This is a genomic window from Cerasicoccus arenae (genome assembly GCF_014651635.1).
In the GTDB taxonomy this organism is placed as follows: Bacteria; Verrucomicrobiota; Verrucomicrobiia; order Opitutales; family Cerasicoccaceae; genus Cerasicoccus; species Cerasicoccus arenae.
Window position 1 is genome coordinate 1 of record NZ_BMXG01000007.1, and the last position, 57671, is coordinate 57671.

Sequence of the window (57671 nt, forward strand, 5' to 3'; positions counted from 1 at the left end):
AGATACTTCGCCGACTCGAGGGGGGGGGGGGCGTCACTAAAGCTGTGGGGGAGGGTTTTTGGCCAAGCCTAATTGGAGCGACACCCGAACGGCAGCATCTCAAGGAAGATCTATTGTATGATTTTCCGCATAGTATCGTCAAATTATTACCGCGCGAACATAGTTACTCCCTGATCGTGTGCCAATTGACGGAAGCGCAGATCACCGAGGATTGGGCTCGTTGTGAATTGCCGGAGCCGCTAACTCGTCTGGAGCATGAAGACTTAGTTCGTTTACTCCTTCGGCAACAATACTTTATGATCGGGGCGGTCAAGGCTTCGCCCAATATTCGGATGATCGCCTTGAACGCATTGGACCTTAGCTCCGCAGACGAATTGCCGCCCGAAATTAGTGAATTTCTAGCCAGTGCATCGCGCTAGATAAGAAGTTTCGGGACGGAATATGATTTTCTCGGTTAAGCCATGCTTTACACACGGCCTAAAGGCAGCATAAAGGAGGCATGAGCTGGTACTACGCACAAGGACAGGATTCCAAGGGGCCAATTACTCAAGAGGAATTTGATGCGCTCCGCTTTTCGGGGCAAATCAACGATCAGACCATGGTTTGGCGTGAAGGTTGGGCAGAGTGGCTACCACTGGGCCAAGCACCATTGGGAACTCCCTCCCCGACACCTGCTCCCGCAACTGGTGACCCGCAACTGAGTGAAACGCCTGTGCTGGTGGATTCGTATCAGGGCCCCGTTGTGGATGGTGTGGGGGCCGAGGAAGTGCCAGCAGACCCGGCGGAGTTCAGCGATGGCCTACCCTTGGAACATGAGGAAGCTGCGACGCATTTCGTGGCCGGTGCCCGTTGGTTTTACTGGATTGCGGCATTGTCAGCGGTCAACTCAACAATCGCTTTCTTTCAAGGTGGTGTTTACTTCGTCATCGGTCTGGCGTTTACGATCATCATTGATGAAATTGGCTTCGCATTGTCCGAAGAAATGGGTGCTATGGCTGTCTATATCGCCTTTGGGGTGAATTTAGTTATTGCGGGCCTTGTCGCCTTGTTCGGCTATTTGTCGCTCAAGGGAATTCGTGCGGTGATGGTCATTGGTATCGTGCTGTATATCATCGATGGGCTGATTTTCCTACTAGCGGCAGATTTGCTTTCCGTGGCCTTTCACGCCTATGCCAGTTTCGGCCTGATACGCGGTTTCCTCGCCCTGAACAAGCTCAAGAAGGCGGACATCAAGCTGGTGTAAGGTGATATAACTCAGTATGCGATTTTTTGGCGCGATTATCTTCGGTACGATGACGCTCGTTGGGGTGCTTTTACTTGTTTTGGCCAATCTGACCCTCGTTGCGGAAGATATACGGATAGGCCCAGAGAATTGGAATTGGGATTACCTGATTTGGATGGCAGCATCGCCCGTGGCTTGCTTGGGCCTCATGGTCGTCGGCATTCTTTTTGCGATGTCGTTTGCTCGGGCTTTTCGCCCACGCTTCACTACGAACATTTAGCATCAAACCGCCATTTGCGCAGTGCGGAAACCTTACGATGCAACATCCCGTTGCTTGCGGGCTGAGACGATGAGGGTGCGGCTGGTCATGACGTTCCAAGAGTGATGCTGGGCGGCGAGTTCGTCGCACATGGGGGTGATGGAACGGCCCTTGCGATCACGGCGGTTTTTGGCGCTGGCGGTGGCCCACTTGGAAATGGGCGCGGCTAGCCAATAGAAGGCGGCAGAGAACTTCTGAAGCTTGCCGGGGTAGTGCTTCACATCCTCAAAGCCGTTGTCGAGGAGCGACAGAGCCAAGTGGAAGAACGTAATCGGCGAGATGTGGCGCATCCAAGCATCCTTGCCCATGTCCTGAGCGGTCGGGAGTGCATCATAAAACAAGAACAGCCCACGGGAAAAGAATATCCACCGCGAGCGCAGGCTGAGCATATTAGGCACAGAGACAAAAAAGACGCCGCCGGGCTTCAGGATGCGCTGGATTTCGCTGATGGCGTGATGGTAATTCTCGATGTGCTCGAAGGCTTCGGTGCAGGTGATCAGGTCAAAGGTGTTGTCCTTGTAGGGCAGGTCGTCCTCGTTCAGATTAGCAGTCTTACCGGGGATGTCGCCCAGTTCGGGCATCAGCTCAAAATCGCAAGCCTCGGACTCCCAATTGGGCCGATCTTGCTTGAGTCGCCGGATAAGGTGCCCCCAGCCCGCAGAGATGTCTAGGTGCCGCCGCGGTGCTTCATCTACTTCGCTCAGAATCGCCTGGGCGACGTAGTCAATGATCATGGGCGGCTCAGCAGACATAGACGGGAAGGATGATGGATGGTAAAGATGTTTCTCTCACTAAATCACGAAGGCACAACGGTTTAAGCGAATGAAGCTATGATGTTTTAATTTTCGTCGTTACACTCAAATTTCACATGCCCATCTGCTCCCAGAAATCAGAGTGCTGTAGTAATTGCTATAGTTGTTGGAGGATGGTCGACATATAACCTCGATTCCATCCTCCTGTGTCTCCGTGAGAGAATTCAACGTTGCTCTACGCTTCGGCGAATTGGCCCATGGCGCGGAACTTGGCGTAGCGACCGTCGAGGAGCGCTTTGGTGCTCTTCTTTTTGAGTGCTGCTAGGTTGACCTCCAAAGCGGTTTTCAAATTCTCCGCAGCAAGCGCGGCATCGATGTGAGCACCACCGAGGGGTTCGGGGACGATTTCGTCCACTACGCCGAGTTCGACGAGTTTGTCCGAAGTGATTTTGAGCGCGTCCGCCGCACGTGGGGCGTGGACACGGTCCTTCCAAAGAATTGCGGCGCAGCCTTCGGGTGAAATGACCGAGTAGTAGGCGTTATCCAGAATCAAAATACGATCCGCCACAGCAATGCCAAGGGCACCACCAGAACCACCTTCGCCAATGATTGTGGCGATAATTGGCACAGTTAAGGCGCTCATCTCACGTATATTGACCGCGATTGCCTCGGCGACGTGGCGTTCTTCAGCACCAATGCCGGGATAAGCTCCGGGAGTGTCAATCAGACAGATAATCGGCATGCCGAACTTTTGAGCCATCTCCATGAGGCGCAGAGCCTTACGGTATCCTTCTGGATTTGGGCAGCCAAAATTGCGGGCTAGATTTTCCTTGGTCGAGCGGCCCTTTTGCTGGGCGACGATCATTACGGGGTCGCCGTTGAGGAAAGCTGGGCCACCAATGATGGCTTGGTCATCCATGTAGCGACGGTCGCCATGCAGTTCCTGAAAATCTTCAAAAATCGCGTCAATATAGTCCAACGAGTAGGGGCGTTGCGGATGTCGCGCGAGCTGGATTTTCTGCCAAGGCGTGAGACCAGCGTGAATGCGTTTGCGGGTCTCCTCGATCTTGACTTTGATCGCTTTGACCTCGTCTGTTACGTCGAGGTCACTTTCTTCGGACATGCGCTGCAAATTCGCGAGCTGCGCTTGCAACTCGTGGATGGGCTTTTCGAAATCGAGGCTGTACTTCGGTTTTTCCATAGCGTTAAACCGGTCACTATCTGTGGACGAGGGCGGCGCGTCAAATCCAAAGGAGGCATCGTTTTTAAACAGAGGATTTGGCAAAAGAATGAAAGGAATCAGTGATTTTGAAGATAAAGAACCATCCATTGGTAAAGAGGGCATTGATTAGCGCATGTCTATTAGGCCGTTCCTGTGTTTTAAGGTTCAGTTTCTTAATGGTCGCGTATTGACCGATTTGCCGAAAATGGAATCAGTGCTTGATTCCGGGCGACTGAGTGGTTTGGCTGAAAGGCTTTTCATCGCGGAAAACCGCACTAATTGCCTTCTGGCCTTCCCCTGCGGAGGGTCTATCAACCATCGAAACCACCGAAACCACGTGAAAGTTACCGTCGAAGACGTCAACGATACGCGCAAGAAAGTCCACGTCAGCTTGAATGCTGACGAGATTGCTGCTGAAGCTAAGACACTGCTTAAGCAGTTTTCACAGAGCGCGAAGCTGCCTGGGTTCCGCCCCGGCAAAGCCCCTGAAAACCTGATCAAGGGTAAGTACAAGAACGAGTTGAAAGGCGAGCTGAACCGCAAGCTTACTTCGACTGCCTATGAGCATGGGGTTAAGGAATCCGGTCTCGACGTATTTGCCGTCGTGGCGATGGATGGTGGCGATGTCGAACCCGGAGCACCCGGCGCAGAGCTTTCCTTCACCTTTGATATTCGCCCGACCTTTGAGTTGCCCGAGTATAAAGGCGTCGCCGTCAGTGTGCCTAAGATGGAAGTCACCGAAGAAGAATTTGTGCAAACTAAGGACTACATCCTTAACCAACGCGCAGAATACAACATCGCTGAGAAAGCTGCTGAAAAAGGTGACTATGTAAAGGTCTCCTACGAAGGCAAAATTGGCGATGAGCGCATTGCAGAACTCGTCGAAGATAAGCCGATTTACGGTACGCAGACCAACACTTGGGAGCAGGCTGGGGATGACCAGTCACCCGGCGTCCAGTCGGTTGTGCAGGGTCTCCTAGGCATGTCCGTTGGCGAGAAGAAGGACGTTGAAGAAGTTTTTCCTGAAGATTTTGAAGTCGAGGCCTTGCGCGGCAAAACGGCGACTTATTCCCTTGAAGTGCACGAAGTGCGCGAGAAGAAGGTTCCTGAAATGGACGAAGAATTCCTAAAGACCTTTGAGGTCGAAACTGTCGAACAGTGGGAAGAACGTATCAAGCAAGACATTCGCCGCCAAAAGGAACAGCATGTCACCGGCCAGAAGCGCCAGCAGTTGCTTGACCACCTGATGGGCCAAATCGAGATGCCGTTGCCAGAAAGCGCTGTAGAATCCGAGCGCGAACACATTTTGCGCCAGCATGTGACTCAGGCCATGGAACAGGGGGCCAGTGAGGAACAACTCGAAGAGCACAAGGAAACACTTTTCGGCCAAGCCGGTGAAGCTGCCCTTAAGCGTGTTAAAACCCAACTTATTCTAGGCCGTATTGCAGAAGTCGAAAAAATCAAGGTCGAGAACGAAGATATGCAGCGCGCGATCATGAATCAAGCAATGCAATCGCGGACCCCGCCAGATAACATTGTGAAGGAACTTCAGAAGGATCAGGATAAGCTTCGTGACCTGCAACGCGCAGTTCTTTTCGAGAAGACGCTTGATTTTCTGATCGATGCGGCGAACGTAACGGAAGTAGAAGCTGAAGCGACGCCCGCTGAAGTCTAAGTGATAAGATATTTCCATTATGAGTTACTATCCAGTTCCACACGTCGTTGAACGCGACGGGCGCGGTGAACGTTCTTGGGACATTTACAGCCGCTTGCTTCGTGACCGCATTGTTTTTATCGGCACGCCGATCAATGACTTTGTGGCCAACGCAGTGGTTGCCCAGTTGCTCTTCCTGCAAATGGAAGATGCCAAGAAGGACATTCACCTGTACATCAATTCACCCGGCGGTAGTGTCACCGATGGTATGGCCATCTATGACACGATTAACTTCATGCATTGCGACGTGGTTACCTACTGCGTCGGCATGGCCGCTAGCATGGGGACAGTCCTCCTCGCTGCTGGCACGAAGGGTAAGCGCTATGCCTTGCCGAACAGCCGTGTGATGATCCACCAGCCGACTGGAGGGGCTACGGGCCAGACTTCAGACATCTCTATTGCGGCTCGGGAAATTCTCCGTTGGCGCAATACAATCAACGATATTTTGGCCGGTCACACGGGCAAGAGCGTTGACCAGATCACCAGCGACAGTGACCGTGATTACTACATGACCGCACAGGAAGCGTGTGATTACGGAATTGTGGACCAAGTAATCGTGCACAAGCCAAAGGAATAAATCGCCTGTTTTGGCGCTCTACCTTTGTAATTGCCTGATTCATCGATAAATAGTATTATAGGGATAATTAGATAAATGGCGAAATCCACCAAAATGACCTTCTGCTCCTTCTGCGGCAAATCGCAGAACGAAGTTCGCAAAATGATTGCGGGCCCGGCAGGGGTGTATATCTGCGATTCCTGTGTCAATGTTTGCAAGACAATCATTGATAGGGAGTTAAAGGATGAGCCAGTTAAAGGCACACCAGCACCAGCAAACGATTTTTCCGTCAATTTAGTCAAGCCCTCGGAAATTAGAGCAAGGCTAGACGAGCACATTGTCGGGCAAGATCACGCGAAGAAGGTGTTGGCGGTCGCTGTTTACAATCACTATAAGCGGTTACAAAACGAAGATCATTCAGATGACGCCGCTTTCGCTGAATTCAGTGAGGTTTCCATTGAAAAAAGCAATGTGCTACTGGTCGGGCCTACTGGTTCGGGCAAAACGCTGCTAGCTCGCACTTTAGCTAAAATGCTCGAAGTGCCCTTCGCCATCGCCGACGCAACCACCCTCACCGAGGCTGGCTACGTGGGGGAAGACGTTGAGAACATTGTCCTGCGCTTGCTTCAGTCTGCGAATTTCGATGTGAAAACAGCTGAGCGTGGAATCATTTATGTCGATGAAATCGATAAGATCGGCCGGAAGACCGACAACGTCTCCATTACGCGTGACGTTTCGGGTGAAGGGGTGCAGCAGGCTTTGCTGAAGATTATTGAAGGCACTGTTTGCAACGTCCCACCACAGGGCGGGCGCAAACATCCGAATCAGGAATATATTCAGGTCAACACCGGGAACATCCTCTTTATTTGCGGTGGCGCTTTCGTTGGCTTAGACAAGCTGATTTCTGATCGTGCAGGTAAAAAAGTACTCGGCTTCGACATCACTGGCGAAAAGGCCCATGTGCCGCAGCGTGATGAAATCATGCGTGAAGTTCAGCCAGAAGATATGGTTAAATTCGGCATGATCCCCGAGTTCATTGGTCGTCTGCCGATCGTATCCGTGCTCGACGAACTTACGCAGGAAGACCTCGAATTCATTTTGACCGAGCCGAAAAATGCGCTCGTTAAGCAATACTCCAAGTTGATGGCTATGGAGGGCGTCAAACTGCGTTTTTCTCGCGACGCGATCAGTGCAATTGCTGAGAAAGCATTGAACCTCAAGACTGGTGCTCGTGCACTGCGATCAATTATGGAGTCTCTTATGCTGGAAGTCATGTATGAGATTCCGCAGGATGAAACCATTGAAGAGTGCTTGGTAACCGCGGCCACGATTCGTCACGGCCATCGACCTCAGTTGAAGCGTGGTGATCATAACAGCGCGGACTCTTCCCCTTCGGAACCGAATAAGCCCACCGAAAACAACGCGGCCTAATACAGGTTTTTTGTTGGACTGATCTCTGTCGATGGCGTGCAGATCAGTTGACGCAGGTATGACTTGTCCTGCACTTCGTTTCACCTATTAGGTAGGCGAAATAATTAATTTCGTTCATAATTGGAATATCGAACACTTAATTAGGGTCTTAATCCTAGTAAATGTGTTCGATAAGTGAATGTATGTAATTTGAGGTTTTACTTAGCTGTTTGGTTTCCTTGAATTGCTCAAAAAATGTTTTGATGCCTCCAATTCAATGAACGTATCTGCCAAGTTGACCAACGGCCTGTTGGTTTATGAAAGATACCGGCTTAAGCGATTGCTCGGGCGCGGCGGTATGGGCGTTGTCTGGCTGGCCCATGATATTGAGCTCGAAAAAGACATCGCACTGAAATTCCTATCCGAAAATCTACTTTACGACAGCAGCGCAATTAGGGATTTGAAGAAAGAGACTCGACGTGGGATGGAACTCTCTCACCCAAACATTATCCGAGTTTACGGTTTCTTCACGTCAGATTCTACAGCTGCCGTTGCGATGGAATACGTAGAGGGCAATAATCTCTCGAGCCTTCGCGACACACGTCCAGGTAGCTTTTTCGAGGTCGATGAACTTGCGGGCTGGACTCTGGAGCTTTGTTCAGCGCTGCATTATGCACACTCTCATGCGGAAATTGTGCACCGTGATCTTAAGCCAGCTAACTTGATGATCGACCACAAGAACCGTCTCAAGGTTGCGGACTTCGGTATTTCAGCTAGCTTGACTGACGCGCATACACGTTTAACTGGCGCTGCTGGAGGGCTAAGAGGAACGATGCTATACATGGGGCCACAGCAGCTACTTGGGCAGCGTCCTTGCATTTCTCACGACATCTACGGCCTTGGGGCTACACTCTATGATTTGCTCACTGGTAAGCCCGTTTTTTATTCCGGCGATGTGAGCCTGCAGATCAGGGAAGCGATACCGCCCACGATTGCCGCACGCCGCGCAGAATTAGGATTGAATGCTGGTGAAATCCCAGCCCAATGGGAGGAAACCATTGCCGCTTGCCTGTCCAAAGAGGCTTCTCTCCGGCCCCGTAATGCAGCCGAAGTCATCAATCGGCTCTGTTTACAGGATGCGACTAGTAGGAGTGATTCAGCATTTCCTTTTTCTCTAGGTTTGGTTCAGACAGCTTCCAACGCGGTTGTTTCCGAACCAACTATCCACGAGCCGCCAGTTCCGCTCACGCTCATTCATAAACCGGTAGATCAGGATTACGCTAAGTTGCGCGATACTCGTGCAGGTGCCGGTGGCCAAATAGTAACGCCAAAGCACACTGGATTTTGGGTGTTAGTGATGGTCTTGATGATAATTTGTTTTGTTATCGTTGGCGGGGGAGTCGCGTATTTCGCCTTCCAGCATGGCCGTAATCAGGCGCAAACCCAAATCAAAGAACTACCTGACAAAGTCGCTATTGCTAGCACCAAAACGACTTCTAACGCGGCACCCAGCCAGATTCCGCCTGGCTTAGCTGATGCAGCAGAGGGTGACGGTACTCTCTTGGATGGAGGACCACGTCGCGCGCTTGATGCCGGTGGAATAAGGCCGCGAGTGGAGGGGGGGGGACAATTTCGCTCAAACGAACCCCGGAATCTTGGTCAGCCGGGGGGGGGGAGATCTCGGCAACGAGTTGTATCGTCTGTCATTCATAATGAGCCGCGTTCTGGTAATGATTTTCAATTATCAGAAATTGGATTGGTATTTTCCTGGGCTCCACCGGCGAGGTTTAGCATTGGTTTGCCGCAGCATGGGCAAACTCCTGACTCAGATATGAATGAGTCGATGATAGTAGGCTTTCCGCAAGGCTTTTGGATAGGTCGCAAGGAAGTCACACAGGAGGAATATGAGCGTGTGGTAGGCAGCAATCCGAGCCGATTTATTGAAACGCCGAATGCGCCCGTTGAAAATGTTTCGTGGTTCGAGGCAATGGATTTTTGTGACAAGCTCAATGCGCAGTATGCCGATATCATCCCAGATGGGTATCGCTTCTCACTGCCTACCCAAGCGCAGTTTGAATACGCCTCTTTGGCAGGGGAATTAGGCTTTTTCAGTCGCAACCAGTTGGATGATTATTCTTGGGGCATGCATTCCAGAGTGGATCGGCCACAAGTTGGGGGCCAATTGAAAGCAAATCCTTACGAGCTCTATGATATGAACGGCAATGTTGCGGAATGGTGCTTGGACTGGTATTCACCATCATTCCCGAGTGAGGAAATTCCCAATTGGGCGGGGCCGGAAACGGGTGAATGCCGTGTCGTTAAGGGCGGTCATATTCACGATGATCACGCACTACGTGCGTTTGAGCGTATGGCCGTCGATCCCAATGAGCACAATGATTTAATCGGCTTTCGCGTAGCTCTTATCCCAATCAATTCTCAGCATAAAAAGTAATTTTTCTCTATATCATGAGCAACTCACAACATCAAGACTCTACGGCTATTGAACCCGGCTTGAAGGTCACGGTCGAAGGCAAGACATACTTGGCGAACGCTGGCGATGTCCTTGGGCGCGAAGGCACCGTGGCCAAAGACGTTTTTTATTTCATCAAGACGGTTTCCCGCATTCATGTTAAGATTAGCAAGCAGGAAGGTCGCTGGTTCATTACGGTGCCAAAATCCGTTAACAATTCCACTAAATTGGACGGTGTTGAAGTTGTGCGTGATGTCCCACAAAAAATTGTCGGCACACGCATTCTTAAAATGTCCGAGAGCTGCGTGGTCACTCTTGAAGCTGACTAGGCCTTGCTTCTGGCTTTAAGTGCTGCCTCGTAGGCTGAGGAGTCGAGGGGCAGCTCGACGGGTTGTTGTGTAAAGGTCGAGTAAAGCATTGCGTTGGCCAGCTCCACTGAATGAATGCCTTCGACAGCAGGGGCAATTAATGGTTCACCATGAAGAATCGCTGCGGCAAAGTTACGCAGTATTCCGACATGGCCACTGCTTCCTTCTCCCATCGGTATGGTAATTTCCCAGTGCTCGGGCTTCTTAAATGAATGAGTCGCTGTGCGAGAGTGCTCAGAAACGGGCATTTCAGTGCGCTCAAATTTAAAAACCCCGTTTTCGATTACGACTCGACCACGGTCTGCAGCGACCTCAAGACGATTGACACCAGGTGCTTCGCCAGTGCTGGTAATGAAAACACCGGTCGCGCCATCGGGGTATTCGAGTAGCGCGGTGACAGCGTCCTCGACTTCAATGTCATGGAAGCGTCCAAATTGGCACAGAGCGGTGATTTTTTTCGGCATGCCAAAAAGCCATTGCAGGAGGTCCAAATTGTGTGGGCATTGGTTAAGCAAAACGCCACCGCCTTCGCCCCCCCAGGTTGCACGCCATTCGCCGGAGCCGTAGTAAGCACTAGTCCGATACCAGTCAGTGATGATCCAGTTGACGCGTTGGATCGTGCCCAACTCCCTGGATTGGATCATCTTACGCAGCTTGCCGTAATGCGGATTGCCGCGCTGGTTAAACATAGCCCCGAAGACAATGCTACGATCCTTCCATGCACTGATAAGGCGCTCGCAGTCGGCCTTGTGTACCGAGATGGGTTTCTCGACCATGACATGTAAACCGCGCTCCAGCGCAGCAATACCCAATGGAGTATGGCTGTAGTGTGGCGTGGCAATGAGGACAGCGTCCACGGTGCCGGATTCCATCATTTCGATCGCGTCGGAGAAGTTTTTTACGTCGTCTCCATAACCTTGCAGGCGTTCTTGTACGCGGTCAGCGATCGCGGCCAAGCGCATGCCGGGGACTTTGCCTTCAAGTATATTACGGGCGTGGGCGACACCCATGCCGCCCATGCCAATAATACCGAGGCGAACCGTGCTTTGCTCTTTCATCTCTCTAATCACTGTAACTGTCGCGATAGGAATAGATGGACAATGCTTGGCGGACCTGAGCAATTGTCATTGTTTCCAATGGACGTAGTGTTACGGTCTTGGTTTCGCCGGGGAAGATGTCGAAGAAGTTATCGCTAAACCTGTGTGGAATGGCGTCCGCAAGATTTAAGTAAACTTGGTATGCAATCTGGTCGCTCGTCAGCGTAATCTGAAACTGACCACCTGCTGCCTTGGATACCTTGGCCTTGATTTTTGGGTGATGGAATTCCAAGCGCTTGGGTGAAGTGAGCGTCGTCGTGTTTACACTCATTTCGCCATCTTCGGAGGATAGACGGGTGCGGATAATCAAGTCGTTTCGTCCGTTGGAATCTAACCAAGAGGAAACATCGAGTTTCTTGCGGCGAACCGCTTTATCCGGAGTTAGCGTGATGGATTTGGTTTCCTCAGTCAGTATTTCATTCATGCCGATGGACCAGACTTGCCAGGTCAGCTCTGCCTTGCATCGCTTCGGGCCATCGAAAACCGTATGGATTTCTACTGCGGTAGTGTCGTTATAGACGGTATTGGAGCTGCTGTGCATTTCCTCTTTGCCCAGCCATTTCACAGAGACGAGCCCCGGTGCAAAAAAGCGTTTTGCAGCGTATTGGAGAGCTTTCCAACGACCACCATAGTCTATACTGGACCATGATGCGACTGGCCAGCAATCGTTGATCTGCCAGAAAAGCGCACCCATCGTGCGGGGCATATTACGACGCATATGCTCAATGCCATAACGTAGGCAAAAGGCTTGCATGACTTGTGACAGATAGACCGTAGCAGCGTAGTCCTTGGGGAAACGGTAGAGCTCCGCTACGTAGTGGAAAATAATCTGATTACCACCACCGTTCTTTTGGTGGTTATCCATTTCCGGCCCAAAGAGATTACTGCTCTCGGTGAAGGTACGCGCCGTTTCCACATGTGGGTATGCCTGCATACCAAATTCCGAAAAGAAACGATGAGGTTGCTCTTCATAGGCTGAGTAATGTCTGCGCGAATGCCAAACTCCCCAGAAATGCACGTCGCCAGATTCTGGGTTGGCGGTGTCGCCATAAGTGTCGTCGGGGTTGTGCTCCGAAGTTGGGATATAATCTGCGCCGGGTAAATGCTTGGCCAAGGCATTCGGTAGGATTTCGTGAAATACTTTTTCGTATGCGCGCCGGACCTTCTTGTTGCTCAGCAACAATTGCCGGTCGAGCTGGACAATCTCATTATTGCCGCACCACAATGCGATATGAGCGTAATTACGGAGCCGACGCACTTGGCAGTCAGCTTCAGCACGCACTTGTTTGAGGAACGCAGCATCTCCAGGATAAGCCGCGCAGGCGAACATGAAGTCCTGCCAAATCATCAACCCACGCTCAAGGCAGCCCTCGTAAAACGATTCAAGTTCGTAGATGCCGCCACCCCAAACGCGCAGCATGTTCATGTTGGCGTCCACTGCGGAGTCCAGAAGGTCGTCAATAAGTGCCTCGCCTTCGTTGACGAAACTGTGGGCAGGAATCCAATTGGCACCCTTGGCAAAAATGGGGCGACCATTGACAAGAAACTGGAAACTCGTGCCCCACTCGTCGGGATGTTGGTCGAGCTTGATCTCGCACAGAGCAACACGCTGCGTACGCTGATCAAGCAGAGTATCCCCATCCCACAAATCTATTTGGAGTTCGTACAAGGGCTGTTCGCCATAGCCGCTGGGCTGCCAGATTTTCGGCTGCTTCACGGTGAGTTCCAAGGTATCACCGAGCGCAGATTCTGTTTCGCCGATGAGTGTGCCCTGATAGCTGAGGCTCGCAGTGATGCTATGACGGGCATTGCGACGCACGGTCTGAGCATCGACTTTTACGGTGCATTGTTTCGCATCGTGGATCTGCGTTACGAGATGGTCTGTTAGTCGGTTGCTGGACCAAGCTTCGAGGCGGATCGGGCGCCAGATGCCGCTTGATGCGAGGCGTGGGCCCCAGTCCCAGCCAAATGAACACTGCTGCTTACGCAGTTCAGTTCGGCCGCCGATCTTGTCACAAGAAATTGGTTTAGGATTTGGATCACGTGCCCGAATGGCGTCCCATGGATTGGCAAAATCAATTTCCAGCAGGTTCTCCCCAGAATGTAAGAGCGCCTTTACCGGAAAGCGATGGCTAACAAACATGTTCTCAGTTTTCGCGATAACTTGGCCGTTGAGCTTGACCGTTGCCATGGTATCGAGCCCCTCGGCAACGAGGTCCACGACGTCCTCAGCCAAGAGGGCCTCACTGACGATAAAACTCGCGCGATATTGCCAATCAGTCTGCTCGATCCAAAGCAGATCTTCTTCATTGGTTCCGTAGAACGGATCTGGGATTAGCTCATGGCGATACAGATCGCTATGAACACAGCCAGGCACTTGGGCGTCATGCCAAGTGTCGGAATCTACATCGCGGAATTTCCAGTTTTGGTGAAGGTCGAGTATTTGAGGCAGCGAGGTGTCTTTATCCATATACGAGGCAAACTAGCACGTCCCCCCGGTTGTCGGGCGAGCGCAAAATGAGTTTAATTGAAGCACTAAAAATTGGCAGACGGGCTACCTCTATTATGCAGGCTCCTGGAGAATGTCGTCAATTTGCTCGAGTTCTGAATCGCTAAGTGGTCCAGCATCAAGTGACTTGGCACAGTCAATAACCTGTTGTGGGCGGCTTGCCCCAATCAACACACTGGTCGTTTCCGGATGACGGAGCACCCAAGCCAGCGCAAGCTGAGCCAGTGTTTGACCACGCGCTGAAGCGACCTCATTGAGTGCGCGAAGCTGGGCCTGTAGGGCAGGGGTAATATTATCGGCCTTTAAGAAAGTACTGCTGCTGCCAGCACGGGAATCCTTTGGCACATCTTTCAGATACTTGCCAGTCAGAAGGCCGCCAGCGAGCGGGCTGAAGATGATCGTGCCAACGCCATCTGCTCCGTTTGTCCGTAAAAGTGCATCCCGGTTTTCGCGGCTAAGCATACTGTAGCTGAACTGGTGGATGATTGGCGTGGCCCAGCCATGACGACGGCAAAGCTCGACGACTTGGCGAGCATGCTCAGGGGCATAATAATTAGAAATACCAGTATAGAGCGCCCGCCCGCTTTTGACGAGATAGTCAAGCGCAGCAAGCGTTTCTTCCAGAGGCGTGTTGGGATCTGGCCGATGGTGGTAGAAAATGTCGACATAGTCTAATTTTAGCCGTTTGAGCGATTGATCGCAGGAGCTGACAATATATTTGCGGGAACCTCCATCACCATAGGGGCCTGCCCACATACCATAGCCTGCCTTGGTAGAGATAATTAGCTCATCCCGATAGCCAGCAAAGTCCTGCTTGATAATTTTCCCGCAACGCTCTTCGGCGGAGCCGGGGGGGGGGCCGTAATTGTTGGCCAGGTCAAAATGTGTGATGCCAAGATCGAATGCCGTGAAGAGCATCTGACGGCAATTCTCATTGATAGAGGCCTCATTGGTGCTCTGTAAGGAGTCCGTACCCGGTGCGCCAAAATTATGCCAGGCACCGAGACTAACGGCAGGAAGCTTCAAGCCAGAGTGACCACTATGGCGAAACCAGTTGCCGGCTTGAGAGTAACGTTTATCGGAAGGAGAATAACTCATTGGGCGTTAGTAAGCAGATACTGGAGCGTTTGGCGAAACTTCTGAGTAAATTTCTGATTTTTTTATAAATGACTGTCAGCTGCCACTATAGATCATTCACTATCTGGACTAGTTCAATGTTCATGAGGTCAAGTCCTTCTTATTGGACGTATTTTCCGTTCTTCTGAGTGTTCCCCCGTCTAATAAATTCGCTGCGCTAGGCATTGATCGTCAGTGCCATTTTGCTCGCCATCGCTCAAGTTGTCCGCGCTTGGTGTTTTCGTTAATTAATATCGAAATCTAAGGAGTGATCAAGGCGGCGAGATTGATATTAAAGACAAAAGTCATATTTGATCACCTGATGTCTTTGATTTTTGATCGGTCCAGGAAACATGCTCTTTCGTAAGAAAGTGCTCGCTCCTTAAAAAATTTGGAACAATTTTTACGTCGACAATGCAAAGGACATTGTCCTGATTGTCTGTTTTTAACCCCTTAAATGATTCCCCGTATATCCATTTACAAATTACTGTATAAATCGCTAGTCATTGGAGTGATTGCTAGTTGTTTCGCCGGATGTGGTTCACCAGATGACCCTACAGGCGAAGCGTTGCTGACGCCTACAGAGAAAGGTCTGTCCGCGTTGAAAATGTTTGATTACGACGAGGCTTATCAACAGCTGAGCAAAGTGCAACCGACGCTTGCACCGACCGATCCGCAATGGCTTGAGGTGACATTTGCCTACGCCTTGGCCAGTTGGCATCGCCCGCCGCCAAATCAACGAAATATAGATCAAGCAGCACAGCTCTTTAATGAGATGATTAATGCGAAAGTCTCAGAGGAATGGAAAACTCGAGCCCAACTTTCACTCGCTCGCATTTACGAAGTAGATGATTATATAGGCGACAAGGTTGACCTAGCTAAAGCTCGTGAAATCTATCGCCAAGTGCAAAACCGTTACCCCACTGGAGACTTCGGCTATCAGGCGTCTTTACGCTTAGCACAAACGTATGTGCAGGAGCTAGAACCCAAAGCAATCGAACAGGGTATAGACATTGTCAGAGAGCAAATCGCACGTGACCCCGAGAGTCCTTGGGCCGCCGTTGCTTATCAATTTTTGGGCGATATCTACATCCAAGCCAATGGGGATGCCGCCGCTGCACTGAAAGCTTATCAGATGGCTGAGAAGATTGGTTTTTCGAACAATTCCCGAACCGATGCTTATCTTTGGCGCATGGCTGGGTGGGCGAAGCAGATTGGGGAAGAGCCGGAGGCCGTTCGCCTATGGACGCACATAGTTGAAGAATTTCCTCGCAGTCCGTATGGCACGCTTTCACGGGACAATGTACGCGAGTATGCGCTGCAGTATCCAGAAAAAGGCATTACTGCCCCAGAACTAAAGACTTGGTAGTATGAGCAAGGAGGAGGGTAAAAAAGGATTTAATTGGAACTGGTTGGCTATTGCCGCCCTGATCATTGCCTATGCGTTCAGCGCTGGTCGTTTTTTCGTCTATAGCGCCCAGAATAATGGCGATGCAAACAGCAAAAAAACCATTCGTGTTGCTCACTGGCAATTAGAGCCGGGTTACCGTGAAGCACTGGATTGGGCGATGAACGAATACAATAACCTGCCTCACGTGAAAGAAGCTGGTATTGAGGTTGTCCAGATACCATTGCCGCAGAGTGTGTATAATCAATTCATGAACGTACATTTGATCAGCGGTACGGCACCAGACATATCGGCTGCTGGTAACACGAAGCTGATTCAAGGCAACGCAATCGGTCGTTTTTATGCCTCGGTAGGGGAATATGTTAACCAAGTTAATCCCTATAATTCAGTTGAGAAGCTATCGCCGGATTTAGATCCCGAGTTGCGAGAATACTTAGCCAACGCTTCTTGGAAGGACACTTTTTTAGATGGTATGGAAGGCGGTTGGCGTCAGGAACTGAACGACTATTACTCCATACCGATCAGTAACGCTGGTGGCATGCGGCTCTATTATAACATGTCCTTGCTCAAAAAGGGGAAAACGTTTCTGCGGGAAGCTTTGGCTAAGAAATCTCAGCCAGAATGGTTGAAACAAGTTTGGCTGCGTGAAGTCGATGGCTCACAGCAAGGCTACCTGCCTGATAATGAGCGACTGCGTAAGTGGGTGGCCAATGATGATGAGGTGCCGCAAACCATGGGGCAATTAATACTTTATTGCTTCTCTATCAAGGCAATGGCTAAGGCGAAAAACATGGAATACCTTGTGCCGATCTCAGTTGGCAATAGCTCTAGTGGCGACCCGGTTTTTCGCTACCAGAATGCATTCTTTAACATCTTGGGTAAGGATTTAGAGTATGATGGAAATACGGGTATTAGCGGTTTAGAGGCATTTGATGGCCTTTATCGCAACCAATGGAACTTCGACTCCAAACCCATGAAAGCATACTTCGAAGTTGCCAAGTTATTTACACAATTCTACCCCGTCGGTTACTTGGGTCTGGATCGCGAGCAGACTCAGCGTCGTTTTGTTCTCGGAGATGCTGCCATCTTTTCATCAGGTGGTTGGGATGCGGCGGGAGTCTTCAAAGGCGCTTCAGAAAGCAATAGTGAAGAGAAGCGTTTTAAGGTAAGCATTGCGCCGCCGACTATGCCTGCGCCTGATGAGCGTTGGGGCGACATGATTAAATACATGCCCTCCGAAGCTAACTTCAAAACTGGCGTCCCGTTGTCGATCAACAAGCAGACTCAACACCTAGATTGGGCACTAGACTTTCTAATGTTTATTTCGTCTCAACCAGTGAACGAAGAATTCAACAGAATTGCGGCTTGGTTGCCTGCTACTGTAGGCTCAGAGACGATCGAATCTATGCGTGGTTTTGAACCGATAGTCGAAGGTTTTCCAAGCTACGAATCGTTTAACCCCGACAACTCCCGTGCCGCTATAAAATCTCAGTGGAGTGGTATGTCCAAACTCGTGATTACTGGCGGTATGGACTACGAAGAATTTGCCTCTAAAATGACATCATTCCTCGACAGTCAACGCCAGGGCATTAAAGCTTATTGGTTTCATGACCGTCAGGGCATTAAGGATCGCACCCGCGCATTGGATCGCACACTTTCAGTCGAGGAACTCAACCTGACGTTGGATGATAACGCCAAATCCGCAGAGCGTTTTCGCTCACTTTTTTATCAAAGCCTTACTGACGACGAGGGCGTAAATCTGGAAATGATCTGGCGCAAGCTTCACCCGGACCAACCGTTCCCCACACTGTAATTGACACCGTGGCTACACCAAACTCCAAACCAAAAAACAGCAGCTGGATTGCACGCTACGCGCCTAAGTCCAAGCTCTATCTGGCGCTCTATCTTCTATGTCTGCCAACGATCTTGTCGTTGCTGATCTTTAGCTATTACCCGAAGATCGATGTAGTGATCATGTCGTTCTTCCGTTGGAAACCGCCAGCAGTCAAAGAATTCATTGGACTGCGGAATTTCCTAGAAGCGTTTTCTGATCCGCAGTTCTGGCAATCGTTCAAGCTGGTTGGTATTTTGCTAATGGCCAATCTACTCAAGCTTTGGCCAGGCATTTTTGCGGCGATCGCATTGCACCGTTTAGCGAATGACCGATTGCGCTATATTTTTCAGGTATGTTTTGTCGTGCCGATGATCATTCCAGGTATGGTTTGGCTGCTCATTTGGAAAAGCTTCTTCGAGCCAGACTTTGGGTTGCTTAACCGAATACTCAATGCAACTGGTGGTATGAAGTTGCTCGATTGGATGGATACGGCGATGCCACGTATTGCATCCATACTTGATCCAGTGACCAACGGAATCATTGGCCCAGCCTTTGGCGGACTGGGAGGATTGATTTTGGTTGGGGCTCTGGTCATTGCTTTCGGAGGACGTAAAGAGCGCGATAGTGGCCGCTTTATGCAGTATGGCTTGTTGTTGGTAGGTAGTTTGATCATCCCCATTTGCGGTGCACTGGGTTTATTGACTACACCAGCTCTTCTGTTGATTCCGGCTGTATTGATCGTCATCTGGATGGTCTTTTTAGCGCGCCAGTTAGGTCATTCATGGATTGCTTGGCCGTTCTTGCTCCTTGCGGGTTCAATGGTTTTCTGGGGCGAATTGTGGCGGATGCCGCTTGCCATGTTCATTGGTATAGCTGTGTTTGAGATTATTCGTTCCCGCTTCGACTACTTTACTGGCCGACCGCTGATCAATTGGATTGGTATGGGCATCCTAACGATTGGTTCGGCATTTGTAATCTTCGGACAAATCTGGACCGAGCCAATAGAACAGTTCAATTTGGGCACCCCCGCTTGGCTGGGTAACCAGGACCTCGTGATTCCGGCTTTGCTTTTTTGGGGATTCCCATGGGTAGGTACGGTCGGTGTCCTGATCTACTTGTCCGGCTTGCAGAACATCTCCAAAGATGTATACGAGGCTGCGGAACTCGACGGGGTAGGGCCAATGGGGATGATTTTCCGCATTGAATTGCCGCTGATCATGACGCAGGTCCGCATTAATTTGATTTTTATGACTATCGGAACACTCGTGCAGTACGAGACCTTCCTGATTCTTCTTGGACCTGATGGCGGTCCGGGTAATAAAGGCATGGTGCCGGGTCTATATATGTTTAGCTCAGCCTTCTCGGAAGGGCGTTTCGGTTACGCTTGTTCGCTCGGCATGGTGTTGTTCGTCATCATCTTATTGTTGACGATTGTCTATCAGAAATACGTGAAAGTGGATAAATAGAGATGTCAGAAACTAGAGTTAGTAAATTGGGCGAAACCATAAAGATCAGTTATCTGCTCTTCGTGCTCTTCTTTGCCTTCGTGCCATTGTTCGTCATGATCGTGGTGAGCTTTAAGAGTAATGAGCAGTACCTGGCTAATCCCTGGTTCTTTGATCATCCATCGACTTGGAAATGGGAGAACTGGTCCTATGCATGGGATATGGTTAGTGGTTATATCGCCAACTCAATCTTTGTCTCAGTCAGTGGCACTGCGATTACACTGTCGATCGTGCTAATGTCTAGTTATGCGATTGCCCGCTATGACTTTCCTGGGAAAAATATTATTTTCTACTTAGTTATGGCGACCATGTTCCTTCCCGGCACAGTAGCAGCATTGGTTACGTTGTTTGACCTATTGGTCAAGTTGAACTTAGTAAACAGTCTTTGGGCGCTGGTTGTTATGGCTGCAGTGGGGGGACAGGTGACAGGTGTCTTCATTTTGCGAAATTTCATTGAAGATATCCCGAAAGAGCTATTTGAGTCTGCACAACTAGATGGTGCTGGTCACCTTCAGCAGATTTGGCACATCATTCTACCGCTTTCGGCATCTATCATTTCGGTGACATGCATCATGGACTTTCTGCATTCGTGGAACAACGTGATCCTTCCTTTACTCCTCCTACGAGACGATGCCTTGCTAACGATCCCAGTTGGGCTCTATCGTATGGACGGCGAATATGTGAAGCAATACGGTGAGCTCATGGCGGGCTTTGCAATAGCATCAGTGCCGCTCTTAATTCTCTTTGTTTTCTCGATGAAACTATTTGTTAAAGGACTTTCCGCAGGCGCGGTGAAAGGATAAAAATATTATGGCTGAGGTTACTCTTAAGAATCTAGTTAAGGAATACCGCGACGACAAACGCACTACCTTTCGCGCGGTAAAAGGCATCAATTTGGAAATTCGCGATCGTGAATTCATGGTGCTCGTAGGCCCGTCAGGCTGTGGGAAATCCACCAGTCTACGTATGATCGCTGGTCTCGAAGATATCACAGATGGTGAAATTTCTATTGGTGACCGCGTAGTCAACGATGTGCAGCCAAAAGACCGCGACATTGCCATGGTTTTCCAGAACTACGCACTTTATCCGCATATGACTGTTTTTGACAACATGGCTTTTGGCCTAAAGTTGCTCAAGTATCCTCGTGATGAAATTAAGAAGCGTGTCGATGACGCTGCTGACATCTTGGGGCTGGAATCGATGCTCGACCGCAAGCCCAAGCAACTATCCGGCGGCCAGCGTCAACGTGTAGCTGTAGGCCGTGCGATTGTGCGAAAGCCCAAAGTATTCCTATTCGACGAGCCGCTCTCTAATCTGGACGCCAAAATGCGCGTGCAGATGCGCACGGAGATCTCAAAACTCCATGCTCGCCTGAACGCCACCATGATCTACGTGACTCACGACCAAGTTGAGGCGATGACGATGGGTGACCGTATCTGCGTGATGAAAGATGGTAATATCATGCAGGTCGCAGAGCCATTGGATCTCTACAATCGTCCAGAAAATATGTTTACTGCAGGCTTTATCGGTAGCCCGCCTATGAACTTTTTCTATGGTCAGGTTGTTCCTGAAGGTGGACGTCTTGTCTTCGTTGAAAAGAACGATGGCAATGCTCCGATTCGCATAACTTTGGATGACCGCCTAGCTCGCTTGGCGAAAAACTATGAAGGTAAGTCCATCGTCTTCGGTATTCGTCCTGAAGACATCTCTGATGCGCTCATGGTTACGCATATTGACGAGTCTCGCTGCCTCACCGCCAAGGTGGATGTCTCCGAGCCGATGGGTGCTGAGACCTATCTTTACTTCGATACAACCGCGCATAGCTTCATCGCTCGTGTTCATTCTGAGCATAAATTCGACTTTGGTCAGCAGGTTAAAGTCTCTCTCGATCTCGAAAAAGCACACCTCTTCGATCCAGAAACTGAAGACGTCTTAAAGTAATTAGATAATTGCGCTTGCGCCTTGCGTGTGTATCGCTAAACCAGTCTTCTTTTTGTTGGGACTTAGTCCCTTTAGCCACCTTAGCTCAGTTGGTAGAGCGGTTGATTTGTAATCTCCAGGTCGTCGGTTCGACTCCGACAGGTGGCTCCACTTTCCGATCTAGGCCCTGTGGGCAATCCGAAGCTTTTGGCGACGCTTCCATTCAAATAGGATAAGGCCACTGATCATTACGCCACCGATAAAATAGGTGCTCGGTTCGGGAACAGGAATCGGAACAATTTCACCGGTGGACAGAATTTGTGCGGTATAGAGGCCAGTGGGAAGCCCTGGAGGATTACTGAAGAATATTCGTGAGAGTTGATCATTGGTAACCCCGTTGACCGTTGAGCCGATGAAAAATTGATCGGTGCCACCACCGCCGTATGAGCCGTTCCAGCCTGAAATGACAAGGCTCCCAGTGCCACTCCAAGTGGTGCTCGCACTATCGGCGAACTTGACGATGCTGCCGTCCGCGGGATTGCTACCCAAGTCAATATTAACACTCGAATTATTGGTCAGAGTTAGTGAGCCCAAGACTTCATTGGAGTCATTCAGGTTCCAAGTCGGTGTGGAAATCCCGCTTAGATTATCCCCAAACTCCATCTTTGTATTGTTCTCGATCTGATTGCTTGTGGAGTTGAGCAGTGTGCCACCGTTTATAACGATTTTCGTGGCCTGCAAATTATTCAGATTGCTACCAATGGTTGTTTGTCCATCGCCCGTTTTGGTAATGACACCTAGATTCTCAATGTTCGTGTTGGCGGTAGCGGCGGTGATCACTGAATTGCCTGAAGTTACATTTAGCGTAATTTTCGGGGCGTTTGCGATATCCATCCCAGCGGTAAAAGTTAGGTTGCCGAGCACTTCCAATGTGCCCGCAGTGGCAGCGCTGCCACCATTGAAGGAGGAGTTGGCACCGAAAACGGTTGGGCCCTGCGCTACGGTCATTTTACCGCTGTTGCTAAGGGTAATGTCGCCATTGAGATTAACCGATCCCGCCGTTTCGGTAGCTACATTGAAATTTGAGCCATTTCCATTTACGGTTAGTGCGTCGCCATTAGTCAGGTTAAATGTGCTCGCTGCTGCGCCAGCTGAAAGCTGAACATTGGCGGTAGCTCCATTGCTTACCAAAATGCTCGAGCTAGAGCCTGCAGTAGTGAAGTTTGTGCTACCGGTGAAGTTCGTCGTGCCGCCACTTATCACAATACTGGAACCGCTGTCCGTAAGGATATTGCCGCCAACGTTAAAGTTCGTTGTGCCTGCCGTTTGATTGAAATTACCGTCAAAGGTAAGGTTGCCTCCTGAGAGCATTGTTGCGAGGCCACCGGTGTTGCTCATTGTGGAGCCGTCTCCGATTTCAATACTGCCGCCTGAAGTGGCATTGAGTGTGCCCCCTGCATTGACAGTGACGTTTGCATCGCCAAAGACGGATGTGCCGGCTCCATTGCCGCCCACTAGCATGTTGCCGCCGACTGTGCTGGTGACTACACCGCTGTTAACGACAAGGTTATTAAAGGTATTGGCACCAGTTAGGCTGAGAGTGCCAGCGCCTTCCTTCGTCAGTTGGTTGTTTCCACTGATCACGCCGCTTAGCGTGCCAGTAATGCCGCTTTCTACGGTTAATGCGGCATTGGTTGTTAGATTGCCAGCGCCCGATAGAGTCAGGTTATTGCTATCGATGTTACCAATAGTGAATCCATTGTTGATTGAGTAGGCTGGGCTGAGAGTCCGAGCTGCGCCAGTGGCACCGATACGGCCACCATTGAAGCTAATGGCTCCAGTTCCGAGTGCCGTGTTATTCCCGATCTCAATAGTGCCATCGTTTAGGACAGTACCGCCAGTATAGCTACTCGAGGCATTGAATTGCGTCGCACCACTCCCATTTTTAGTCAGTGAACCAGAACCGGTGATTTGCGAGTTAAAAACAGTGCGGCCCATTCCGGTAATGGTGACAGCATTGCCATTGGTCGCGAACTGGCTGAGCGTGCCACCATTGACGCCAAATGTTAAACCAGTGGTTCCCGTCGAGTTATTGGATATCAGCAGATTGTCTGCGAGCGACACGTTTACTCGTCTATTATTTCGGTTACCGATGACATGCTCACCGTCACCAGTAACAGTTAAATAGGCTGTGCTACTACCAGTCTGGTCAAAAATGAGAGTGCGTGTATTGCCATTATTGGACTGAAATCCATAATCTTTCCCTCCTGTACTCGCCAGCACCATTGTGCCAACCGTTCGATTACCGTTTAGGTCCACCGTACGGTCGCCGTTAACGGCATCGGCAAACAAGACCTTGGTCCCAGCCGAGTTATCGGGGGGGGGATCGTTATCAACCCAGTTGTTTGGCCGACTATTTCGCCACTGCTGCCCATTGGGACCATCCCATTCATGGAAGTCAGCTAGCGAGGGTACTATTTCATAAACGCCACCGCCCAAACTGATCATCTGAGCGCTACCATAACCGGCAAAGTTTATGTTGGAGAGTGCACCAGGGCCACTTCCAAAACTGCCAATGTTATTATCTAGCACTTGCAAGCGAGTGCCACCGTTGCCGGTGAAATTGCCCGCCCAGTTGTCGATGGTCAGGGTGCCACCTGAACGGGTCATGTCGGCAAAAGTTAAATAGCCTCCAGCTGCGCCCATGAAATCAATTGTAGAGTTACTACTTAGCGTCATGACGTCCATGCGGTCGGCAAAGCCATTCGTGGCGAATGTGCCGCCGCCAAGTGTTAGGTCCATGTTATCAGCAAAAGCATTATTGGCCCCAAGGGTAGCCTTGCCAGCGTTGACGCTGAGCGCACCCGTGAAAGTGTTGCTTCCAGTGAATGCCATGTTACCCGTGCCAGTTTTGATGAAGTTCCCTCCATCCTGAATGCTGCCTGAAAATGTGGTGTTGGTGTTGTCACCTCCAGCGGTGAGGGTTGCACCTCGTGTGCGGATGGTTCCACCACCTGCCAGTGAGCCAACGGTGTCGCTGTAAGCGGCGTTGGCCATGTCCAGTGTCGCGCCTGACTGCACAATAATAGCACTATTGTCATTGATCCGGTTGCCAGCGTCTCCAAACAACAGTGTAGCGCCGTTGTTAACTTGAGTGAAGCCGCTTTGGGAGCCTGAAGGGCCTTTAAATACGGTCGTGCCCCCCCCCGTGATCACCACGTTCTGACCCGCACCATTGAGACCTCCTGAACCATCTAGTAACAGTTGGGCTCCAGTGGCGGCACCAATGTAGGTCGTGCCACCGCTTAGCGTTACTGGGGCATTGATTTCGTTATTACCGCTAGAGCTCCAAAGTGCGGCTTTGCCCACTACGCCAGTCCCAGCGATATTAAATGACTCCGCACCACTAATGTCGAGGCCGCCCGTCATTTCCAAAGTTGCTCCACTCGCGACGGTTGTACCGTTGGCTGTTGTACCGAGTGCGTTGGAATGTTCGATGAGTAGCGTACCAGAGCTTACGGTGGTGGCACCTGTGTAAGTGTTGTTGCCACCTAGAATACCAGTGCCGGTGCCTGTCTTATTGAGACTTGTGCCAGAGCCAGAAACAACCCCACTTAAGTCAGTTGTAGCGCCGTTGGCTGCATAGAGCGCGATGCTATTACCGTTGCCAGTGACCGTGCTAGTAACATCAAGGACTCCGGACTCACTACCAATGGTGCTATTGCCCGCCAAAGTGACAGGGCCGGCAAATACATTGGAACCACTTGAGTTGGTTAGAGCCCCAGTGGAAGCGTTACCATTACCGTTGATCGTAAGCGCTTCGCCTGTGGGTGTCGTTATGTTATTGGACAGTGCTAGGGACGCGCCGCTCTGCACAATTGTGTCGTTACCCGAATTACCCAAGGCGTTATTGTTTGCTATGCGGAGGCGACCTGCTTGTACAGTAGTTGTGCCCGTATAAGTATTATTACCAGCAAAGACGGTAGTTCCATTGCCTTCGACTGTTAGTACTCCACTACCACTGATTACGCCATTAACGTTTGTGAGGCCTGTTGTTTCAAAGGTTAGCGCATTGGCATTGGCGTTGATGTTTCCATTCAGCGTTAGCGTCTGGTCGACCAGATTTTGGACGTCTAGGGCATTATTGGCGGAAATGTTATTATTGATGGTATGGTCGGCATTGCCATTGGGGTTGTTGAGCACGTTTAGATAGCTCTTACCGTTACCATTAGTATCGAAGATGAGGCTTTGCGAAGCCAAAGGACTCAGTGTGTAGCTGGACGTGCCGGAAAATGTGGCGCTGTTGATCGTCCGATTCCCTCCATTGATATTAACGGTCTGAGCGACTTTCGTGTCAGGAAAGGCGTCAGAGAAAATTACATGGCTATAGGTGCTGGGAACCGTGTCTTGGTCCCAGTTAACACCGGTTCCCCATAGTTCATTGCCATCCTCGTTATCCCAATAAAAGGAATTCGCACCACCGGTGGCAGATACTTGCAGGTTACGGATTTCATAGACTTCAACCGAACCACCTGTGCTTCCAGAAAAACCGATGCGCAGTTGATCGGGGCGGGCTCCGGTCAAGGTTGTTTGGAACAGTTCAGTTAGGGATCCATCGTAGCCGTTCTGCATCCATACGGTAAGCTCGTTACTCGAGCTGAGCTCCATTTCAAAGTGCCTGTAATCTCCTGCATCTTGATCTGGCCGGGTAGGGGAGTTTATAAAGTCCATACTAAACCCCGGCCCAAAAGTGTCTGTGAGGGAGGGATTCGTGCCATCGCCTGTTCCTTCTAAATAACCGTAGCCAGTGGTGCCACTACCAGAATCGCGAACAGCGACTTCGTTAGGTAAAAAACCAGGTCCGCCAACGCGGCCTTCAGTCGGATTGGAGTAGTTACCGTAAACATCAAGGCCAACTCCCACGTAAGCGCCTGCAAGGCCATCAATGCCCGTTTGTTGTGCATAGCCCAAAGACCCGCCAGTAGCACCGGGGGCAAATGCATCGCCAGCATCCCACATGAAGACCGTTATGCCGTCTGCTGGGTCTGTACCCGGTTTCCAAAAAGCGAAATCGAAACCAACACGGATTGTGTTGCTGACTGAGGGGATGGCTGTGTCTAACGCGATGGCGTTAGACTGGTTTCCGGTGGTGGTGGCTAGGCGAAGCCAGCCGTTACCATTGATGTCGATTTGTGGAGCACCAAATTCGGGGTCGGCTGCATCTGGGGTGGCTAATGCCGTTAATCGGGCGGGGGGGGAGGTGCCTGCTGCGCCAGTCTGAAATTCCCAGCCAGGCGCTGAATCGTAACGGAACGACTCAGTGTACACCAACTGAGCACTCACAGTGGCCGACAAAGCGACCAGTGAGACAACCACTGGTAACATAAATTTTCCATTCCCTGCCATAATTGAAGAAGGGAAACGCCGTGTTTATAACGAATTCAGGCCTTTCCCTCATTTTACTAATCTACATTTGCATAATTCACACATAAATTGGGGGGAATGGCGAAGGTTTTTGAAATAAATAGGGTCTATTGCCTATTCATAAATTGTCTAGAATCTACAAAATGGTTTTTTAGCCCAAATTGGTATGCTATTTTTGCCAGCGGACAATCAACAGGTAGGTGCCCGTATTCTCGGCCTGAGGCCCGCCAATAACAGCGGGTGTGCCTGGATTTAAACGAACGAGGGTTGTTAGGAGCTTTTGCTGGCCGCGCCGCCAATCAAGATTCACTGGCAGTTTACTGCCAGCAATAGGCTGAAGACCGAGTTGGAGGCTTGTCCCGCCAAAAAGGTTGGTCGTCATACCACCTGGAACCTCAATGGAGAGGATTTTTCGATCCTTCTGCTGATATGTGCTGAAGCGAAACAGCCGCTGCAAAGTCTCTGCATAGGGTTTCAGCTGTGGATCGACGCCCTCGTTGGAATTAGATGCCATAACGAGAATGACTTCAACTTTTGTGCGTTCCTGAGCTTGGGCAATGCAAGGTGTCAGGCAGAAGAGGGTCAACGCAAGTGTCGTTAAGAGTGTTCGTATAGTCATGATGATTTTTTCCAGATGGCGGCGAGTTTTTGACGGGCGGCGTGCAAGCGTGACATTACGGTGCCGGGCTTGATGCTGAGCGTATCGGCGATTTCTTGATAACTGTAACCGCTCAGCTCACGTAAAACAAGCGCACTTCTCTGCTCTTCCGGTAATTGCGCTAAGGCAGTTTGTAGTTCATCCCAACGCTCACGATGAATCGCCCGTTGGGCTGGATTTGCTTCGTGAGATGGAGATTCATCAATTGATTCAACTGTCGCTGCACGGTGATTATTTCGTTTTCGTACTCTAATTGCATCGAGTGCTGTGTTGATTGATATACGATGCAACCAAGTGTAAAATGAAGACGTGTAATCATAAGAATCAATCCTTTTCCATGCCTTAACCCACGCTTCTTGAGCAGCTTCCCGTGCCTCGAATTCGGAGCCCATCATCGCGAATAACGTACGCACTGTTCGTTCGTGATAACGCCGAAATAATAAGCCGAATGCATCCGCATCGCCTTGCTGGGCGGCGCGGATCCAGGCATCCTCTTCAGCGCGTAAATCGTTGGGCATGAGTGTAGTTTACGATACGATAAGAAGCAATCATGCGAGTGCCATGACAAATATGCGTAATGCAACTTCGCTTCATGATTCCGTTACGTATAACATCTTTTTTGCAAGACATCTGATCTAATTCTGTTAACATGTGCCGTTCTCAAAAAAATAACGCCTCTATACAAAAACAATTATGCCTAAACAAAAAATCGTCTATCTCGTTGCAAATGGCGACCTTCGTTTATCCGCCAATCAGAACTGCTGGGAAGAGCAGGCTAAAATGGAGAAAGAGCTCTCAAAGGTTCTGTTAACTTTAGGTGGAAAAATAAAGCGCGCGCACAAATATAAACCAACTGAAAAGCATGGTTTTATCTCGAGTCAGCGTGAAGGTATGGATGTTTTTGCAACGATTGATCGATACGCACCGTTGATTATCGCTGAAGCTGTTTGGCAATACTCGCACCATCTCCTGGCCGGTCTGATCTCGCACCGTGGGCCGATTCTTACCGTCGCGAATTGGAGTGGCACTTGGCCAGGGCTCGTCGGCATGCTCAATCTTAACGGTTCACTCACAAAGGCTGGTGTGAAATACTCAACGCTCTGGAGCGAAAATTTCAGCAAGGACAAATCATTCCATGAGAACCTCAAGACATGGCTAGAAAAGGGAGAAGTTATCCATGCCACCCGCCACGTTAAAAAATACAGTGGTCGTAAAACACCGAATCGCTTGAAGATTTTGTCTCGCAAAATGGTCACTGATCTCGACCGGGAAAAGGTGATCATGGGGGTTTTCGACGAAGGTTGCATGGGCATGTACAACGCCGTGATTCCTGACGAACTGCTTTTCCCTCTAAGTGTGTATAAAGAACAGCTAAGCCAGAGTGCTCTATATGCAGAAATGCAAACCGTGACCGCAGCGGAAGCCGACGAAATTTATAAGTTCCTTGTTGATCGTGGGTTCAACTTTCACTTTGGTAAAAAAGAAGCAAAGGATCTCACTAAGTCGCAGGTTTTGCAGCAATGCAAGATGTACATCGCAGCTTGCCGCATTGGCGATCGCTTCGGATGCGAGGCCATCGGCATTCAGTATCAGCAAGGTTTAAAGGATCTTTGCCCCGCATCTGACTTAGTCGAAGGCATGCTCAATAGTTCGGATCGCCCACCGGTCAAAAATGCCCAGGGGAAAATTATTAAAAAAGGTGAAACCTATCCGCACTTTAACGAAGTAGACGAATGTTGCGGACTCGATGCGATCTTAACCAAACGTGTTCATCGTGCCTTAAAGCAACCAACGGAAACCACACTGCACGATTTGCGCTGGGGCGACTGGGATCAATCAGGTACTACTAAAGATTACGTTTGGGTGTTCCTGATCAGCGGATCGGCACCCGTCGAGCATCACGTTGGCGGATGGAAAGGCAGCCATGGCTATCGCCAACCAGCGATGTATTTCCCCCTCGGTGGCAGTACCTTACACGGTATTGCCAAACCGGGTGAGATTGTCTGGAGCCGTATCTTCATCGAAGACGACAAACTCAAAATGGACATCGGTCGTGCGAAGGTCATCGAACTGCCAGAAGAGGAAACTCAGCGCCGTCTAGACGAAACAACGCCACAATGGCCCATCATGCATGCAGTGACCTACGGGGTCACCCGTGATCAGATGATGGCTCGCCATAAAGCAAACCACATCAACGTAGCGTACGCTAAGACCGCCGAGCAGGCAGATAACTGTTTATACGCCAAAGCCGACCTTGCAGCTCAGCTAGGCATTGAAGTCTTCATCTGCGGGAGCACGGCTAAGAAGAAGACGCTGTAGGCTCGAGCACAGAGTCAATTTAACGGGGCCAGACGATTAGAAAAAATCTGGCCCTTTTTATTCCTTAATCCGGTGGTATCGAACAGGAAAAATATGTGTTAACGAAGGCTTACTTCCTCCGCCGTCGACCTTGGCCTTTGTCGTTACGTCTTTCCCGCCGCTTCGGTTTTTCAAGCTGATCCGTTAGTCTAAAGTCCATCTGGCGCTTAAAGCGGTCGATGCGCTCAATGACGACATTGACCTTGTCGCCGACACTGTAGCGCTTTTGCATTTTACGGCCAAGCAGTGCTGCGCCCCCATCAACAACGTGATAAATATCGTCCTGAAGCGTTGAAATGTGGACCATGCCGAAGGCCATCGTCTGCGTGAGCTCGATGAAGAGACCGTGGTTACGCGCGTCAGTGATGACCGCTTCGAACTCGTTCTTTTCCGGCTTGGTAGCTTCTTTCTCGAAGTATTCCAGCAGCTTGATTTTGTTCGACTCGCGTTCGGCCTCTTGGCTGCTTCGCTCGGTGATCGAAAGGTGTTCACCCATACGATCGAGTTCGCTTTTTGAGTAAATCTTGGGCGGGCGTGAGGGGGCGGTATCGTTGCCGGACTTCATCAAGAAAAAGTCGAAAATTCGGTGGACCACAAGATCTGAGTAACGCCGGATTGGCGAGGTGAAGTGCGCGTAAAACTGCTTGGCCAAGCCATAGTGTCCGTCGGCTTCTGCCCGGTAACAAGCTTGCTTGAGACTACGCAGAAATGAGATACGCAACGTATATCCCTGCGGGTGGTCCTTCACTTGAGCGAGCAGCTTTGTAACTTCGCCACGCTTGGTCAGGTCGCCGCATTTGAGACCGGCGATCTGCATTTGCTGGCGTAATTCATTGAGCTTCTCTGGATCAGGTTCGTCGTGGACGCGAGACAGATACGGCAGCTTGGCTAGCGATAGCTCCCGCGCAACAACTTCGTTGGCCGTCAGCATAAATTCCTCGATGAGCTGGTGGCTCTCATCGTATTCGTGCTGCACGATACGGTCTGCATAGCCGTCTTCATCAACGTAGATTTTCACCTCCGGCATATCGAGTTCAAGACTGCCTTTCTTGAAGCGGTCACGTCGTAATTTACTGGCAACTTTCCATAAGTTGCGGACGCCTTGTTGCAGCTTCAATAGTTCGTCGTCCTTCAACTCATTGAGCGCTCGGCCAGTGGAACCGGTCTGGTGCGCCGGGGGGAGGGGGGTGGCACGAATTTCATCTAAGTCGCTCTTTTTAAGCAGCGCCAGCGCTTGCCCATAGGTGAGTCGCTTATTCGAACGAATGACGGAGTTGGAAAATCCTTTTTTTCGCAGCGTGCCCTTGACGTCGAACTCCAGCCAGACGCTCTTAACTAGCCGGTCTTCAGCCTCGACGAGCGAACAAATGCCGTTGGACAACGCATGCGGCAGCATAGGGATCACGCAGCCAACGAGGTATGTCGAATTACCGCGTTTCTGAGCTTCCCGGTCAAGAGCGCTGTTATGTTTAACGTAGGCCGAGACATCCGCGATATGCACACCAACACGCATGCCGCCGCCTTTTTTTTCCTCAATGGAAATGGCATCGTCAAAGTCCTTAGCGTCGTCTGGGTCGATGGTGAACGTGAACAGTTTGCGCGCGTCTTGGCGGCCAACGATATCCTTGCTGCTGACCTTCGGCGAGACGTCCAGCACTTGCTCACTGACAGCCTGTGGGAATTCTGGTGAGAGTTCGAATTTGTGCAACAGTGCCTTAAACTCGGCTCCAGGCTCGTGGGTAAGGCCGAGCACCTCGATGATTTCGCCCTCTGGATTAAGATGCCGCTGACGCCATTCCAACATCCGTACAATAACTTTGTCGTCCTCCTTGGGGCGGGGCAAAAATGCAGACTCTTCTGGCGGTGGCACCAAAATATCCTGGATGATGCGTGGATCGTCCGGGATCACATACCAGAACATACGTGAGCGTTTCAGTGTGCCAGTAAAGGTTTCCCGCTTACGCTGTAAGATGCGGATAACGCGGGCGTAAGTCTGGTCGCCAAATCGCGTGTCCTGCCGCCGATTACCTCGTTGGCGGCCTTCGAAACGCTTGTTGCTGTCGTCCACACGGACGAGGACCTTGTCACCATGCAACGCTAGTCCGGTATCTTCTGAACGTATCTCCAGCGGTTCTCGCGCGGCTTGGCCGGGCTTGGGGTCAGGCATGACTCGTGCGGAGCCGCTTTGGCGAAACAAGATGTCTCCCGCTACAAGGTCGGCGTCTTTGGGTAGCACAAAACGATCCTTCTTAATCCGTGCAATAACACCTTCGTCGAGGAGTTTATGCAGTGTGCGGCGCAGTTGTTTGCGTTCGCTCTTTTGGAGCTTGAGGGTGTCTGCCAGTTCTTCCTGGCGTAATGGGGAGTACTCTTTGTTCCCGAGCAACTCGATAATCGATTCTTCTAATGCCATATGTGGTGAGCGTAGCATAGCGCAGATCATAGTGGGTTGAACAGCACTAATCTCAAAATTTGGGACGGTTTAGCCCTCAATACGCCGTTTTGCGTTTATATCCAAGTCAATGAAGCGCCGCCGCAGCTGCCCCCATTGCAATTACCAACTTGCGGCGAGTAGGCACGTAACAACGGCCAGAGAAAACGTCACTTTGCTTACGTTCGATTGCCCCAAGGATGCCGCCATAAACGCGACTCATCAGTCTGACGCAGAAGCGCGAGCCGTCAGCATCAAGGTAGGGAAGACCGATTTCGCCGGAACAATAATAATCGCGGGCCCGGTCGATTTGAAAACGAGTAAACTTTCGCCATCGCGGGTCGGCTGCATTGGGGGTGGACAGGAAATCACGGTTTAGGCCAAACTCGGCAAGCTCCTCACGCGGTAGATAAATACGGTTGCGGGTAAAATCCTCGGCAACATCGCGCAGGATATTCGTTAGTTGCATTGCAATGCCCATTTCGATGGCACGGGGAACGCCTGCGAGTTCCTTGAGGCCAAAAATCCGACTCATGATCAGCCCCACGACTGAGGCCACATGGTAGCAATATAGTTCCAGTTCGGCAAAGTCAACGAACTCGACTGGCTTCCGATCCCAGCAACAGCCCTCCATCAGGTCGACGTAAAAGCTGATCGGCACCGCGTATTGACGCGTCACTTCCGCAAAGGCCGGTGCGAACGGTAGCTTACTTTCTCCTGCAAGAATGCTGTCCAGTTCGGCTTGCAGCGTTGCAAGGTCGGGTTGCTGATCGGGCGGCGTTTCGTCGATAACATCGTCCACCCAGCGACAAAAGGCGTAGATCGCATACGCCGCGCTTTTTTTCTCCGCAGGCAGTGGAAACGAGGCGAAGAAGAAGCTGGTAGCGTGTTCCCGAGTAGATTCCTTACATACAGCAAGTGACGCCGCCAACTCAGGCTTACGGCGCCAACCGGATTCTGGTTGGGGCGTTTCCCAGTTAGTCGGTAGTTTACAGGTAATGGCGTTGCCTAATGGTTTGGGCATGGGGGGGCTGATTTTTAACAGGCAGGCCAGAAATGAGCATTTTTACTCCCAAAAGTGTAATCCGAACTTCCTGCTCAATATCTCCTCTTGCCTCCCCTCAACTATGCAGCAGCGCAGCACCAAAGGTGAAGCCGCCGCCGAAGGCGACGAGGGCGATCTTTCCGCCGTTATCAGGGAGCTTGTCCCAGTTTTCGGCGAGGCAGATCGGGATGCTGCACGAGGATGTGTTGCCGTAAAGGTGTATATTCTCCCAAATCTTGGCGTGGTCCAAACGCATCCGTTTGCCGAGCGCACGGAGGATACGCTGGTTGGCCTGATGCGGGATGATCACATCGAGATCGTTGAGCTCCAAATTCTGCTTCGCACAAGCTTCGCGCAGGGTTGTAGCCATACGGCTAACTGCGTCGTGGAATACTTGCTTGCCGTGCATGGCGATGGCTTCGCTGCTACCCATGAGCGGCACACGGAGGTATTCACCGGATTCACCACGGCCAGATATGACCGGAGACTCCATTCGCAGGCCGGGCTCGTTTCCGTTACTATCTGATGCGTCGGCTTTGATCAGGGTGGCAGTGGCACCGTCGCCAAAGAGGATCGCGGTATTGTAATCCTCGGGGTCGATCACACGGGAAAGCATTTCCGCAGTGATTAACAACACGCGGCCTTTCGGGCGCGTTTGCAAGAAATCGTGGGCGGCCTGTAGGCCGTAAAGATAACCGCTGCACGCCGCACTGATATCGTAGCCTGGGCACTCGCGTTCGGGTGCCAATTGGTGCAGGACGCGCATTGCAAGTGAGGGCGTGCCCTTGTCAGGCGTGGTTGTGGCGCAAATGACGAGATCGACCTGATCGATCGTATCTTCGATCCCGGCAAAAAGTTTTTCCACGGCTTCAGACGCCAAGCCCAGCATTGTCTGATCGGAAGTTGCCCAATTACGGGACTCAATGCCAGTCATCTTAATGATCTCGGCGCTGTCTTTGTCGGGGAAATTAAAACGCTCTAGCAGTTGCTCGTTAGTGACCTTCTCGTGGCCATGCGCCGCGGCAATTGCGGTCAATCGGATCGTAGCGTTCGCGACTGGCTTTACGCTAAGTTCGGTGGCAGGTGACTGCTTCGACTCAAGAAGAATCGGACGGCGCTTAATAATCTGCTGTGAGGCCGATTTAGCACTGCTTTCCGTGCGGCGAAGTTCAATCAAGGGCTCACCAATGCGGACAGATTCACCCTCGGCAACAATGACCTTTTCGACAACCGCGTGGCATGGAGAAAAAAGTTCAGCGGCGGCTTTTTCGGCTTCAAAAATAGCAATAACTTGATCAGGGGTAACGGCTTCGCCTTCCTGCACAAGCCATTCAACCAGATTGATGGTATCGTCAGAGGCACCTACGCCCATGGCAGTAATCGTCTCAATTTCGCCGTCACCATCGTCGTCGCTTTGCCATGATATCTTCAGGCCAATCATCTCGGCGGCGGCCGTGACAATTTTCTCCGCAGACGGCAGCATCGCTAATTGATTGGCGAGATTGAAAGGAGCAAAAGCGTCGGGCCGTGTGACTCGGCGAATCTGAACGGGTTCGCCCGCAGCCTCAGCAATTTGAGACGCGACTTCTGCGCCAACGCCCGCAAATCGATTGTCTTCATGGGTAACGATCAAGCGCTTAGTGCGTCTAACGGATGCCAACACAGCGGCTTCATCCCATGGGGAAATCGAACGTAGATCAATGACTTCCGCTGAAACGCCAAGGTCCTCGAGGAGAGTAGCGGATTCTTCGCAGATCGGAACAGTGTTGCCCCAACCAACGAGCGTCACGTCGCTACCTTCACGGACTGTGCGCGATCTGGCAACCGGGACCCAGTGCTTGGCAATGTCGGGCGAAGTAACCCGCGTCGAGTCGTTGATCAGATTCTTCGGGTAAAGGAAAACGGTAGGGCGGGGGGAGCGGAGCGCGGCATTAAGCAGGCCAGCCGCATCAGCAGCCGTTGAAGGCATAACGATGTCCACGCCTGGCGAATGCGCGAGCATGGCCTCCATTGTTTGCGTATGGAACGGGCCAGTGCCTCCACGATAGCCACCGCAGGAAACCATGAGCACGACAGGGCAGCGCCATTCGCCAGCAGTTCGCCAGAACATTGACGCAAGCTCGTTATGGTAAAGGTTTTGAACGAGTGGCAGAAAGTCTGCGAACTGGATAAATGCCACCGGGCGTGCACCTGCAAGCGCTTGCCCAATCGTGAGCCCCATGATGCTACATTCAGCCAGTGCGGAGTTAACCACACGGCCAGGAAATTGGGTGGAGAGCCCTTTGCAAACGCCAAATACGTCGCCTTTAGGGTCTTCGATATCTTCGCCAAGGAGCTTGACGGTTGAGTCACGCTGAAGGGCATCGAGTAACGAATCACGTATTGCGTCCCGCATGGTGACTGCTTGAGTGGTCACTTGGCCACGATATTCATCGCGCTGCAAATAATCCGCGTGGAGCGGCTCACGCGACTCCAAACAGAGCTTCGGCATAGCAGCAGTGCGTGCCAATTCAGCCTCGGCACGGGCGTGATCTTTCGCCTCGGACTCGATGGCCAGTAGGTCGCTGTCGGCGATTCCAAGATCGATCAGTTGCTCGCGGAGGTGAGGGATCGGATCGCGGAAACGTGCGTTTTCTGCGAGGTCTTCAGCCGTGCGGTAAAGAGTCTGGTCGTCTGCGTTAGAATGGCTACCAAGGCGCTCAACGCGCATCAGGGCAATAGCCGGACCACGTGTATGGCGAATGTGCTTAGTTAACTTGCCGAAGAGCTCGCGCGAAGCCAGCACATCGACACCATCAAACCGGTGGATCGGTAGGCCAAGGAATTCCTCGGCCTCGCCATTAGGGAGGGAAAAGAAAGTTTTGCCGAGTGTCGTTGTTGACAGGGCATATCCGTTGTTTTGCACTAGGAACAAAACGGGCAAGTGGGAACGTACGGCTTCACCGACAGCTTCAAAGAAATCACCTTGTTGGACACCGCCATCGCCAACGGAGGCGTAGACAAGTGGTGCGTCCGGCTGATCCTTAATCACACTCGCTGCACCCACGGCTGGGAGCAGATTGTTGCCGACGGAAACGGGCATGCTCATCATGTTCAGCGCACGGCTGGAGTGCATGACGTTCATCTGCCGACCTTGCGAGGTCGAGGCATCGTTCCCGAACAGGGCGTCAAAAAAGGCCCGGGGGGGGAGGCCGCGCGCTAGCATGAGCGCACGGTCACGATAATGACACGCCAACCAGTCGGCGGGGGTCAAAAAATCCGCCAAAGCGGCGCTGGATTCGTGTCCAGCGCCGGCAATGTGGAAATGTCCTTCACCGCGGGCGATGATGGCTCGCTCGACCGCTTCGATTTCGCGGGCGAGCACTAATGTACGGTACAGTTCTTTGGCTCCGAGAGCGGATTCAGCAGAAGATGCTGATTCCGCTTCGGTTTCGGATGTTCCGGTGGTCTGATGGATGTTTCCGGGAAGTAAACTCATTGTGACGTGAGCCTACTACCGAACTGATTGCCGGGGCCCCCGTCGAGCGTTAAAATTGCGCTTACCGCGTGGTGGTCCACCGCGTGAACCGCCACGTTGGCCACCGCCACCGCGCTGGAAACGCTTACCCTGACCGGATTTGCCGCCGGAGTTACGACGTGCAACCAAGCTTTCTTGGTGGAACGCATGTTCGTGGTGAACCGCAATTTCCTGTTTTAGAAGGCGTTCTACTGCGCGTAATTCATTGAAGTCATCACCGGTACAGAAGGACAGTGCCACACCTTCAGCGCCACCGCGAGCGGTGCGGCCAATGCGGTGGACGTAGGCTTCTGGTTCGTCTGGCAGGTCGAAGTTAATAACCAATGTGATGTTCTTCACGTCAATGCCGCGGGCGGCAACGTCAGTTGCAACAAGCACATTCGGGCGTCCACGACGGAAGTTATCCAGCGCGCGCTGACGTGCGTTTTGGCTCTTGTTGCCGTGAATCGCATCGGCACGGATTCCGCCTTGGCCGAGTGCCTTCGCAATACGGTCTGCTCCGTGCTTGGTGCGGCTGAAGATCAGTGTGAGGTTGTCGCCTTCACGCTCTTTCTGCTCGTTGAGCAGGGTTTCTAGAAGGGTGAACTTGTCATCGCGCTGAACGAAACACATGCGGTGATCAATGGCGTCGGCCGTTGGGCGTTCCGGTGCGATACGTACTTCAACTGGGTTGGAGAGAATTTCCTCAGCCAAGCGAGTGACAGTGTTTGAGAACGTAGCCGAGAAGAACAGCGACTGGCGCTCACGGGGCAACTTCGATACGATACGACGGATGTCGTTGATGAAGCCCATGTCGAGCATGCGGTCGGCTTCGTCGAGGACGAAGTGCTCCACTGCATCGAACTCAAAGTGACCTTGTTCGTATAGGTCGAGCAAGCGACCAGGTGTTGCGATAAGGACATCGACTCCGCGCTTCATCGCACGAATCTGTGGACCCGCACTGACGCCGCCGTAGATTAGAGCGGTATTAAGGCGTAAGTGCTTACCGTAATCGTCAAAACTCTTAGCAACCTGCACGGCCAGTTCACGAGTAGGGGTCAACACGAGGGCGCGCATGCGTCCCTTCATGAGGCGATGATTCTTCTCGTTTAAATGGTGCAGAATCGGCAGCGCGAATGCAGCGGTTTTACCAGTGCCAGTTTGAGCGGAGCCCAGTAGGTCACGGCCTTCCAGCAAATGTGGAATAGCTTGCGCTTGAATTGGCGAAGGCGTTACGTAGTTTTTATCGCGCAAAGCACGGTGAAGGGGCGCCGCCAATGGCAACGCCTCGAATGATTCAATTGAACTCATAAGTCTGTCTGTACCCGCAGGCTGTTAGGCCAGAATTAAATGGCGGGCGTTTCGATGATGTGATTAAGGCCTAAAACAATCACTCATCGATGGAGACCGGTTCAGGAGCTATAAAACGTCGTTCAAAAACAACCGTTTCGCGGGACAACCCCGTGTAGCTGCGATGGAAAATGGCGATTTTGAGAGGCATGGCAAGAGAAATATGTAAATTCTTTTCCAGCAGTAAAATTAGCCATCACTGGGACAGACTTGGGTTTAAATACATCCCGCTGGTTGACTCAGTTCCAGCTTAGTGATTACTAATAAGACCGCTGCTTTATGTGAGAGATCAAAGTTTCGAGGATCGGGTTGCCAGCCAATGATGGTATGTTCCAAAGTTTAAGCTTTGTATTCATATAAGCTGTTTTGAGAGGAAAATCATTTACCACCCGACTTGTTATGCACTACCGACGCTTTGGCCGAACTGAATTGAAAATGCCCGTGATTACCGCTGGCGGAATGCGCTACCAACAATCATGGAACGACTTGCCTGCCGATGAAATCACCGCCCAAGAGCAGGAGCGGATTTCAAAGACCATTCATCGCGCGCTTGAGCTGGGCATTAATCATATCGAAACGGCGCGTGGTTATGGCAGTTCCGAACGTCAGTTGGGAGTCGTGTTAAAAGACATTCCACGCGATAGCTATATCCTGCAAAGCAAAGTCGCGCCCAAGGAAGACCCCAAAGAGTTTGAGCAAGTCCTCGAAGAAACCTTCGACCGTCTGGGCTGTGACTATCTGGATTTGTTCGGTTTCCATGGACTGAATACAGACGAATTGACGGATTGGACGATCCGTAAGGGTGGTTGCATGGAGGTTACTCGTCGCTGGCAAAAAGATGGCCGTATCCGGTACATCGGTTTTTCCACCCATGGCACTTGCGACACCATAATCCGCGCCATTGAGACGGGTGAGTTTGATTATGTGAACTTGCACTGGTATTTTATTAACCAGACCAACTGGCAGGCGATTGAAGCGGCAACCAAGCAAGATATGGGCGTATTTATTATCAGCCCGAATGATAAGGGAGGCCAGCTCTACAATCCGCCACCAAAGCTTGTTGATCTTTGTGCGCCGCTCACGCCAATGGGCTTCAACTCATTGTTCTGCCTGCGTCGCCCAGAGGTCCATACCCTTAGTGTCGGTGCCGCCCAGCCAGACCAGTACGATCCGCAAATTGAAGCATTGGCATACTATGACAACATTGACGCCGTTATTTCTCCAATAGAAGATCGAATCAACGCCGCCATGGTGGATGCCCTTGGTGCCGACTGGTGGCCTAACTATACCAAGCATTTACCAACCTTCGACAAAGCCCCAGGTGAAATAAACTTAATCTACATTTTGCGTCTGTGGTCGCTTGCCAAGGGCCTCGACATGGATGACTATGGTAAATACCGTTATGGCATGATTGGCAACGGAGGACACTGGATGGCTGGTCAAAAAGCAGGGAATTTCGATGACGCGGAAATCATTAAGGCGGTTAACGGTCATCAGTTTGCCGATCGCATCCCTAGCATTCTCCGCGAGGCCCACGAGATGTTCAAGGGCAAGGAGCGCGAGCGCCTCTCGAGCACCTAATCGTTAGTCGTGATATCTTGCGTAACTGAACAAAGAAGAAAGAGCGCGGCCTCATGAGCGAGTGGCATTGGGAGAGCTGGATTCAACGCGATTAATATCAAGTTGCATGATTAAAATCTAATGAATAACTTAACGCTCAATGCCCCGCCCAAACGTCATCTATGTCTTTGCGGATCAGTGGAGAGCCCAGGCGATGGGCTATGCTGGTGACCCCAATGTTAAAACACCAAATCTGGACGTATTTGCTGCCGAATCGGTTAATTTCCGTAAGGCGATTTCAGGTGTACCGGTTTGTTGTCCGGCTCGAGCAACGCTGATCAGCGGCCAACGCCCATTGAGCCACGGCGTATTCCTGAACGATGTCTGCCTGCCGAATGATCGGCGTTCAATTGCGCACCGTTTCAAAGATGCAGGATATGATACAGCGTACATCGGCAAATGGCATATCGATGGTCATGGCCGCAAAAGCTATAATATTCCGCCCGAGCGCAACCGTGGCTTCGATTACTGGAAGGTACTTGAGTGCACGCACGATTATAACTCGTCGCCTTACTTTGAAGGAACTTCTGAGGTCAAGAAATTCTGGGAGGGCTATGATGCTATTGCTCAAACTACGGACGCCTGCAACTACGTGCGTAATCGATCGCCCGAGGATAAGCCTTTTCTCCTAATGCTTTCTTGGGGGCCGCCACATGATCCCTATGGGACCGCGCCAGAGCAGTATCGTGCGATGTATAACCCCGATGATATTATCCTTCCCCTAAACGTGCCTGAAGAAGAGGTCGACACCGCCCGAAAGGAGTTAGCCGGCTACTATGCCCATTGTTCTGCACTAGACGACCAATTTGCACGTTTGCGCGAGGTGCTGAGGGCGACCGGACAGGAGGAAAACACCATTCTAGTCTTCACCTCGGATCACGGCGACATGCTTAGGTCTCATGGACAGCAACGCAAACAGCGGCCTTGGGAAGAGTCGATGAGGATTCCATTTCTTCTCCGTTGGCCTGCGGGCCTAGGCGAGCAGGGAAGAGCAACTGACGCCTTACTCGATGTCCTAGATCACCAGCCAACATTATTGGAATTGTGCAGCATTGAGTGTGATGGAGCCCTTGAGGGGCTTAGTTTTAAGGCCGCTGCCAAAAACAATGCGGTTGACGCCGATTATGCGGCGCTACTGGCTTGTTACCATCCGTTTGGTGAATATGAACGGCGAAATGGTGGGCAGGAATACCGAGGGCTTCGAACTCAACGTTACACCTATGTAGAGACTCGGGGTGAACCGTGGCTGCTCTATGACAACGACAACGACCCATACCAACTGTTAAATCTGGTTAGTAACCCGACACACTCAGATATTCAGCATCGACTCTCATCTCTACTGCACGCCAAATTGGATTCCTTGGGTGATCGATTTGAGATAGGTGAAACTTACTGTAGGCACTGGGGACATCCGATTGACGAATGGGGCACAGTGCCGGTGTTTGATTGATTCCTTAAATAGCTATAAGTGTAACTTATGTAGCGAAGGAAGGTAGGGGAGGAACAAAGTCCCAGTTTTTCCAATCCAGACTATGACAACGCCAGTTTTTGCGCGTAACGTAAGATAACGAGCCAAATGTATAGCCTGCCGTTTGTAGGGTGTAGCGTAAAACGCTCGAAGATCTGGATCTGTAACTGACACCTTAATGATCTCGCCAGCACGAACACGACGCCGGACTAAGCAGATGATGTGCGGCTTAGTCATAAAGGGAAATTCCATCTGTGAACCATCAGCATGGATGGTCCGTAAAGGAGGCACGGCACCTTCACAGAAGCATGAACTGGACGATTTTCGCAATACGGAACACCACTCACGATCACGTAGAAAATGGGATTTCGATTTTGTTCCCGCTATTCGTACCGTTGCCGCAATGGCCTTCGGCCACCCGATGGGAACTTCGCTCTGCTCGTTTTGCTACCCGCTTTTTGCTGGCTAAGGGAAAGCTGTTTGGCTCATATATTCGATACGCCGCTAATCCCTTTACGCTCGACGAGCTGTTGGCTCGCAGCTCTCGCTAAAAAGGGGCGGCTGCCGTATTGGCTTTTGAAATTGTATAGTGGGAACGCGGAGGTGATGCAGACCCTAGAGTTGAGAACGCAGCCTTATTACTCTACTTTTTTGTTCCCTTCGCCGTCTCCTTCTTCGCCGACATGACCAATGTCCCATCGCCAAGAATGAGCCTGCCAACATCCCAGAAACCAACCTCAAAACACATAAAAACAAACAGCCCAAGAGCATCTGTGCAGCTCTCAAGGCGCGCTGCGGGTGGCTAAAACCTCTAATGAATCAAGCCGCTGAGTATTAGCCCGTTGATCGAACTCACCATAAAGCTAAATCCACGTACAGCTTAAAATCAGAAGTCAGACCACGACCCAATTACGCCATTGCATACATGGCCACGATTTCAATCCGAGCTCCTTTCATCGGAAACCTCTTGATAGAGCAATGAAATTTGACTGCCGCGCACATCTCCTACTTTTACATACGACATAAGATCGAGGTCCACCACTCCTAACTCAACAAATCTCCCCTTATTTAATTTTACCAGGAACTTCAAACCCTCAATATTCGCTACAACCTCAAAGCTTCCATACATGGTTAAATTCAGCGGTAGTAAGTATGAATAAAAACGGTCATCATTAATCGAGTAACAAACAAATTCTTTTGAATCGTTGAAGAAATACCATGCGTGAGTATCCTCAACATATCTGGCCACGAAAGCCTCCGGATATTCAGTATACCTGCCCGAAAACCTAAAAACAGAATTCGAGTTCCCAGTATAAAGAACGATTACGGAATAGGGGCCTAAAAGCTTCATAGCCATGGATTTCCGCAAGTCGGAGCACCTCAAAATTCCCAAAATCGAAAACTAGACATAATATATATTGTGCGTAAAATATACGCCTAAGTCTTTTCTAGGTAAATCTATAAGGCTATACAAATCATAGCTTTACGGCGCATTCACGTGCGTTGGCTCTCTATCAAGAGCCTTGAAATGAGACCACCGAAAAGCGATAAGGTCGGCCGCAAATATCAAATAAGCTTACTTTGCTGGGCCCCAACGATGAGAAAACGGGTAAAAGATGAATGCCGCGCGACCTATGACATCTTGCTCCGGAACCATATTTGCCGGCACTCCAGCTTCAATTTCTGCCTGAGTGCGCAGAACATCATCCATCCCGTAGCCCCAGAAACGACTATCCGAACTGTGTGGTGAATTGTCGCCCATGGCATAAACATAACCTGGGACAATTGTCTCTGTCTTACCTTCTGTAAGGCGCATCCGTTGTTGGTAACCAGGATAATCTTCAATCTGCTGTGCATTCTTATCAAATGCGTCAGCACCCTCGATCGGTGCGCCATTACGATAAAGAGTCGTATCTTTGACTTCAAGTTCATCCCCAGCCACGCCAACCAAGCGCTTGATATAATATCGCTCATCGGGCTCCAGTTGGCCGATGCTGTTTTGTGTGCGTAATCCAGGAATGTTATTCGTGCGGAATACGATTGGCGAACCGACCTCTGGCTGGACGAAGTTATAGCTAAATCGGTCGACGAATAGCATATCGCCGCTATTAATATTGAAATCAAGAACGGTGGCCCCGGCCTCAAGCATTTTCCCTGTATTGATCAGCAGGACGCTTGGATCGCTCGATCGTGAAACTTTACCTTGCTCCTGTAATTCTTCTAAAACGGTAGTTAAGCCAGTGCCCGTTGGGTTGTCGTAATCAGGAAACCAGCTTTCGACCAACACGTCGTCGAGTTCGAAATCGCCGGGCACTTCGACATCCACTAAAGTTCCACCAACCAAGACTTTATACTTTTTCCAGACCGATTTAATCTGCTTAAATCGAGGTCCGAAGGTCATCTTTTCAAAAGTTTCATACACTGGTTTGGCAATTGGACCAACATCAGTACGGGCAATTCGAACTGGAATGACCAGCTCGCCGCTATTGGGTGCTGTTATATAGTAGTTGAAGTCTCCGAATAGAAACGGAAGTGACTGCGGTAGACCTTGAGTTGCCCCCAGAAAGAATCGTTTGCCAACAGACGGGCGTGGCTCGTCCGGAGGATAAACGGTAGCATTAAGCCCAGCATAAGTCGGCCACATCGAATTGGTGGGAATCTTAAACGGCTGGAAGAAATACGTGCGAACGCCAATGGCCAGTACCGCTGCAACGATCACCATTTCTACATTTTCTGACCCAAATGTGACTGGGTAAAGCTTACCCCCATGCTTCTTCAGCATGCTTTCAAGCGCATCCGTGGCTACTTTCAGTTCTTTGTCGGCGGCTTTGGACGTCAATGCGGACTCCAAGGCTTTGCGACCTTCGGCAATTTGCGCCAGCGCAGTCTCGCTCAATACATCACGTCGGTATGCGACGACCTTGTGCGCGTGCCCCAGCATATGCCGAGCTTGCTTACGCAGTTTTTTCTGCTTATTGCCAAAGAACATGCTGTTGGGATCTAATTAGAAGTTTTCAGGATTTGAATGAAGGCGTCTTGTGGTATGGAGACTTTGCCAATTTGCTTCATTCGTTTTTTGCCCTCTTTTTGTTTTTCGAGCAGCTTGCGCTTGCGGCTGATGTCTCCGCCATAGCACTTCGCTGTCACGTCCTTACGAAACGCACTAATCGTTTCACGCGCAATGATTTTGCTGCCCACAGTGGCCTGAATCGGGATTTTAAACATCTGCTGCGGCATGATCTCCTTTAGCCGCTCGCAGAGCACCCTGCCCCGGCTTTCGGCTTTGTCACGGTGGACGATAGATGAAAATGCGTCAACGGGTTCGGCATTCACCATGATGTCCATTTTCACGAGGTCACTCTGCTGATACTCACCGATCTCGTAATCCATAGAACCGTAGCCCTTGGTGATCGATTTCAGGCGGTCATTGAAGTCGATAAGGATTTCATTCAGCGGCAGCGTACAAACAAGCATAACGCGTGTTCCATCAACCGTTTCGGTGTGATCACACATGCCACGTTTTTCTGAGACTAACGCCAAGATGTCGCCAATATGCGAACTCGGCGTGTGAATCGTAGCGCGGATCGTTGGTTCTTCGATGTATTCGATAAGGTCCGTATTCGGCATAAATACCGGATTATGAACCTCCTTAATCGTTCCATCGGTCAGCTTTACTTTGTAAACAACACTTGGATAAGTCGATATGATATCCATGTCGTACTCACGACGTAGACGCTCTTGAACGATTTCCATGTGTAACAGTCCGAGGAAACCGCAACGAAAACCGAAGCCCAATGCGACTGAACTCTCTGGCTGGTAAACCAGTGCAGCGTCGTTGAGCTGAAATTTCGCCATGCTGGCTTTGAGCTTGTTGTAGTCCGAAGTATCCAGCGGATATATACCACTAAACACCATGGGGCGCACTTCCTTGTAGCCCGGTAGCATCGTGGACGCTGGATCGGACGCTTGGGTGATTGTATCCCCAATTTTGATCTCAGTCAGATTTTTGATCGCAGTGACAACATAGCCAGTACGACCGGCAGCCAACTCCTTCTCAGGAATCATGCTGGGCGAAAAACGTCCGACTTCCTTGATAATTGTTTTTTGGCCCGTTCCCATCATCATGACTTCATCTCCGGCCTTCAGTGTGCCAGAGAAAACGCGAACGTAGCAGATGACACCCTTATAGGTGTCATAGACGTTGTCAAAAATTAGAACTCGGGCGCACGGGCCCTCTGTCCAACGCGGTGGGGGCAACCGTTTGGCAACGGCTTCCAGAATATCGTCAATACCGATGCCAGATTTACCGCTGGCGTGAATCGCCTCTTCTCGCGGGATGGCGAGCACGTCTTCGATTTGCTGTTCAATGACTTCGGGCTGCGCACCGGGTAAATCGATTTTATTGATTACGGGAATGATCTCCAGCCCTTGCTCCATTGCCAAATGAGCGTTGGCGACGGTTTGAGCTTCAATACCCTGGGCTGCGTCCACCAAAAGGAGTGCGCCTTCACAGGCGGCCAAACTGCGTGAAACTTCGTAAGAGAAGTCAACATGGCCTGGAGTATCAATCAGGTTGAATAGGTAGTCTTTGCCATCGAGTTGGTAAAGCATCGAGACCGGATGGCTCTTGATGGTGATACCACGTTCACGCTCAAGGTCCATCGAGTCGAGCAGCTGCGCTTTCATGTCACGCCGCTGAACGGTGCTTGTTTGTTCGAGCAGTCGGTCAGACAAGGTGGTCTTGCCGTGATCTACGTGCGCAATAATGCAAAAGTTGCGGATATGGTCCGTGGTGCTCATACGTTTTTAAAGGGGCAAATCAGCGAATTCGCCCAACGACGAAACCACAGCGTCGCGGTCAATCCGCTTGGCTAGGCCTGCAAGTGTGGCGCCCGGGCCACACTCGTAAAATTCAGTCATACCCAGAGAAACCAGGCCACGGAAACAGTCTTCCCAGCGAACAGCGGACACCACTTGGGTCACGAGCGCCTGTTTGATTTCATCGGGGTTGCTCACCTCTTGTCCCGTCGTGTTAGTGAACACGGGGATCTGTGGGGTAGCAAATGGCTTGTCGGCTAGATAAGCCGCAAACGCATCGGCTGCGGGCTGCATTAACCGGCTATGGTATGCTCCAGCAACGTTCAGTGGAATTGCGCGCTTGAATCCAGCATTTTGCGCATCGGCCATGGCTTCAGCAATTTTTGCTTTGTCGCCAGAAAGAACGGTTTGACCGGGGCAATTGAGATTCGCAACGTCCACATCGTGCTTGCGGGCAAGATCATAGGCAGCTTGCAGATCGCCACCAAGCAGGCTTGTCATCCCACCATTCGTCGCTTCACAGGCTTCCTGCATCAGGCGGCCGCGCTCGGCCACAACTTGCAGGCCGGTTGCGAAATCAAATACGCCCGCAGCATGCAACGCGGTTAGCTCGCCAAGGCTTAGCCCTGCCACACCACCGACTTGTGGTAGCTTGCCTCGCTCACGTAATGTTTCCACCACCGCGACGCCATGCACATAGAGTGCGGGCTGGCAGACCCGAGTTTCGGTCAATGTTTCAGCGGGGCCGTCAAAACAGGCGGATTTCAAATCCCAACCCAACACATCGTTGGCTTGGTCAAAAACCTTCTGCGCGGCTGCGCTATTTTCGCACAAGGTTTTACCCATGCCGACGGCTTGGGCGCCCTGCCCCGAAAAAATGAATGCTACTGCCATAAGGGGTAGAGCATTTCACGGATTCAAACGCACATGGAAAGATTAAAAACGATCCAGGTTCCGGAAATACTTTTCAGAGACGTCCTTTTTACGTCGATTGGTCGCTTCTGAGGGCGTGGATGTGGGTGCTGGTGAGGCTAAATTAGCCGACTGTGGTAAAATGCTTTCGGTTTCTCCGACTAAGAGCGGACGACTGCGAGTTGTGTCCCCCCCCAGCGACTGCTGCCAATTGCTTTGCGGTGCTGCTGTGTTGTCTGTCCATTGAGGCGTTAAAACTTCAGCAATGACTGGACTCGATTGCTTGGGCTGGAGTCCCACCATATAAGGATTTACGCGTGTTTTGGCCGGCTCTGGCGTTGTCATGTGCACTTGCGCTGAGTCCATGGATAAGTCGAGCGTGCGGTCAAGCACAGGCTCATGAAATATTTGGCTCCAGTCATTTATCGGAGTGGTTGATTCGCCTCCATTGGCTCGCTCCAGTCGTGCAAAGTGATCCACAAACATTGTTGGGGAATAAAAACTGAGGCGCTTTTCTTCAAGTTCCTCTTCTTCCTCGGCGCTCAGATCGCTGTCCGGTTGATACTTGCCGGACAACTTCATGACTCCCACTGCTAGCCAATCTTTTTGTTCATGGCGAAGAACCATGTCTGCCGTCGTCATTTCCTCGGTTGGTGTCGATGTGTTCGTCGCCTTTTTCGCAGAATGAGGGTTCAATGCTTTCTCTGGAATGGATTCAACCATCGGCTTGAGCGCCTCAGTGGGCGTTGTGGACTCTTGCTTAAGGTGTGCCGGCGCAGTGCTTGCTTTCGTCGATGATGAATCCGCCGTTTCAGCATGTAACGCTGCTGTAAGCACCGCTAATGCAAAGATACCTGCCCACATCGCCTTCATCATTAACCGACGAGTCCGCCGGTGCTCAGGAAGATGCCCTTCAAATTCATTTCGAGTGACTTTGGATTAGGCGAAGCCGCGAGGCCGTCTGCCTTGGAGACAAAACCTGCCTTAATAAGCCGATAAAGATCTCGATTAAAGGATTTCGAGCCTGTTTCGTCACCACCGTCAATCACCGCGTTGATCTTTTGGAATTCGCCATCTTCGATGACGTTTCGTGCCAAACTATCAACCACGAACAGCTCCACGCAGGGCACTCGTCCCCCTTCAATACCTGGAATCAGCTTCTGTGTAATGGTTCCGCGCAGAGTGCTGGCGATTTGACGTCGCATGGCGTGCTGCTGCTCGACTGGGAAGAATTCGAAAAGACGCTGAACCGCCTGTTGGGCGCTGCCTGCGTGCAAAGTACCAAAGACCAAGTGACCTGTTTCAGCCGCATGGAGTGCGGTTTCAAAGGTGCTCTTGTCGCGCATTTCCCCGATGAGGATCACGTCTGGGTCTTGGCGGAGCACGGCTTTCAGACCAAGCTCAAATGTCGGCGCGTCAATTCCGATTTCGCGCTGATTGAACACCGATTTTTTGTCCGTGTAGTTAAATTCAATCGGATCTTCCAGGGTAACGATGTGCTTGTCAAAGTTTGCGTTGATGTAGTCCAACATCGCCGCGAGCGTGGAACTCTTACCCGAGCCAGTGGCCCCGCAAACAATCACAATGCCGTCTTTGTGTAGACAGAATTTTTTGAATTGGTCCGGGTCGTGGTTCAGATCCTCAAAAGTCGGCGGCGTATCCTTAACATGACGAAAAACGACACTTGGCATCCCACGTTGGAAGAAGCCATTGACGCGAAAACGCCCTAACCCCAGCTCGTCGAGGTCATAGCAATAGTCGACCTGATTTTCGCTTTTCCAGTTCTCATAGAATTGCTCTGGTACACTCTGCTCGATGAACTCAAGTATCTGATCGTGGCTGAGAGGATCCATGTCCACGGGTTCTAAGTGGCCATGCAAACGCAAAAAAGCCGGCTTTTCCGTCTTAATGTGGATGTCACTGGCACCGTTTTCCACGGCCAATTGTAGAAGACTATTAAATAATTCGATGGACTCAGACATGATGCGGGTTGAGTTTAGCAGAATACCGTTGTCATAAACGACTGCTTAGCGATAAGTAGCCGCGCATTAACCAGATAATAAGCTAATCTTTAAGCTCGAATGAACACAACTCAATTTTATGGCGTTCACACCGCTCTTGTTACTCCGATGCTGGATAACGGCTCCGTTGCCTATGACGAATTGGCTGCATTGGTGGAAAAGCAAGTAGCCGAAGGCATCAATGGACTAGTCGCAGTAGGTACTACAGGCGAGTCCCCCACCCTCGACCACGACGAACACAGCCAAGTGATTCGGACCGTGGCAGAGGCAGCGGGTGGCAAGGTGCCCGTTTTGGCTGGCACTGGCTCTAATTCTACCGCAGAGGCCGTATCGCTGACCAAGCGTGCTGATGCCGATGAAGGCGTTACGGGCATGCTTGTAGTTGCGCCCTACTATAATAAGCCCGGCGCGGAAGGTCAGTTTCGCCATTTCAGTGCGATTGCAGAGTCCACCGAAAAGCCAATCATCCTTTACTCGATTCCAAGCCGTTGTGGCGTGGATATCCCAGTTGAAGTCTGCGCACGCCTCTTTGAGAAGTATCCGCACGTTTGTGGCATCAAGGAAGCCGGAGGTCAATCCGCCCGTGTTGCACAACTCGTGCAGAAGCTCGGTTCGGATTACCTAATTCTCTCCGGCGACGACGGCCTTACCCTGCCCTTTATGTCCTTCGGGGCCAAAGGAGTGATCAGTGTCGCATCTAACCTAATCGTCACCGATCTAGTGGAAATGGTTCAGCTTGCACTAAAGAATGACTTCATTGCGGCTGATAAGATTAACCGTCGCTACCAGCCATTGTTCAGCGATCTCTTCATCCAGCCCAATCCTGTGCCAGTGAAGACCGCTATGCAGCGTGCCGGCATAATTTCCTCAGCGGCTGTCCGTTTGCCAATGTGCGAAATGACCAATGCCACCCTTAATCAACTCATTAAAACCCTAGAAGGACTTGGCCTTTAAGATCATGGCTATCAACATTTTACTAAATGGATGCAGTGGCCGAATGGGCCAAGCGATCACTGCAGCCGCAGCCAGCAGCGACGCCGTTATCTACGGTGCCTGTGACCAAGGCGACAAGCCACAGGATTTCATCGAAGGTTGCGATGTCGTCATCGACTTCTCTTTCCATGCTGCTACCCCCCCCCTCGCCCGTCTCGCCGCGGAATATGGTAAGCCCATGGTAATTGGTGCTACAGGCCACACAGCAGACGAACGGGCAGCTATTCTCGATGTAACCAAAGTTATTCCGATGGTTTGGGCTGGCAATTTTTCGATCGGTGTCAACGTACTCTTTCACTTGGTCGGCAAGGCGGCAAAGCTACTTCCTGCTGAATATGAGGCCGAAATAATAGAGATGCACCACCATAGCAAAATTGACGCCCCCAGCGGCACGGCAGAGCGATTGATTGAGCAAGTCCTCGACGCACGTGGACTGAACCGCAGCAATGTCCAGCATGGCCGTGAGGGCAACATCGGTGCTCGCCCACAGGCCGAAGTAGGCGTCCATGCTGTGCGCGGTGGCAGCATCGTAGGTGATCATGAGGTGCTTTTCGCAGGCCCCCACGAGCGAATTTCACTCTCCCATCACGCCGAAGACCGTGGCATCTTTGCCCGTGGTGCTATTTGCGCTGGGCATTGGGTGACCGACAAACCCCCTGGTCTTTATAACATGGAAGACGTGCTCGGCTTACGGGACTAGGCCAAGCATTTAATCGCATTTGAATCATGATTGCCTATCTACAGGGAAAAGTTGCCGATGCGACGCCATTGACTGCTATTATTGATGTCAATGGCATCGGTTATGCGCTTACCATCCCGGTAACTACGGCTGAAAAGCTCCCACCCGTAGGCCAACAAACAAAAATCTGGACGGTGGCGGTGTATCGGGAAGACTCAGCATCGCTTTATGGCTTTGCCACGATCGACGAGCGTGATTTCTTCCGGTTGTTGGTGGAAAAGGTGTCGGGCATTGGCCCGAAGATTGCTATTAGCATTTTGAGTAAGCTCAGCGTCGCCATGCTGCAACAAGCCATTGCCAGTGGGGATGTCGGACTGCTCGCCAAGTGCCCTGGTATCGGTAAAAAAACCGCAGAGCGCCTTGTTGTAGAACTAAAGGATAAGGTCGGGGCACTCGGTGGATCAAATATTGCAAACGCCGATAATACAGGCGTTTCACCGTCTTCAGTTGCTCCATTGAGCATTCAGGATGCAGTTGCTGCTTTGGTGGCCTTAGGATACAAACTTCCCGACGCTGACAAATCTGTCCGGAAAGCGGCCCAAACTCGTCCTGACGCAACAACCGAAGAGTTGATTCGTGCTGCGCTTAATTAATACCGCAAAAAGTCGACCTCCTATCGAAAAATCAGACTTTCTGAGTCATGGACGCTAGTAGGCGTAGCCAATAACAGCGCCAGCCCCTTGACTTTCTTCCACGAGCACAACTGGCGTCGCGGTTCCAGGAAACTGACGAACTGGAATAGTCGGGCTGCGGTTTTCCAGTAGTTCGGCTGGATTTGGAAGCTGTGGTCGGGCGGCTTCTAAGGCCCTGCCCAAGCGGAAGATATTGCTTTCAGGCACCGTTTGCAGCGATTGAATCTGCACTTCGCCCTGATCGCGGTAAGAAACAAGGGCTAATGGCCGTCCAGATTGGTCGATAATCAGTCGAGAATTGCTGTTCGGCGAATTTAGTTGCGCAAGGAGGTGCTCGCGAACGTCTATCGGCGGGGTACCAGTCATATCGGCTTCCGGGCTCACCTCCACCTCAAGCGCTTCAACTGAATCTCGATAAAGCAGGCCAACGGTTACAGCGATAGCTGCGGTTGCGGCTGAAAACTGACAAAGAAGCACCAAGCCCTTACGACGTTCTTCAAATTTAATACAGGCTTCATTGATTGCGCGTGTTGCTCGTTGGGTCAGGCTATCGCGGCGAAGTTCTCGTTGCGGATTACCGCAAATCAATGCCAAGGCCTGTCGCTCAGCGTTATGAATACGGCGTAAGCTTTCAAACTTCTGTTTGCGCTCTTGATCCGTAAGCTCCTTACGCAAAACCTGTAAGTCGCGAGGACTGATTTCGCGATCTAGATACAGATTTACTAATTCGTTAAAACGCGTGTCGGTCATTCGAAGTCACGACCTAGTTTTTCACGGAGGCTATCGCGAGCGCGGGCGATACGACTCTTTACCGTACCCACACTAATGCTTAATTCCTCCGCAATTTCTTCGTAGGACAAATTGTAAACATTGCGCAGTTCAAGAATTTCCCGGTGTTTGGGATTCAAATCCTTCATGCGGGCGGTAACTTCTTGGAGAAACTCGTTGGTGAGCGTGGCTTCGCCAGGATCTTCACCTTCAGCGGGCAAGATATCCTCTAAGGTCGATGTGGTATCGTCACCGAGGGTTTGATCTAAAGAGACCGATGCACTGCGCTTACGGCGAAACCAATACCAGTAGCGATTATGCGACAGATTCGTTGCGATCTGGTAGAGCCATGTCGAGAACGAGGAATCGCCTCGGAAATTCTCCAGACCCTTTTGAGCGCGCACAAAGGTATCCTGAGCAATCTCCTCGGCGTCTTCGCGGTTTTTTAAGAGGTGAAAGGCACGCGCAAAAATGCGGTCCCAATACCGGGTGACAACTTCGTTAAATGCGGCTGCATCCCCACTTCTGTAACGTTCGAGCAGGGCGGCGTCGATTTGCGCTTGTTCGTTTCTTTCAGCCATAGCTATAAGGATTAGAGCATCCCAAGGTTGTTTTGTTCCTTTATACATACAGAAAATGGCAAAATCTGCAAGTTCTATCCAAAATCAGTTCGAGGGGGGGGGCACCATCAGCGTCGTAGCAGATCAAGCAGCATGGCGATGTTTTTGCGACGTTCATTCTCAATAACTTTCCGCGCAGCCTCACGTGTTTTCCACCAATGCGCAATTTTATAGATGATGTAAGAAATTAAGTACAGAAAATGATTCCAGTGATTCCTCAATTCGACTTTAAAGAAGTAGCGAAAATCAGCGATTAATTCGCTGATATTAATGATGAGAAATATGGCTACACTTAGCATCGGATCACTGTTTTCTCAATGCTCGATGCTTCGTGTCAAATGGCAAAATATAATATTGTGGAATATTCATAATTGATTCATGGTTATTGTCTATTATGCTGAAATAGAACTATCTACTTTGAGCGTATAGCATGCTGTATATGGAATATCTCGCGTTTGCCTCTCGCTTAGGCGTATTATTTAGACAGGTGTGGTTGTGTCGTTTCCCTGTCTAACTACTTCAAAAACCACTCGCATTTCGGCAAAGCTATCCCAAAACTCCCTACATGGATTTTGCTGAACCCCGTGGCATGGCGCGTGACGCCTTTGCGCCAATTGATTACGAAGCTGAGCTCAACCCCGGTCAACTGGCCGCCGTTACGGCGGCAGATGGACCAGCTCTTGTGCTAGCCGGCGCTGGCTCAGGGAAGACACGCACACTCACTTACCGTGTTGCTTATTTGCTGGAGAAAGGTGTTTTGCCCCGCGAAATCCTCCTCCTGACCTTCACCAATAAAGCCGCGCGGGAAATGCTGACTCGTGTCGAGGAGCTAACAGGCGTGGAAGGCCGTAAATTCTGGGGCGGCACGTTCCACTCGATTGGCAGCCGCATTCTCCGCATGTATGGCGAAAGCATTGGATTGGACAAAAACTACACGATCCTCGACCAAGGGGACTCTGAGAGTCTCTTTGGTGATGTACTCAAGGAAGTTGACGGCAAGTTTTCCAAGGATAAGGAAAACCCTAAAACAAAAGTTGTGCTGGACATGATCAGCTACGCTCGCAACACCAATCAGCTAACCGAAGACATCGCTCGGGAGCGCTTTTCCTGGCTAGATCAGCTTCCTGGTCAACTTGCGATTTTCGCTCAAGCTTACGAGGCCAAGAAGCGCGCTCAACAGGTTTGTGATTACGATGACCTGCTCGAACTCTGGCTCAAGCTGCTCAATGAAAATACAGAGGTGCGAGAGCTGCTCCAATCACGTTTCCGCTACATTCTTGTCGACGAGTTTCAGGACACAAACACGGTGCAAGCAGCTATCATTAATCGCATGGCAGAGAAGCACCGCAATGTCATGATCGTTGGTGACAACTGGCAGTGTATCTACACTTGGCGCGGCGCAGAATTCGGAAACATGGAGAAGTTCGCCAACGTCTACCCCGAGCGTAAAATCTACAAGATCGAAGTGAACTATCGATCAAGCCCGGAGATTCTTCGTCTGGCCAACGCTTTAATGCTTCAGCACCCCCCCATCGACGGTTATCCTCTGGAATTGGCATCGGCGAAGAGCTCAAACCAACGGCCGTACATTGTCCCCACGATGGACACTCGCCAACAGGCGCAATTCGTCCTCCGACGTGTTGAAGGCTTACAGATGGAAGGCGTGCCGCTAAGTGACATTGCAGTCCTCTATCGCGCACATTTTCAGGCAATGGATTTGCAAATGGAGCTTTCTCGTCAGGGCGTGGGTTATACGATTACGAGTGGGGTGCGTTTCTTCGAGCAAGCGCACATCCGCGATTTCATCGCGCAATTGTCGTTTCTCACCAATCCAGGCAACGAAACGAGCTTTAAGCGCGTTGCTGGCCTATTGCCCAAGGTCGGGCCGAAGACGGCCGAACGCTTGCTCAAGCTTGCGCAGAAGGTCGTAGAGAAAGACAACGTGACTATCTTTGTCGCACTCAGCGATAAAACGGTAATTGGAAAGGTGCCCAAAGACGCCGTCGACGATTGGACGGATATGGCCTACACGCTCCAAAACATGCATGATGCGCTCGGCGCACCAGTAGCCATTACTGCCCTTTCGCCAGTTCAGGATCATCAGCGCGATCTGTTTGCCGAAGTGCTGGCCGAGGAAAAAACGTCGCACACGCCCAAGACCCCCGAAGAGATTGTCAAAATTGGCATTGAAGGCTGGTATGGCGATTATCTGCGCACAGTCTACGAGAACTGGCAAAGCCGCCGCGATGACCTGGATTCACTGATCGGATTTGCCAGCCGCTATGATTCGATGACCGAGCTGCTGACGCAACTCGTCTTGCTCAATTCCGAGACCAGCGACCGGAAAATCGACCCAGACTCCGACACATTGCGCTTATCAACCATCCACCAGGCCAAAGGGCTGGAGTTTCCATATGTTTTCGTTCTGGGTTGCGCGGACGAGCTGCTACCGCTCAAGCGCGCAATTGAAGAGGGTGACGTCGAAGAAGAACGTCGATTGCTCTACGTCGCCGTTACACGTGCAATGAACGAGCTTTATCTCTGCTACCCCAAAGTCACAGTGACCGGTGGCCCCCCTCGCCTTCTCCAGCCCAGCCGTTTTTTGCGAGATATCCAAGCTATCGGTGACGATTTCTATGAGCCATTGCACTTACAGGGAGCTTGGTGATTACGTTCACAATCAATCATCCACTCCCTTCAATGATCGCTTAGCCCAACAATTGTTTCCAGTGCTTAGCGATGTCGATACGCCGAGCAAACCAAACATCGCCCTTAGTCGTTGCATGGATCAAAAACTTGACGAGTCCACCGATACGACTGGGGCGACCGATGTAGCGAGGGTGCAGGCCAATCGACATCATCGCTGGCTGATCAGCGCCCTCTTCCCATAGCGTATCGAATGCATCAATACAGACACGGGCGAAATCGTCTGCGCTTAAAAATTTGCCCGCAGGCCCAGCCTGATAGCGCATGTCATTTGTATCAAAGGCATAAGGCACGATGACGTGGTTCCGGCCAGCAACGGCCTGAATACGCGGTAAATCGTCGTCGTAGGCGTCTGAATCATAAAGGAATCCTTTTTCGGCCAACAAACGACGAGTTATCGGTGATGGCGCTCCTTTGGTGTGCCAGCCAAGCGGCCTCACCCCACAGGCGTTTTCAATCGCAGCAATTGTTTTGTCGATGATTGCACGCTCATGTACTTCCGACATTTGCGAATGGTTTTCCCAACGATAACTATGGGCTGAGATTTCATGACCGCGGGCTACAATGTCCTGAGCCAACCAAGGCGCTCGTTCAATGGTACGCCCCGCCGAGCTAACCGTGCTCTTCACGCCGAAACGATCCAACACGCGCATGATGCGCCAATAGCCCACTCGCGGACCATAGTCGAAGTGGGACGCCAAGCAGTGATTGGGGACGTTTTCAATTGGCTCGAGAATCTCGTAGACCGCCTCGTTCTTCTCATCACCATCGGCCAAAGAAAGCTCGGCACCAGCTTCGGCGTTGAGCACAATCGACACCGCAAGCCTAGCGTCGTTGGGCCAATTGGGATGAGGCGGCTCACCGCCATAGCCAAGCAGGTCGCGCGGATAGGGAGATCGCTCGTTACTCATTGGTTGATCCTGAGCAACAGTCAGTCGGACATCAAGCCGGTATTGAGTAGATGCCTAAACCGTAATACTTATTCGTTCAAGTTAGGTGACAGCCATTTCGCGGCGAATTCGAGCGTTACACCCTTGCGCGCGGCGTAGTCTTCCAACTGCTCGTGATTGATAAGCCCCACTCCAAAATAGCGGCTCTCCGGATGAGCGAAATAAAGGCCACTCACTGCAGAAGCCGGATACATGGCGCGGCTTTCAGTCAGGCGAATACCGGTGCGCGCCTCGACATCGAGCAATTCCCAAAGCGTGTCTTTTTCCGTGTGGTCGGGACATGCAGGATAACCAGCTGCTGGGCGGATGCCCTGATACTGTTCCTTGATCATCCAAGCAACGTGGTCGTTCATTTCATTGGCTTTGCGCGACAATGTTTCCTGTCCAGAGAATCCCTCTTGGGCACCAAAGCCCCATTGATCGCGAACTTGCTTATGTAGCCACTCCGCGCAGGCCTCGGCAAAACGGTCGCCTAGGGCCTTGATCATGATGCTGGTAAAGTCGTCGCCTTTTTCTTCAAACGTCTTGGCGTAGGTATCGACTTCAGCCCCAGGCGTGCATGCAAAGCCGCCCAACGCATCGACAATGCCCGTTGATTTTGGTGCCACAAAATCGGCGAGGCAGTAATACGGCTCATCCGCTTTCAGCTTCTCTTTCTGCTGCCGCAAGAAATGAAAACGAGCCAACGGCGAAGTCCCTGACGGTAACACGCCTGAGCTCAGAGAATCGGGCGAATAAACAAGCACATCGTCGCCGAGGGACTGTGCTGGCCAGAGGGCCGTGACCCCACGTAAGCGGAAACGCTGATTGCTGACAATGTCGTCGAGTAGGCGTAACGCTTCGTCGTAAAGTTTTGTCGCTTCCTCACCGTATTTCTCATGAGTAAGGATTTTCGGGAACAAGCCCTTGAGCTCCCAGGAATGAAAGAACGGCGACCAGTCGAAGTATTCTGCCACCTTATCCAGCGGAATATTGTCCCAGCTTTTTAATCCAAAACTTTCCGGCTGAGGGGGGGGGGAGCTTGTCCAGTCAATCTGTGGCGCATGCGCGCGGGCTTCCTGAATCGATACGATTTTAACCTTTGCGCGGCTCTCTTCGTAGCGGCGTTTATGCTTCTCATGATCAGCCGCAAGCTCCTTGATGTAGGCGTCGCGCTTCTTCGGGTTTAGCAGTGAGTTACAGACACCAGTCACCAGTGAGGCATCCCCCACCCTTACCACGGGTTGGTCATAGTGAGGCA

Annotated in this window: 45 protein-coding genes and 1 tRNA gene (1 of these 46 running past the window's edge); 23 read left to right on the forward strand and 23 right to left on the reverse strand. The window is 51.1% G+C overall.

Annotated elements, in window-relative coordinates; genetic code table 11:
• The 3 genes from IE065_RS06850 to IE065_RS06860 form a co-directional block, all read left to right on the forward strand.
• Positions 1-419, forward strand: a 419-nt coding sequence (locus IE065_RS06850; RefSeq protein ID WP_189513243.1) for a hypothetical protein, incomplete at its 5' end; no start/stop codon positions are given.
• Positions 420-499: 80 nt separating this feature from the next.
• Complete coding sequence (locus IE065_RS06855; RefSeq protein WP_189513245.1) at positions 500-1243, forward strand: DUF4339 domain-containing protein; 744 nt, start codon at positions 500-502, stop codon at positions 1241-1243.
• A gap of 16 nt (positions 1244-1259) precedes the next feature.
• Positions 1260-1502: a hypothetical protein gene (locus IE065_RS06860; RefSeq protein WP_189513247.1), complete on the forward strand. Its 243-nt coding sequence runs from the start codon at positions 1260-1262 to the stop codon at positions 1500-1502.
• Positions 1503-1534: 32 nt separating this feature from the next.
• On the opposite strand, the gene IE065_RS06865 is transcribed toward IE065_RS06860, so the two are convergent.
• Positions 1535-2293 (reverse strand): class I SAM-dependent methyltransferase, encoded by a 759-nt coding sequence (locus IE065_RS06865; protein WP_189513249.1) that lies wholly within the window; start codon positions 2291-2293, stop codon positions 1535-1537.
• A 235-nt stretch (positions 2294-2528) separates the two neighbouring features.
• On the reverse strand, positions 2529-3494 hold the full coding sequence (locus tag IE065_RS06870; protein ID WP_189513251.1) for an acetyl-CoA carboxylase carboxyltransferase subunit alpha: 966 nt from the start codon (positions 3492-3494) through the stop codon (positions 2529-2531).
• Positions 3495-3516: 22 nt separating this feature from the next.
• Here IE065_RS06870 and IE065_RS18195 point away from each other — a divergent pair, with 22 nt between their 5' ends.
• From IE065_RS18195 to IE065_RS06895, 6 genes are all read left to right on the forward strand, one after another.
• Entirely contained in the window at positions 3517-3645 is a 129-nt protein-coding gene (locus IE065_RS18195) for a hypothetical protein (protein WP_267908110.1), read from the forward strand.
• 207 nt (positions 3646-3852) lie between these two features.
• The gene (gene tig / locus IE065_RS06875; RefSeq protein WP_189513253.1) at positions 3853-5190 is read left to right on the forward strand and encodes a trigger factor; all 1338 of its coding nucleotides are present in this window, start codon (positions 3853-3855) and stop codon (positions 5188-5190) included.
• 19 nt (positions 5191-5209) lie between these two features.
• Positions 5210-5806 carry an ATP-dependent Clp protease proteolytic subunit gene (locus IE065_RS06880; RefSeq protein WP_189513255.1) on the forward strand — a complete coding sequence of 199 codons (597 nt, stop codon included), beginning with the start codon at positions 5210-5212 and terminating at the stop codon, positions 5804-5806.
• Positions 5807-5881: 75 nt separating this feature from the next.
• Positions 5882-7216 carry an ATP-dependent Clp protease ATP-binding subunit ClpX gene (gene clpX, locus IE065_RS06885; RefSeq protein ID WP_189513257.1) on the forward strand — a complete coding sequence of 445 codons (1335 nt, stop codon included), beginning with the start codon at positions 5882-5884 and terminating at the stop codon, positions 7214-7216.
• 256 nt (positions 7217-7472) lie between these two features.
• A complete protein-coding gene (locus IE065_RS06890) occupies positions 7473-9647 on the forward strand; it encodes a bifunctional serine/threonine-protein kinase/formylglycine-generating enzyme family protein (RefSeq protein WP_189513259.1) in 2175 nt (724 codons plus the stop codon).
• Positions 9648-9661: 14 nt separating this feature from the next.
• Positions 9662-9994, forward strand: coding sequence for an FHA domain-containing protein (locus IE065_RS06895; protein WP_189513260.1), 333 nt, complete (start codon positions 9662-9664; stop codon positions 9992-9994).
• Here the strand turns inward: IE065_RS06895 and IE065_RS06900 are convergent.
• The 3 genes from IE065_RS06900 to IE065_RS06910 form a co-directional block, all read right to left on the reverse strand.
• On the reverse strand, positions 9991-11091 hold the full coding sequence (locus IE065_RS06900) for a Gfo/Idh/MocA family protein (protein ID WP_189513262.1): 1101 nt from the start codon (positions 11089-11091) through the stop codon (positions 9991-9993). The two genes, IE065_RS06895 and IE065_RS06900, sit on opposite strands and share 4 nt — an antisense overlap.
• Positions 11092-11095: 4 nt before the next feature.
• Positions 11096-13600: a beta-mannosidase gene (locus tag IE065_RS06905; RefSeq protein ID WP_189513264.1), complete on the reverse strand. Its 2505-nt coding sequence runs from the start codon at positions 13598-13600 to the stop codon at positions 11096-11098.
• Between the two features lie 93 nt (positions 13601-13693).
• Positions 13694-14737, reverse strand: a complete 1044-nt coding sequence (locus IE065_RS06910) for an aldo/keto reductase (protein WP_189513266.1) — start codon at positions 14735-14737, stop codon at positions 13694-13696.
• Positions 14738-15212: 475 nt separating this feature from the next.
• On the opposite strand from IE065_RS06910, the gene IE065_RS06915 reads away from it, so the two are divergent.
• The 6 genes from IE065_RS06915 (at position 15213) to IE065_RS06940 (ending at position 21593) form a co-directional block, all read left to right on the forward strand.
• On the forward strand, positions 15213-16124 hold the full coding sequence (locus IE065_RS06915) for a tetratricopeptide repeat protein (RefSeq protein ID WP_189513268.1): 912 nt from the start codon (positions 15213-15215) through the stop codon (positions 16122-16124).
• Position 16125: 1 nt separating this feature from the next.
• Complete coding sequence (locus tag IE065_RS06920; RefSeq protein ID WP_189513270.1) at positions 16126-17976, forward strand: ABC transporter substrate-binding protein; 1851 nt, start codon at positions 16126-16128, stop codon at positions 17974-17976.
• An 8-nt stretch (positions 17977-17984) separates the two neighbouring features.
• Entirely contained in the window at positions 17985-19463 is a 1479-nt protein-coding gene (locus IE065_RS06925) for a carbohydrate ABC transporter permease (protein ID WP_189513272.1), read from the forward strand.
• 2 nt (positions 19464-19465) lie between these two features.
• Complete coding sequence (locus IE065_RS06930) at positions 19466-20305, forward strand: carbohydrate ABC transporter permease (protein ID WP_189513274.1); 840 nt, start codon at positions 19466-19468, stop codon at positions 20303-20305.
• 7 nt (positions 20306-20312) lie between these two features.
• Complete coding sequence (locus IE065_RS06935) at positions 20313-21443, forward strand: ABC transporter ATP-binding protein (RefSeq protein WP_189513276.1); 1131 nt, start codon at positions 20313-20315, stop codon at positions 21441-21443.
• A gap of 74 nt (positions 21444-21517) precedes the next feature.
• Positions 21518-21593 (forward strand) — tRNA-Thr (locus tag IE065_RS06940).
• A gap of 9 nt (positions 21594-21602) precedes the next feature.
• On the opposite strand, the gene IE065_RS06945 is transcribed toward IE065_RS06940, so the two are convergent.
• The 3 genes from IE065_RS06945 to IE065_RS06955 all read right to left on the reverse strand — a co-directional run bounded on the left by IE065_RS06945 (position 21603) and on the right by IE065_RS06955 (position 28022).
• Entirely contained in the window at positions 21603-26807 is a 5205-nt protein-coding gene (locus IE065_RS06945; protein WP_189513278.1) for an autotransporter-associated beta strand repeat-containing protein, read from the reverse strand.
• 208 nt (positions 26808-27015) lie between these two features.
• Positions 27016-27465: a hypothetical protein gene (locus IE065_RS06950; RefSeq protein WP_189513280.1), complete on the reverse strand. Its 450-nt coding sequence runs from the start codon at positions 27463-27465 to the stop codon at positions 27016-27018.
• A complete protein-coding gene (locus tag IE065_RS06955; protein ID WP_189513282.1) occupies positions 27462-28022 on the reverse strand; it encodes an RNA polymerase sigma factor in 561 nt (186 codons plus the stop codon). The genes IE065_RS06950 and IE065_RS06955 overlap by 4 nt, the downstream gene beginning before the upstream one ends.
• A gap of 175 nt (positions 28023-28197) precedes the next feature.
• On the opposite strand from IE065_RS06955, the gene IE065_RS06960 reads away from it, so the two are divergent.
• Entirely contained in the window at positions 28198-29823 is a 1626-nt protein-coding gene (locus IE065_RS06960; protein ID WP_189513284.1) for a fucose isomerase, read from the forward strand.
• A 109-nt stretch (positions 29824-29932) separates the two neighbouring features.
• On the opposite strand, the gene rnr is transcribed toward IE065_RS06960, so the two are convergent.
• The 4 genes from rnr to IE065_RS06980 form a co-directional block, all read right to left on the reverse strand.
• Entirely contained in the window at positions 29933-32275 is a 2343-nt protein-coding gene (gene rnr, locus IE065_RS06965; RefSeq protein ID WP_189513285.1) for a ribonuclease R, read from the reverse strand.
• A gap of 106 nt (positions 32276-32381) precedes the next feature.
• Entirely contained in the window at positions 32382-33317 is a 936-nt protein-coding gene (locus tag IE065_RS06970) for a phytoene/squalene synthase family protein (RefSeq protein ID WP_189513287.1), read from the reverse strand.
• Positions 33318-33414: 97 nt separating this feature from the next.
• Entirely contained in the window at positions 33415-36816 is a 3402-nt protein-coding gene (locus IE065_RS06975) for a beta-ketoacyl-ACP synthase 3 (RefSeq protein WP_189513289.1), read from the reverse strand.
• Between the two features lie 15 nt (positions 36817-36831).
• Positions 36832-38145, reverse strand: a complete 1314-nt coding sequence (locus tag IE065_RS06980; RefSeq protein WP_189513291.1) for a DEAD/DEAH box helicase — start codon at positions 38143-38145, stop codon at positions 36832-36834.
• 438 nt (positions 38146-38583) lie between these two features.
• Here IE065_RS06980 and IE065_RS06985 point away from each other — a divergent pair, with 438 nt between their 5' ends.
• The 3 genes from IE065_RS06985 (at position 38584) to IE065_RS06995 (ending at position 41823) form a co-directional block, all read left to right on the forward strand.
• Complete coding sequence (locus tag IE065_RS06985) at positions 38584-39765, forward strand: aldo/keto reductase (protein WP_189513293.1); 1182 nt, start codon at positions 38584-38586, stop codon at positions 39763-39765.
• Positions 39766-39904: 139 nt separating this feature from the next.
• Entirely contained in the window at positions 39905-41254 is a 1350-nt protein-coding gene (locus IE065_RS06990; RefSeq protein WP_189513295.1) for a sulfatase family protein, read from the forward strand.
• 326 nt (positions 41255-41580) lie between these two features.
• Complete coding sequence (locus tag IE065_RS06995) at positions 41581-41823, forward strand: hypothetical protein (protein WP_194500009.1); 243 nt, start codon at positions 41581-41583, stop codon at positions 41821-41823.
• Between the two features lie 386 nt (positions 41824-42209).
• On the opposite strand, the gene IE065_RS07000 is transcribed toward IE065_RS06995, so the two are convergent.
• The 6 genes from IE065_RS07000 to IE065_RS07025 form a co-directional block, all read right to left on the reverse strand.
• Positions 42210-42629, reverse strand: a complete 420-nt coding sequence (locus IE065_RS07000; RefSeq protein WP_189513299.1) for a hypothetical protein — start codon at positions 42627-42629, stop codon at positions 42210-42212.
• A gap of 219 nt (positions 42630-42848) precedes the next feature.
• Positions 42849-44261, reverse strand: a complete 1413-nt coding sequence (lepB, locus tag IE065_RS07005; RefSeq protein WP_189513301.1) for a signal peptidase I — start codon at positions 44259-44261, stop codon at positions 42849-42851.
• An 11-nt stretch (positions 44262-44272) separates the two neighbouring features.
• Positions 44273-46072 carry a translation elongation factor 4 gene (gene lepA, locus IE065_RS07010; RefSeq protein ID WP_189513303.1) on the reverse strand — a complete coding sequence of 600 codons (1800 nt, stop codon included), beginning with the start codon at positions 46070-46072 and terminating at the stop codon, positions 44273-44275.
• A 6-nt stretch (positions 46073-46078) separates the two neighbouring features.
• Positions 46079-46984: an ACP S-malonyltransferase gene (fabD, locus tag IE065_RS07015; protein WP_189513305.1), complete on the reverse strand. Its 906-nt coding sequence runs from the start codon at positions 46982-46984 to the stop codon at positions 46079-46081.
• Positions 46985-47026: 42 nt separating this feature from the next.
• Positions 47027-47878, reverse strand: a complete 852-nt coding sequence (locus tag IE065_RS07020) for a hypothetical protein (protein ID WP_189513307.1) — start codon at positions 47876-47878, stop codon at positions 47027-47029.
• Positions 47878-48984: a type IV pilus twitching motility protein PilT gene (locus IE065_RS07025; RefSeq protein WP_189513309.1), complete on the reverse strand. Its 1107-nt coding sequence runs from the start codon at positions 48982-48984 to the stop codon at positions 47878-47880. Before IE065_RS07025 ends, IE065_RS07020 begins: the two co-directional genes overlap by 1 nt.
• Positions 48985-49083: 99 nt before the next feature.
• Between IE065_RS07025 and dapA the strand changes: the two genes are divergently transcribed.
• The 3 genes from dapA to ruvA are packed head-to-tail and all read left to right on the forward strand — an operon-like array spanning position 49084 to position 51348.
• Positions 49084-49977 (forward strand): 4-hydroxy-tetrahydrodipicolinate synthase, encoded by an 894-nt coding sequence (gene dapA, locus IE065_RS07030; protein WP_189513311.1) that lies wholly within the window; start codon positions 49084-49086, stop codon positions 49975-49977.
• A 4-nt stretch (positions 49978-49981) separates the two neighbouring features.
• Positions 49982-50716: a 4-hydroxy-tetrahydrodipicolinate reductase gene (gene dapB, locus IE065_RS07035; RefSeq protein WP_189513313.1), complete on the forward strand. Its 735-nt coding sequence runs from the start codon at positions 49982-49984 to the stop codon at positions 50714-50716.
• 26 nt (positions 50717-50742) lie between these two features.
• Positions 50743-51348, forward strand: coding sequence for a Holliday junction branch migration protein RuvA (gene ruvA, locus IE065_RS07040; protein ID WP_189513315.1), 606 nt, complete (start codon positions 50743-50745; stop codon positions 51346-51348).
• A gap of 54 nt (positions 51349-51402) precedes the next feature.
• Here the strand turns inward: ruvA and IE065_RS07045 are convergent, their stop codons facing one another.
• The 3 genes from IE065_RS07045 to IE065_RS07055 form a co-directional block, all read right to left on the reverse strand.
• Positions 51403-52137: a hypothetical protein gene (locus IE065_RS07045; protein WP_189513317.1), complete on the reverse strand. Its 735-nt coding sequence runs from the start codon at positions 52135-52137 to the stop codon at positions 51403-51405.
• The gene (locus IE065_RS07050) at positions 52134-52736 is read right to left on the reverse strand and encodes an RNA polymerase sigma factor (protein WP_189513319.1); all 603 of its coding nucleotides are present in this window, start codon (positions 52734-52736) and stop codon (positions 52134-52136) included. Before IE065_RS07050 ends, IE065_RS07045 begins: the two co-directional genes overlap by 4 nt.
• A gap of 107 nt (positions 52737-52843) precedes the next feature.
• Entirely contained in the window at positions 52844-53074 is a 231-nt protein-coding gene (locus IE065_RS07055) for a hypothetical protein (protein WP_189513321.1), read from the reverse strand.
• Positions 53075-53340: 266 nt separating this feature from the next.
• On the opposite strand from IE065_RS07055, the gene IE065_RS07060 reads away from it, so the two are divergent.
• Entirely contained in the window at positions 53341-55443 is a 2103-nt protein-coding gene (locus IE065_RS07060; RefSeq protein WP_189513323.1) for an ATP-dependent helicase, read from the forward strand.
• 40 nt (positions 55444-55483) lie between these two features.
• On the opposite strand, the gene IE065_RS07065 is transcribed toward IE065_RS07060, so the two are convergent.
• Together IE065_RS07065 and IE065_RS07070 are read right to left on the reverse strand one after the other, a co-directional pair.
• Complete coding sequence (locus IE065_RS07065) at positions 55484-56392, reverse strand: polysaccharide deacetylase family protein (RefSeq protein WP_189513325.1); 909 nt, start codon at positions 56390-56392, stop codon at positions 55484-55486.
• Positions 56393-56460: 68 nt separating this feature from the next.
• Positions 56461-57671, reverse strand: partial view of a methionine synthase gene (locus IE065_RS07070; protein WP_189513327.1) — the 3' end only. 2731 nt of this gene lie beyond the right edge of the window; only the last 1211 of its 3942 coding nucleotides appear in the window; its start codon lies beyond the right edge, outside the window; its stop codon occupies positions 56461-56463.

Bases quoted from the DNA above. Each gene is read 5' to 3' on its own strand.
- ruvA (WP_189513315.1), top strand. From the start codon at position 50,743: ATGATTGCCTATCTACAGGGAAAAGTTGCCGATGCGACGCCATTGACT.
- IE065_RS06870 (WP_189513251.1), bottom strand. From the start codon at position 3,494: ATGGAAAAACCGAAGTACAGCCTCGATTTCGAAAAGCCCATCCACGAG.
- IE065_RS06935 (WP_189513276.1), top strand. From the start codon at position 20,313: ATGGCTGAGGTTACTCTTAAGAATCTAGTTAAGGAATACCGCGACGAC.
- clpX (WP_189513257.1), top strand. From the start codon at position 5,882: ATGGCGAAATCCACCAAAATGACCTTCTGCTCCTTCTGCGGCAAATCG.
- IE065_RS06980 (WP_189513291.1), bottom strand. From the start codon at position 38,145: ATGAGTTCAATTGAATCATTCGAGGCGTTGCCATTGGCGGCGCCCCTT.
- IE065_RS06985 (WP_189513293.1), top strand. From the start codon at position 38,584: ATGCACTACCGACGCTTTGGCCGAACTGAATTGAAAATGCCCGTGATT.
- IE065_RS06910 (WP_189513266.1), bottom strand. From the start codon at position 14,737: ATGAGTTATTCTCCTTCCGATAAACGTTACTCTCAAGCCGGCAACTGG.
- IE065_RS07060 (WP_189513323.1), top strand. From the start codon at position 53,341: ATGGATTTTGCTGAACCCCGTGGCATGGCGCGTGACGCCTTTGCGCCA.
- IE065_RS07055 (WP_189513321.1), bottom strand. From the start codon at position 53,074: ATGCTAAGTGTAGCCATATTTCTCATCATTAATATCAGCGAATTAATC.
- IE065_RS06930 (WP_189513274.1), top strand. From the start codon at position 19,466: ATGTCAGAAACTAGAGTTAGTAAATTGGGCGAAACCATAAAGATCAGT.
- IE065_RS06860 (WP_189513247.1), top strand. From the start codon at position 1,260: ATGCGATTTTTTGGCGCGATTATCTTCGGTACGATGACGCTCGTTGGG.
- IE065_RS07000 (WP_189513299.1), bottom strand. From the start codon at position 42,629: ATGGCTATGAAGCTTTTAGGCCCCTATTCCGTAATCGTTCTTTATACT.
- IE065_RS06990 (WP_189513295.1), top strand. From the start codon at position 39,905: ATGCCCCGCCCAAACGTCATCTATGTCTTTGCGGATCAGTGGAGAGCC.
- IE065_RS06960 (WP_189513284.1), top strand. From the start codon at position 28,198: ATGCCTAAACAAAAAATCGTCTATCTCGTTGCAAATGGCGACCTTCGT.
- IE065_RS07025 (WP_189513309.1), bottom strand. From the start codon at position 48,984: ATGTCTGAGTCCATCGAATTATTTAATAGTCTTCTACAATTGGCCGTG.
- IE065_RS06950 (WP_189513280.1), bottom strand. From the start codon at position 27,465: ATGACTATACGAACACTCTTAACGACACTTGCGTTGACCCTCTTCTGC.
- IE065_RS06975 (WP_189513289.1), bottom strand. From the start codon at position 36,816: ATGAGTTTACTTCCCGGAAACATCCATCAGACCACCGGAACATCCGAA.
- IE065_RS06865 (WP_189513249.1), bottom strand. From the start codon at position 2,293: ATGTCTGCTGAGCCGCCCATGATCATTGACTACGTCGCCCAGGCGATT.
- IE065_RS06970 (WP_189513287.1), bottom strand. From the start codon at position 33,317: ATGCCCAAACCATTAGGCAACGCCATTACCTGTAAACTACCGACTAAC.
- fabD (WP_189513305.1), bottom strand. From the start codon at position 46,984: ATGGCAGTAGCATTCATTTTTTCGGGGCAGGGCGCCCAAGCCGTCGGC.
- IE065_RS06945 (WP_189513278.1), bottom strand. From the start codon at position 26,807: ATGTTACCAGTGGTTGTCTCACTGGTCGCTTTGTCGGCCACTGTGAGT.
- IE065_RS07050 (WP_189513319.1), bottom strand. From the start codon at position 52,736: ATGGCTGAAAGAAACGAACAAGCGCAAATCGACGCCGCCCTGCTCGAA.
- dapA (WP_189513311.1), top strand. From the start codon at position 49,084: ATGAACACAACTCAATTTTATGGCGTTCACACCGCTCTTGTTACTCCG.
- IE065_RS07020 (WP_189513307.1), bottom strand. From the start codon at position 47,878: ATGATGAAGGCGATGTGGGCAGGTATCTTTGCATTAGCGGTGCTTACA.
- rnr (WP_189513285.1), bottom strand. From the start codon at position 32,275: ATGGCATTAGAAGAATCGATTATCGAGTTGCTCGGGAACAAAGAGTAC.
- IE065_RS06995 (WP_194500009.1), top strand. From the start codon at position 41,581: ATGAACTGGACGATTTTCGCAATACGGAACACCACTCACGATCACGTA.
- lepB (WP_189513301.1), bottom strand. From the start codon at position 44,261: ATGTTCTTTGGCAATAAGCAGAAAAAACTGCGTAAGCAAGCTCGGCAT.
- IE065_RS07045 (WP_189513317.1), bottom strand. From the start codon at position 52,137: ATGACCGACACGCGTTTTAACGAATTAGTAAATCTGTATCTAGATCGC.
- IE065_RS06890 (WP_189513259.1), top strand. From the start codon at position 7,473: ATGAACGTATCTGCCAAGTTGACCAACGGCCTGTTGGTTTATGAAAGA.
- IE065_RS06855 (WP_189513245.1), top strand. From the start codon at position 500: ATGAGCTGGTACTACGCACAAGGACAGGATTCCAAGGGGCCAATTACT.
- IE065_RS06920 (WP_189513270.1), top strand. From the start codon at position 16,126: ATGAGCAAGGAGGAGGGTAAAAAAGGATTTAATTGGAACTGGTTGGCT.
- dapB (WP_189513313.1), top strand. From the start codon at position 49,982: ATGGCTATCAACATTTTACTAAATGGATGCAGTGGCCGAATGGGCCAA.
- IE065_RS06905 (WP_189513264.1), bottom strand. From the start codon at position 13,600: ATGGATAAAGACACCTCGCTGCCTCAAATACTCGACCTTCACCAAAAC.
- IE065_RS06955 (WP_189513282.1), bottom strand. From the start codon at position 28,022: ATGCCCAACGATTTACGCGCTGAAGAGGATGCCTGGATCCGCGCCGCC.
- lepA (WP_189513303.1), bottom strand. From the start codon at position 46,072: ATGAGCACCACGGACCATATCCGCAACTTTTGCATTATTGCGCACGTA.
- IE065_RS07065 (WP_189513325.1), bottom strand. From the start codon at position 56,392: ATGAGTAACGAGCGATCTCCCTATCCGCGCGACCTGCTTGGCTATGGC.
- IE065_RS06895 (WP_189513260.1), top strand. From the start codon at position 9,662: ATGAGCAACTCACAACATCAAGACTCTACGGCTATTGAACCCGGCTTG.
- IE065_RS06880 (WP_189513255.1), top strand. From the start codon at position 5,210: ATGAGTTACTATCCAGTTCCACACGTCGTTGAACGCGACGGGCGCGGT.
- IE065_RS06915 (WP_189513268.1), top strand. From the start codon at position 15,213: ATGATTCCCCGTATATCCATTTACAAATTACTGTATAAATCGCTAGTC.
- IE065_RS06900 (WP_189513262.1), bottom strand. From the start codon at position 11,091: ATGAAAGAGCAAAGCACGGTTCGCCTCGGTATTATTGGCATGGGCGGC.